General features: G+C 42.3%; 48 protein-coding genes and 2 riboswitches (2 of these 50 cut by a window edge). Of the genes, 23 read left to right on the forward strand and 25 right to left on the reverse strand.

The features are described from left to right. The 9 genes from recC to rppH form a co-directional block, all read right to left on the reverse strand. On the reverse strand, positions 1-1,901 hold the 5' portion of the coding sequence (gene recC, locus M1E86_RS15535; RefSeq protein ID WP_213913038.1) for an exodeoxyribonuclease V subunit gamma. 1,474 nt of this gene lie to the left of the window's left edge; the window shows 1,901 of its 3,375 coding nt (coding positions 1-1,901); the start codon lies at positions 1,899-1,901; its stop codon lies off the left edge, out of view. Further along, entirely contained in the window at positions 1,879-2,265 is a 387-nt protein-coding gene (locus M1E86_RS15540) for a prepilin-type N-terminal cleavage/methylation domain-containing protein (RefSeq protein ID WP_213913039.1), read from the reverse strand. Before M1E86_RS15540 ends, recC begins: the two co-directional genes overlap by 23 nt. After that, complete coding sequence (locus M1E86_RS15545; protein ID WP_213913040.1) at positions 2,265-2,705, reverse strand: DUF2509 family protein; 441 nt, start codon at positions 2,703-2,705, stop codon at positions 2,265-2,267. The genes M1E86_RS15540 and M1E86_RS15545 overlap by 1 nt, the downstream gene beginning before the upstream one ends. Beyond that, positions 2,702-3,307, reverse strand: coding sequence for a prepilin peptidase-dependent protein (locus tag M1E86_RS15550; protein ID WP_213913041.1), 606 nt, complete (start codon positions 3,305-3,307; stop codon positions 2,702-2,704). The genes M1E86_RS15545 and M1E86_RS15550 overlap by 4 nt, the downstream gene beginning before the upstream one ends. After that, positions 3,301-3,786 (reverse strand): prepilin-type N-terminal cleavage/methylation domain-containing protein, encoded by a 486-nt coding sequence (locus M1E86_RS15555; RefSeq protein ID WP_213913042.1) that lies wholly within the window; start codon positions 3,784-3,786, stop codon positions 3,301-3,303. The genes M1E86_RS15550 and M1E86_RS15555 overlap by 7 nt, the downstream gene beginning before the upstream one ends. 317 nt (positions 3,787-4,103) lie before the next feature. Further along, the gene (locus M1E86_RS15560) at positions 4,104-4,955 is read right to left on the reverse strand and encodes a thymidylate synthase (protein WP_213913043.1); all 852 of its coding nucleotides are present in this window, start codon (positions 4,953-4,955) and stop codon (positions 4,104-4,106) included. Between the two features lie 118 nt (positions 4,956-5,073). Then, positions 5,074-5,970 carry a prolipoprotein diacylglyceryl transferase gene (gene lgt / locus M1E86_RS15565; protein WP_213913044.1) on the reverse strand — a complete coding sequence of 299 codons (897 nt, stop codon included), beginning with the start codon at positions 5,968-5,970 and terminating at the stop codon, positions 5,074-5,076. A 163-nt stretch (positions 5,971-6,133) separates the two neighbouring features. Further along, positions 6,134-8,380: a phosphoenolpyruvate--protein phosphotransferase gene (gene ptsP / locus M1E86_RS15570; RefSeq protein WP_213913045.1), complete on the reverse strand. Its 2,247-nt coding sequence runs from the start codon at positions 8,378-8,380 to the stop codon at positions 6,134-6,136. 3 nt (positions 8,381-8,383) lie between these two features. Continuing rightward, positions 8,384-8,917: an RNA pyrophosphohydrolase gene (gene rppH, locus M1E86_RS15575; RefSeq protein WP_004908658.1), complete on the reverse strand. Its 534-nt coding sequence runs from the start codon at positions 8,915-8,917 to the stop codon at positions 8,384-8,386. Between the two features lie 112 nt (positions 8,918-9,029). Then, positions 9,030-9,127, forward strand: a riboswitch (TPP riboswitch). A gap of 58 nt (positions 9,128-9,185) precedes the next feature. Between rppH and thiB the strand changes: the two genes are divergently transcribed. The 6 genes from thiB to rluA all read left to right on the forward strand — a co-directional run bounded on the left by thiB (position 9,186) and on the right by rluA (position 18,963). Next, entirely contained in the window at positions 9,186-10,190 is a 1,005-nt protein-coding gene (gene thiB, locus M1E86_RS15580; RefSeq protein WP_213913046.1) for a thiamine ABC transporter substrate binding subunit, read from the forward strand. Next, positions 10,166-11,770 carry a thiamine/thiamine pyrophosphate ABC transporter permease ThiP gene (thiP, locus tag M1E86_RS15585; RefSeq protein WP_213913047.1) on the forward strand — a complete coding sequence of 535 codons (1,605 nt, stop codon included), beginning with the start codon at positions 10,166-10,168 and terminating at the stop codon, positions 11,768-11,770. The genes thiB and thiP overlap by 25 nt, the downstream gene beginning before the upstream one ends. Next, positions 11,763-12,473 carry a thiamine ABC transporter ATP-binding protein ThiQ gene (thiQ, locus tag M1E86_RS15590; protein WP_213913048.1) on the forward strand — a complete coding sequence of 237 codons (711 nt, stop codon included), beginning with the start codon at positions 11,763-11,765 and terminating at the stop codon, positions 12,471-12,473. The genes thiP and thiQ overlap by 8 nt, the downstream gene beginning before the upstream one ends. Before the next feature lie 62 nt (positions 12,474-12,535). Further along, positions 12,536-14,887, forward strand: coding sequence for a DNA polymerase II (locus M1E86_RS15595; protein ID WP_213913049.1), 2,352 nt, complete (start codon positions 12,536-12,538; stop codon positions 14,885-14,887). Positions 14,888-15,266: 379 nt separating this feature from the next. Next, positions 15,267-18,173 carry an RNA polymerase-associated protein RapA gene (gene rapA / locus M1E86_RS15600; protein ID WP_213913050.1) on the forward strand — a complete coding sequence of 969 codons (2,907 nt, stop codon included), beginning with the start codon at positions 15,267-15,269 and terminating at the stop codon, positions 18,171-18,173. A 136-nt stretch (positions 18,174-18,309) separates the two neighbouring features. Continuing rightward, a complete protein-coding gene (gene rluA, locus M1E86_RS15605; protein WP_140171583.1) occupies positions 18,310-18,963 on the forward strand; it encodes a bifunctional tRNA pseudouridine(32) synthase/23S rRNA pseudouridine(746) synthase RluA in 654 nt (217 codons plus the stop codon). Positions 18,964-19,408: 445 nt separating this feature from the next. Here rluA and djlA read toward each other — a convergent pair whose 3' ends face one another. Continuing rightward, the gene (djlA, locus tag M1E86_RS15610) at positions 19,409-20,224 is read right to left on the reverse strand and encodes a co-chaperone DjlA (protein WP_213913051.1); all 816 of its coding nucleotides are present in this window, start codon (positions 20,222-20,224) and stop codon (positions 19,409-19,411) included. 181 nt (positions 20,225-20,405) lie between these two features. Between djlA and lptD the strand changes: the two genes are divergently transcribed. The 6 genes from lptD (at position 20,406) to apaH (ending at position 27,232) form a co-directional block, all read left to right on the forward strand. Continuing rightward, entirely contained in the window at positions 20,406-22,778 is a 2,373-nt protein-coding gene (gene lptD / locus M1E86_RS15615) for an LPS assembly protein LptD (protein WP_426099477.1), read from the forward strand. Between the two features lie 126 nt (positions 22,779-22,904). Continuing rightward, positions 22,905-24,224, forward strand: a complete 1,320-nt coding sequence (gene surA, locus M1E86_RS15620) for a peptidylprolyl isomerase SurA (protein ID WP_125890325.1) — start codon at positions 22,905-22,907, stop codon at positions 24,222-24,224. Then, entirely contained in the window at positions 24,208-25,200 is a 993-nt protein-coding gene (pdxA, locus tag M1E86_RS15625; protein WP_213913052.1) for a 4-hydroxythreonine-4-phosphate dehydrogenase PdxA, read from the forward strand. Before surA ends, pdxA begins: the two co-directional genes overlap by 17 nt. After that, entirely contained in the window at positions 25,197-26,006 is an 810-nt protein-coding gene (rsmA, locus tag M1E86_RS15630; protein WP_004257672.1) for a 16S rRNA (adenine(1518)-N(6)/adenine(1519)-N(6))-dimethyltransferase RsmA, read from the forward strand. Before pdxA ends, rsmA begins: the two co-directional genes overlap by 4 nt. An 18-nt stretch (positions 26,007-26,024) precedes the next feature. Beyond that, positions 26,025-26,402 (forward strand): Co2+/Mg2+ efflux protein ApaG, encoded by a 378-nt coding sequence (apaG, locus tag M1E86_RS15635; RefSeq protein WP_004257676.1) that lies wholly within the window; start codon positions 26,025-26,027, stop codon positions 26,400-26,402. Positions 26,403-26,404: 2 nt separating this feature from the next. Next, positions 26,405-27,232, forward strand: coding sequence for a bis(5'-nucleosyl)-tetraphosphatase (symmetrical) ApaH (gene apaH / locus M1E86_RS15640; RefSeq protein ID WP_125890326.1), 828 nt, complete (start codon positions 26,405-26,407; stop codon positions 27,230-27,232). Positions 27,233-27,305: 73 nt separating this feature from the next. On the opposite strand, the gene folA is transcribed toward apaH, so the two are convergent. Continuing rightward, entirely contained in the window at positions 27,306-27,800 is a 495-nt protein-coding gene (gene folA, locus M1E86_RS15645; RefSeq protein ID WP_125890327.1) for a type 3 dihydrofolate reductase, read from the reverse strand. 236 nt (positions 27,801-28,036) lie between these two features. Here folA and M1E86_RS15650 point away from each other — a divergent pair, with 236 nt between their 5' ends. After that, positions 28,037-28,651: a LysE family translocator gene (locus M1E86_RS15650; protein ID WP_125890328.1), complete on the forward strand. Its 615-nt coding sequence runs from the start codon at positions 28,037-28,039 to the stop codon at positions 28,649-28,651. Positions 28,652-28,722: 71 nt separating this feature from the next. On the opposite strand, the gene ftsP is transcribed toward M1E86_RS15650, so the two are convergent. The 7 genes from ftsP to nudF form a co-directional block, all read right to left on the reverse strand. Beyond that, positions 28,723-30,138, reverse strand: a complete 1,416-nt coding sequence (gene ftsP / locus M1E86_RS15655) for a cell division protein FtsP (RefSeq protein WP_213913053.1) — start codon at positions 30,136-30,138, stop codon at positions 28,723-28,725. Positions 30,139-30,491: 353 nt separating this feature from the next. Beyond that, on the reverse strand, positions 30,492-31,226 hold the full coding sequence (locus tag M1E86_RS15660; RefSeq protein ID WP_125890330.1) for a 1-acylglycerol-3-phosphate O-acyltransferase: 735 nt from the start codon (positions 31,224-31,226) through the stop codon (positions 30,492-30,494). A 107-nt stretch (positions 31,227-31,333) separates the two neighbouring features. Next, entirely contained in the window at positions 31,334-33,589 is a 2,256-nt protein-coding gene (gene parC, locus M1E86_RS15665; protein ID WP_319862147.1) for a DNA topoisomerase IV subunit A, read from the reverse strand. Positions 33,590-33,622: 33 nt separating this feature from the next. Further along, positions 33,623-35,518 (reverse strand): DNA topoisomerase IV subunit B, encoded by a 1,896-nt coding sequence (gene parE, locus M1E86_RS15670; RefSeq protein ID WP_213913055.1) that lies wholly within the window; start codon positions 35,516-35,518, stop codon positions 33,623-33,625. An 87-nt stretch (positions 35,519-35,605) separates the two neighbouring features. Next, positions 35,606-36,187: an esterase YqiA gene (gene yqiA / locus M1E86_RS15675; protein WP_213913056.1), complete on the reverse strand. Its 582-nt coding sequence runs from the start codon at positions 36,185-36,187 to the stop codon at positions 35,606-35,608. A 7-nt stretch (positions 36,188-36,194) separates the two neighbouring features. Next, complete coding sequence (cpdA, locus tag M1E86_RS15680; protein ID WP_213913057.1) at positions 36,195-37,034, reverse strand: 3',5'-cyclic-AMP phosphodiesterase; 840 nt, start codon at positions 37,032-37,034, stop codon at positions 36,195-36,197. Between the two features lie 144 nt (positions 37,035-37,178). Beyond that, positions 37,179-37,817, reverse strand: a complete 639-nt coding sequence (nudF, locus tag M1E86_RS15685; RefSeq protein ID WP_213913058.1) for an ADP-ribose diphosphatase — start codon at positions 37,815-37,817, stop codon at positions 37,179-37,181. A 305-nt stretch (positions 37,818-38,122) separates the two neighbouring features. Here nudF and tolC point away from each other — a divergent pair, with 305 nt between their 5' ends. From tolC to M1E86_RS15700, 3 genes are all read left to right on the forward strand, one after another. Next, the gene (tolC, locus tag M1E86_RS15690; protein ID WP_125890336.1) at positions 38,123-39,511 is read left to right on the forward strand and encodes an outer membrane channel protein TolC; all 1,389 of its coding nucleotides are present in this window, start codon (positions 38,123-38,125) and stop codon (positions 39,509-39,511) included. Positions 39,512-39,910: 399 nt separating this feature from the next. Continuing rightward, positions 39,911-40,612, forward strand: coding sequence for a DUF1190 family protein (locus tag M1E86_RS15695; RefSeq protein WP_125890337.1), 702 nt, complete (start codon positions 39,911-39,913; stop codon positions 40,610-40,612). A gap of 6 nt (positions 40,613-40,618) precedes the next feature. Beyond that, positions 40,619-41,782, forward strand: a complete 1,164-nt coding sequence (locus M1E86_RS15700) for a glutathionylspermidine synthase family protein (RefSeq protein WP_213913059.1) — start codon at positions 40,619-40,621, stop codon at positions 41,780-41,782. 82 nt (positions 41,783-41,864) lie between these two features. Here the strand turns inward: M1E86_RS15700 and ygiD are convergent, their stop codons facing one another. Both ygiD and ribB read right to left on the reverse strand, forming a co-directional pair. Further along, positions 41,865-42,668, reverse strand: a complete 804-nt coding sequence (ygiD, locus tag M1E86_RS15705; RefSeq protein ID WP_185746825.1) for a 4,5-DOPA dioxygenase extradiol — start codon at positions 42,666-42,668, stop codon at positions 41,865-41,867. 238 nt (positions 42,669-42,906) lie between these two features. Next, positions 42,907-43,560 carry a 3,4-dihydroxy-2-butanone-4-phosphate synthase gene (gene ribB / locus M1E86_RS15710; RefSeq protein WP_125890339.1) on the reverse strand — a complete coding sequence of 218 codons (654 nt, stop codon included), beginning with the start codon at positions 43,558-43,560 and terminating at the stop codon, positions 42,907-42,909. Positions 43,561-43,717: 157 nt separating this feature from the next. After that, positions 43,718-43,869: riboswitch (FMN riboswitch) on the reverse strand. A 232-nt stretch (positions 43,870-44,101) separates the two neighbouring features. Here ribB and ubiK point away from each other — a divergent pair. Then, entirely contained in the window at positions 44,102-44,368 is a 267-nt protein-coding gene (gene ubiK / locus M1E86_RS15715; protein WP_125890340.1) for a ubiquinone biosynthesis accessory factor UbiK, read from the forward strand. A gap of 109 nt (positions 44,369-44,477) precedes the next feature. On the opposite strand, the gene hldE is transcribed toward ubiK, so the two are convergent. The 3 genes from hldE to M1E86_RS15730 all read right to left on the reverse strand — a co-directional run bounded on the left by hldE (position 44,478) and on the right by M1E86_RS15730 (position 49,819). Further along, on the reverse strand, positions 44,478-45,905 hold the full coding sequence (gene hldE / locus M1E86_RS15720; RefSeq protein ID WP_213913060.1) for a bifunctional D-glycero-beta-D-manno-heptose-7-phosphate kinase/D-glycero-beta-D-manno-heptose 1-phosphate adenylyltransferase HldE: 1,428 nt from the start codon (positions 45,903-45,905) through the stop codon (positions 44,478-44,480). A 92-nt stretch (positions 45,906-45,997) separates the two neighbouring features. Then, entirely contained in the window at positions 45,998-48,844 is a 2,847-nt protein-coding gene (glnE, locus tag M1E86_RS15725; RefSeq protein ID WP_426099152.1) for a bifunctional [glutamate--ammonia ligase]-adenylyl-L-tyrosine phosphorylase/[glutamate--ammonia-ligase] adenylyltransferase, read from the reverse strand. Positions 48,845-48,856: 12 nt separating this feature from the next. Further along, positions 48,857-49,819, reverse strand: coding sequence for an inorganic triphosphatase (locus tag M1E86_RS15730; protein ID WP_213913062.1), 963 nt, complete (start codon positions 49,817-49,819; stop codon positions 48,857-48,859). A 280-nt stretch (positions 49,820-50,099) separates the two neighbouring features. Between M1E86_RS15730 and M1E86_RS15735 the strand changes: the two genes are divergently transcribed. Both M1E86_RS15735 and M1E86_RS15740 read left to right on the forward strand, forming a co-directional pair. Beyond that, the gene (locus M1E86_RS15735) at positions 50,100-50,714 is read left to right on the forward strand and encodes a TIGR04211 family SH3 domain-containing protein (protein WP_125890344.1); all 615 of its coding nucleotides are present in this window, start codon (positions 50,100-50,102) and stop codon (positions 50,712-50,714) included. A 14-nt stretch (positions 50,715-50,728) separates the two neighbouring features. Continuing rightward, positions 50,729-51,955, forward strand: coding sequence for a multifunctional CCA addition/repair protein (locus tag M1E86_RS15740; protein WP_213913063.1), 1,227 nt, complete (start codon positions 50,729-50,731; stop codon positions 51,953-51,955). A gap of 39 nt (positions 51,956-51,994) precedes the next feature. On the opposite strand, the gene folB is transcribed toward M1E86_RS15740, so the two are convergent. After that, positions 51,995-52,354, reverse strand: a complete 360-nt coding sequence (folB, locus tag M1E86_RS15745; RefSeq protein WP_125890716.1) for a bifunctional dihydroneopterin aldolase/7,8-dihydroneopterin epimerase — start codon at positions 52,352-52,354, stop codon at positions 51,995-51,997. A gap of 108 nt (positions 52,355-52,462) precedes the next feature. Between folB and plsY the strand changes: the two genes are divergently transcribed. Next, positions 52,463-53,119 (forward strand): glycerol-3-phosphate 1-O-acyltransferase PlsY, encoded by a 657-nt coding sequence (plsY, locus tag M1E86_RS15750; protein ID WP_125890346.1) that lies wholly within the window; start codon positions 52,463-52,465, stop codon positions 53,117-53,119. A 275-nt stretch (positions 53,120-53,394) separates the two neighbouring features. Then, a complete protein-coding gene (locus tag M1E86_RS15755) occupies positions 53,395-54,927 on the forward strand; it encodes a methyl-accepting chemotaxis protein (protein WP_213913064.1) in 1,533 nt (510 codons plus the stop codon). Between the two features lie 70 nt (positions 54,928-54,997). Here the strand turns inward: M1E86_RS15755 and tsaD are convergent, their stop codons facing one another. Beyond that, a complete protein-coding gene (gene tsaD, locus M1E86_RS15760) occupies positions 54,998-56,017 on the reverse strand; it encodes a tRNA (adenosine(37)-N6)-threonylcarbamoyltransferase complex transferase subunit TsaD (protein ID WP_102137846.1) in 1,020 nt (339 codons plus the stop codon). A 330-nt stretch (positions 56,018-56,347) separates the two neighbouring features. Here tsaD and rpsU point away from each other — a divergent pair, with 330 nt between their 5' ends. Further along, positions 56,348-56,563, forward strand: a complete 216-nt coding sequence (gene rpsU, locus M1E86_RS15765; protein WP_001144069.1) for a 30S ribosomal protein S21 — start codon at positions 56,348-56,350, stop codon at positions 56,561-56,563. 170 nt (positions 56,564-56,733) lie between these two features. Continuing rightward, a protein-coding gene (dnaG, locus tag M1E86_RS15770; protein WP_213913065.1) for a DNA primase crosses the window boundary here: on the forward strand, positions 56,734-57,671 show its 5' portion. Its footprint extends 808 nt past the window's final position; 938 of the gene's 1,746 nt are visible here — the first part of the coding sequence; it begins with the start codon at positions 56,734-56,736; its stop codon lies off the right edge, out of view.

The raw sequence follows: 57,671 nt of genomic DNA on the forward strand, positions 1-57,671 counted from the left end.
AATGGCACTTGTTCTTCATATCCTGAAGTTATCGCATTATCGATTATTTGATGCCACTGTTCCGTCAATAGTGCGAGAACGAGTTCAGTTTCTCCATCAACCATAAAGCAGCTATCAAGTAATTGTTGGCAAAGTTCTTTCCACGCATCAAGTGGACGTTCTTGTGCGAGTACAGAACGCCATTCTCTGAGTGTGTTGATTAATAGTGCTAATTTCCCAGCAAGTTGAGCCGCTAAACCACTACATTCATCATAAGGTAAAATACCATTCCATGGGCCATTTCTACTATCCATTGCATAGCCAAGCAACATTCTACTTAAACCAAACTCCCATGTGTTTTGCCCTATCACCGGTAAAGCGAAAGAACGTACATTATCATCATCAAGCCCCCAGCGGATCCCTGATTCATTAACCCAGCGGCGCAATAAACTTAACTCACTTTCATCAATACCAAAACGTTGAGAAAAAGCAGAAACTTCAAGTAGGCTGAGAACTTGCTCCGTTGAGAAACGGCTCTGAGGCAAGTCAAGTAACATAATAAATGCCTGTAGAATAGGGTGAGCTTGTAGTGCTTTTCTATCTGAAATTGAAAATGGGATATAACGAGTTGATGCTGTATTACCAAAAACAGCCTGAATATAGGGTGCATAGCTGTCAATATCTGCAACCATGACAATGACATCACGCGGTGTTAGCGATGGGTCTTGCTCAAAAAGAGCAAGCAGATGGTCTTGTAATACTTCAACTTCCCGCTGTGCACTATGGCATAAATGGAATGTTATCGAATTATCTGACTTATTGATTGCTCGCTTACCGATACTCGTTTCATAATCTTCTAATGTTGTCCCTAATTGAGCGTGATTTTCGAGATCTAGAATATCTTGCTGGATATTCTCTAATAAATTAACTCGTTCAGTATCAACATAGGCTGATATTTCATTAGCGCTATCGATTTGAGAAATAAAGTATAAATTGTCTCTGCCAAGCCTTCCCCACGATGCGAGTAATGGATTTACGATGTCCTGTTCACCATTTTCGTTGAATAAATTAGGTACATGCTCTTCAAGTTTAAAACGTGAAATTTCATGTTTATCAAGATAATGTCGAAGCTTTCTTTGCTGTAACCTAGCTAAAAACGATGCACTTTGAATATCACCCCAATAATAACGACAAGGGTTAGTGAACATTAAATGAACATCTGTATGTTCTGCTATAGCATTGAGAGCTTGTAGATAAACAGGCGGAAGAGATGAAATACCGCAAATAAAAATACGTTTAGGCAGTTTTTTTCCTAAATCAGGGTTCGATGATAATGTATCAATAAAATGTTGATATAAATTAGCACGGTGCCAAGGTGGCTGTTTTAATTCATTTGAATAATCAACAAGGCATTGCCACAAACGTTTTTGCCACAGTTGATTTTCACTTAGCCCCTCTACTCGTTCATTTTTTTGCCATACTTCGACCCATTGTGGGCGATAAACTAAATACTGGTCAAATAAATCGGCAATCCTACCAGCAAGCTGATGAAGTTTACGTTTATCTGTATCCTCTTGAAGATAATGCCTTAAAGGTTCAAATTCGTCCTCGCCAATGACAGTTGGCAGTATTGTCATGAGTTTCCATGTCATGGCTTGCTTGGTATAAGCACTTTCTTTTGGAATATCCGGTAAAACCCGCCTAAACATGTCCCAAATAAATGTTGCAGGTAAGGGATAGTTAATATTTGCGGCAATACCAAATTGCTTAGCAAGTTCGATTTGCAGCCACTGAGACATCCCAGGGCTTTGCACTAAAATTATTTCTTGCTCAAAAGGGTGAGAAAGTGGTTCATTTTTCATTAAATGAGTCATTAGATCTTTTAATAAATCTAATTGATTAGAATGATACACTTGAAACATAGTGCTCTCCTGTTGAGCAATACCAACGACTTAATGAAAATGGCTGTCTTTTTATTGTTAACGATACCACTAACTCTGTACAGTTATCGACCTGCGGTAAACGGGTCATTTGTATTTTCCATTCAGGGTAACGCAAATCTGGGTCCATGGCAGAATTTTTCTCCCCAGATATTGATGCTGTTAACATTGCACTTTTTTCTAATGTGCTATGCAATGCCCTAACCGCTGAGGAATTCATATACAATTGATTAAAATTCAATATGATATATTGAGAATAGTTTACCAAAGCTACTAATGAAATAGCAAAAATAACCACGCCAATCATTGCCTCTATTAATGCAAATCCTTGCTGTTTTATTTTCACTAGCAAAACCCTTTTTTTACTACTGGGCAATAATCTAACCACCCATTTTTACGGGGAAAAAGCTGTTGCTTATTTGCATCTAATACCATCCATCGATAAACTTTAATATCATTTCCTAGACGATAATGGCTTTGCCCCGACAACAAATAAGTCGCCCCTTTGTAGTGTTTTAAACAACTTTTCCACTGCTGAGTTTCCTCTGTCTGGCAAACCCAACTCCTTAGCCCTCTATACTGACTATCCCATTTCAATGTCCCACCCCACGCAAGCGCTGACTCTGCTTTATTAAAAGCATCGAAATATTTAATTTCCTTGCGCAGTTCATCTCGAGCCCGCTCTTGGAAAAAATGTACAGATTTAATCAATAATGAGCCTATTGTGATAAAAATGATCACCGTAAGTAGAGACGCATTTCCCTGTTGTTGCGCTATATTCTTCATAAATTCCTAACCAAAACCGCTATTCGGTAATCAAACGTTTGGTTAGGTAACAAATCTGCCTTAAGGTTTATTTTCATTTCAAGTAATTGGGTATTTTCCTGCCAATCAAACGCTAATTTTTTAACCTTGATTAACTTCTCATCAAATAGCGATTGCCAACGCGTTCCATCGCAATCCCTGACATTTCGATTAGATTCTAATTTTTCATTATTTAATCGATACCCAAAATAATCAGACTCTATCGATTTAGATTTAATATTCTCCCACTTGCCCGATAAATCTTGGTCGTAGGCAAAAATAATACATGAGTTACTTCCTCGACTTAAAAACTTAGATGTGATTTTTAAAGGCTCTTTTCCACAATCTAAGCTACTGCAATAACCGATCCTTCTAAAATCTTTTTCCATGTTTATTAATGTTTGCCTTATATCTTTGTCTACTTGATATTGAATATAAGCTCGATAGGTTTTTTTAAACAATGTCGGAATGGCACTCATCGCTGATACACAGACAATGCTACTGATTGCCATTGCCATCAATATTTCAATCAGTGTAAAACCCCGCTGTTTTTTTAATTTATCGTTATTTAAGGGGTTCAACATTTCGGCACCCCAGTCATTTTTTTATGACTACAACTTCTAATGCGGCCTAATGAAGAGATATAAATGGTGATCTGCTCATACTGATTTTTTAGCCCTACACTGAAAGCACGAATAGTCCCCTGCTTTCCATATAACTGAATTGACGTCCGGCTCGCTTTCCAGAGCTCTATTCCTCGATGCCTTTCTGCTGTTAGCTTGCCAACCTCTTGATTGTTATTTGCATCTTTAACAAGCAGCTGCCAATCACCTACCCCAACCTTAACCGATAATATTTGGTACCTATTTAAATAGACGCCTTCCATCATTTGACTATAGATAAACTCTGATATTTGCCTAGCTGCATCGATTAATCGTTGCCTTTCTACCTGCTGTTGCCATTGATATAAACCAGACAACATGACCAAAGAACAGATAAATAAAACAATTAGAATTTCAATTAAGGTGAAACCACGCTGTATTGTATTTGATTCAACTTTCATCTTGTTGTGACCTCACTTTTTCATACGCAAGACAGAGATTGCCAAAAAAAGCCGATATAGCGAGGCCTGTCATTGCAAACTGCATAACGTTTCGCAACAAAATAAAAAGATTCATATCCATACAACTTGGTCTGCGAAGCGCTTCGCAAAAAAATAGTTAATTCAAAGTAAATACAAGAAAGTAAATTAATTATGAGCCAAGATAAAACTCATCAAGGACAATGAAATCAGTAAAGGGAGGGAAATAGTGAGATGAAAAAAACAAGACTAAGATGGTTTTCAGATAAAACCATCTTAGTAAACAATTTATTCGCTAATCAAACAGTAAATGGATACTTGATAGCCTCATGGCACTGGTACCCTTCGAGGATAAAATCATCTGAAGTTACCCATGTTTCGAGGTCTTCTAATGACTTAATTTCGGGGTTAATAACCAATGAAGGGGAAGCAAAAGGCTCACGTTTCAGCTGGACATCACGCATCAAAGGCAGTTGGTTCTCATAGATGTGCGCATTCACAATTTTATGATAAGCCTTACCAGCTTTGTGCCCTGTAATGCGAGCCATTAGTGCAAGTAGAACAAAACATTGTACTTGGTTGAAATTCAGGCCAAGAGGAACATCACAGCTACGCTGATAAGATGTTAAATGTAGCGTATCACCTAATAGTGAAAAAGTGTGAGTATGCATGCAGGGACGTAAGCAGCCCATTTCAAATTCACCCGGGTTATAGAAAGTGATAATTTCCGCGCGGTCATCAATTCCATTTTTTAAGTTATTGACGACTTTTTTTAATTGGTCTAAGTGCGTACCGTCTGGACGTTGCCATGAGCGCCCTTGAACACCATAGACGCGCCCCATGTCATCTTCGCCTTTACGATGGGGATTATTTAGCCATGCATGGTTTTCGTTTGCATTCGCATTCCAAGTATTACACCCAATCTCGCGAAACTGGGCTGCGTTATCATAGCCGCGAAGGTAGCCAAGAAGCTCTGCTATTGCCGCTTTATAAAAACTTTTACGAGTCGTAATCAAGGGGAATTGATTATTACCAACATCATATTCAAGGTCAGCGTTAATAACGGTTAAACAACGAACTCCTGTTCGTTTGTTTTCAACCCATTGGCCTTCATCAATAATACGTTGGCATAAATCAAGATACGGCTTCATAGTGACTCTCTTTTTCAAAAATAACTTAAGTGGCTAACTTTCACCAGCTGAACTTCATTGTTTTAATTACAAAATAGTTATGTTCAACAGACTAAGCTAGCCTTAGCAATTGTACTTATTAACTCTTTTTGGGCTCTTTTAGTGGCTTATGAGCCGGCACATTTTTACCGTATTTATAAGCCCAAACAATCATCAGAACTCCAATAATAATCATTGGGATTGATAAAATTTGCCCCATGCTAATACCACCAAACAAACCAAGCTGGGCGTCTGGTTGCCTAAAGAATTCAACGATGATCCTAAATGCACCATAACCAATCAAGAATAGCCCGGAAACACTCCCCATTGGGCGAGGTTTACGCACAAATAAGTTCAAGATAAGGAAGAGAACAATCCCTTCTAAGAACATTTCATAAAGCTGCGATGGGTGTCTTGGTAACACACCATATTGCTCTAATATGGGTAATAACGAAGGGTCCTGGGCGGCAAGTTGAATATCTTCACTGCGCGAATGGGGGAATAAAAATGCCCACGGTGTATCGAGTGTCACTCGTCCCCATAACTCCCCATTAATAAAGTTCCCAATACGGCCCATACCTAAGCCAAATGGAATTAATGGTGCAACAAAGTCAGAGACTTGCAAGAAACGACGGCGAGTGCGGTGAGCAAACCACATCATGGCACATATTACACCGATTAGGCCGCCATGGAAGGACATGCCGCCATCCCAAACCTTAAAGAGATATAGAGGATCATCAAGAAAAACAGGGAGATTATAGAAGAAAACATAACCTAGCCGGCCACCGACAAATACGCCAACAAAGCCAATATACAGTAAATTTTCGACTTCATTTTTTGTCCAACCACTATTTGGTTTTGCAGCACGACGTCCGGCAAGCCAAAGGGCAAAAACAAAGCCAACAAGGTACATAAAACCATACCAGTGTAACGATACTGGCCCAATCGAGAACATAACAGGATCTATTTCTGGAAATGCTAAGTAGTTGTTACTCATTGTTCCCCACTTTTTAATCATTAAGCCAACTACTCGTCGACTATTACGTATTCAACAGACTTCAACTTATAAAGTCCCCTGAAGCATACAACAAAAAGGATAGTGATTTATACTTGATATTTTTCGAAGTAAACTAAATTAAATGCTCACGTCTTGCTGTGAATTAAATACCCCCACGAACAAACCCACCTAAATGATGCAATTCCATAAATTCACTCGCTTCTTGCCTAACGCTGTCACTCGTTTCTGCAGCCAACAACTTCGGTACTAACTGCGACATCAAGACAGGGTCAAGCTGGCGGATTAAATATTTCATACGAGGAACACTACGCCCACTCATACTTAAGGAGCGATACCCAAGTGCAATTAATACCATTGCGCTAAGTGGCTGCCCCGCCATTTCCCCACAAACACTTACAGGAAGTTGAAGGCGTTGGCACTCTTCACTGACTTTTGCTAAAAAGCGTATTACTGAGGGGTGAAGATTATCATATAGCGCTGCTACATGGGTGTTATTACGGTCAACCGCAAGTAAATATTGTGTAAAGTCATTCGTTCCAATAGAGATAAAATCAACCCGTTTTTTAATTTCAGGTAATAAGAACAGCAAAGAAGGAACTTCAAGCATAATACCAATTTGAGGCATCTCAATTGGCATTTTTAATAAAACACTCACTTCATCCCTTGCTCTTTTAACCAACAAAATGGCTTCGTCTATCTCATTAACACTGGTCACCATAGGTAATAAAATACGTAAATTACCCGAAAGCATATTCGCCCGAAGCATAGCCCTTAGCTGAATCAAAAAAATCTCGGGCTGGTCCAACATAATACGAATACCACGCCAGCCTAAGCTTGGGTTTTCTTCGCTAATTGGCATGTATGGCAGCTGTTTATCCGCCCCTATGTCAAGGGTTCTTAACACAACAGGTTTGGTTGGGAAGAGCTGTAAAACTTCTTTATAGAGCTGTTTCTGCTCATCTTCCGAGGGAAAACCATTGTGCAACATAAAAGGAAGTTCAGTACGATACAAACCAACACCATCAACCCCTGTGTTAATTTGCTGCTCGTACCGCGGACTTAACCCCGCATTAAGGTAAATATGAACGTGTTCGCCACCTTTAAGTATTGCATCTTGCCCAAGAGTCCCTTCTGCTAAGCGGCTAATGACATTTTCTTCTTCAATAATTTGCTGGTATTCCTGAACAATTAAGTTTTCAGGTTCAATAAAGAGTTCGCCACGATAACCGTCCAAGATTAAATGGCGGTTATGTAATAACGAAGGCTCAATATCCGCCCCCATAATTGCAGGAATTCCCATAGCTCTGATTAAAATCGCAGAATGAGAATGTGTTGCTCCGTCACGCACGACCACACCAGCAAGTTGCTCAATAGGTAACTCAGCTAATACGCTAGCGCTTAATTCATCAGCAACTAAAATAAAACGGTCTGGCCATTGTTCATTGGGAAGTAATGAATCATCAAGATGAAATAATAAACGTTGCCCCAAGGCTTTTAAGTCAGCCCCTCTTTCTCTTAAATAGAGGTCGCGCAGGCGAGAAAACTGCTCTACATAATTTTCAATGACCGTTTTAACTGCCCATTCCGCGGTTGCGTTGTCATTAATGGCAGCAAATAGGTGTTTTTTTAGCTGTGGGTCGCTAAGCAGATGATTATAGAGATCAAATATTGCAGCACTTTCCTTTGCTGAGCTCGCCATAAAACGTTTACTAATACGACGACATTCCGCCGTGGCGCTTTCGAGGGCTGTAGCAAGGCGTTGTTTTTCTTTGTCGATATCAATGGCGCTGGCTTGAAAAACACTCTCTAAAGAGGGTTGGGAACTATCTTGCCACCCATAAGCCATTGAAATCCCCTGTGATACAGGAATGGCTTTAATTCTATTTTGTCGATATTGCCCAAAAATACCTTTTGCTTGAGCTTGTGACAAGATCACGGCAAGTTGCATCGACAACGTGACCATAAAAGATTCTTCGGTTTCATTAAACAGTCGTTTTTCCCGCTGCTGTACCACCAGCACGCCTAATAATTGACGACGATAGACCACGGGGACACCTAAGAAAGCTCTTAACTGTTCTTCTTTAAGCTGAGGCAGGAATTTATATTGAGGATGTTCACGAATATCGGCTAGATTGAGCATCTCAGATTGGCGCCCGACGGCACCCACGACACCTTCATCAAACCCTAGGCGAATAGCAATCCCGCTAGGTTTTTTTAACCCGCGGGTTGCCATTAAGTAATAGCATTGGCGAGGGTGATCCGCTAAATAAATGGAACAAACGTCTGTCCGCATTGCTTTGCAGGTCTCATTCACCAACACTTCTAGCGCATCAGTTAAACTTGTCGCCATTGCAACTTTTTCGACAATTTCACGTAAACGCATCAACATAGGCTACTTTGCTCCACGCCTACGGTTATTAAAAGTGGGTCGTTGTGGTAATTTTTGTTCCTGCAGAGGCATAACAACAGGGGCAAATTCCTTCATAACACGCCGATAAACTTCACGTTTAAAAGAAACTACCTGCCTAACAGGATACCAATAACTGACCCATCGCCAGCCATCAAATTCTGGCGATTTACTGCGCTGCACGTTTATATCGGCATCATTGCATTGAAGTTGAAGTAAAAACCAACGCTGTTTCTGCCCAATACAAACAGGTTTTGTATCCCAACGCACCAAACGCTTGGGTAATTTGTAACGTAACCAATTACGGGTAGATGCCAATAACCTAACATCCTTACGCTGTAGCCCGACTTCTTCGTATAGCTCACGATACATCGCCTGTTCCGGCGATTCCCCGGGATTGATGCCTCCTTGAGGAAACTGCCATGAGTGCTGACCATAGCGGCGGGCCCATAAAACTTGCCCTTGCCGATTACAAATTACAATTCCTACATTCGGGCGGTAGCCATCATCATCAATCACAGACTACCTCAATAACCAAATTTGAAAGATGCCTAATTGTTTCACACATACCTAAACTGGTAAACCTATATCAATACAGTTTGCAGATATGTCTGAAGTCACTACAATAGTGAACATCTCAACGGGGTGCCGAATTTATTTAGGCTGAGAACTAACCCGTAGAACCTGATCCGGTTAATACCGGCGTAGGGATTTGAGCCACCGCCTGCATATCTGCACCGGTTCCACCTCAAATCCTGTGTCACTCTCTATTAGCGCAGGAAAAAGCATGTTTAAAAACAAAATTATAGCATCGATTTTTACCTTTAGTGCACTCAGTTTAAGCCAATTAGCATGGGCTGATAAGCCAACACTCACTGTTTATACCTACGATTCCTTTGCTGCAGAGTGGGGCCCTGGCCCTCAAATTAAAAAGAATTTTGAAGCGCAGTGCGATTGCGAGTTAAAAATAGTGGCGCTGGGAGATGGCGTAGCGCTGCTAAACAGACTCAGAATGGAAGGGAAAAAAAGCAAAGCAGATGTGATTTTAGGGTTAGATAATAATTTATTAGATTCTGCTGAAAAAACAGGCCTGTTTGCCCCTGCTGACATTGATACTAGTGCATTGAAGTTGCCTATTTCGTGGGATAGCTCAACCTTTATTCCTTATGACTATGGTTACTTTGCATTTATATATGACACTAATAAAATTAAACAACCACCAGCAAGTATGGATGCATTATTAAATAGTGATAATAATTGGAAAATTATTTACCAAGATCCTCGCACCAGCACTCCAGGGCTTGGCTTAATGCTGTGGATTGAAAAACTGTATGGCGATAAGTCTGCGGATGCATGGCAAAAAATGGCAGGCAAAACACTTACCGTCACTAAAGGTTGGAGTGAAGCTTATGGCCTGTTCTTAAAAGGGGAAGGTGATTTTGTACTCAGTTATACCTCATCACCGGGCTACCAAATACTTAATGACCAAAAAGATAACTATGCGGCGGCATTATTTAATGAAGGTCACTACATGCAAGTTGAAGTCGCAGCAAGGCTAAAAAATAGCCCACAACCGGAACTCGCCAAGCAATTCCTACAGTTTGTCTTAACGCCTGATTTCCAAAACACCTTACCAACAACGAACTGGATGTATCCGGTCATTGATATTCCATTACCTGAGGTATACAACCAGTTACCTCTACCTGAAAAAGCCTTACAATTTAGTTCTCAAGAAGTTGCAAAAGAACGCCAAAACTGGACTCGTTTATGGCAAGCCGCCGTCAGTCGCTAATGAATTTATCTTTACTACCGGGGGCGTTGGCCTCCGGTTTATTGATTACAGTTGCACTCATTAGTTTTGGCGCGCTGTGGTTTTTTGCACCTGAAATTTCACTGGCTGACATTATCAGTGATAGCTATTTGTGGCATGTGATTGGTTTTACTTTCTGGCAGGCTTTTTTATCCGCTATTTTTTCTGTGATCCCTGCTATTTTTCTCGCAAGAGCATTACATCGCCGTCGTTTTTTTGGGCGAACTCTGTTTTTACGTTTATGTGCGATGACTTTGGTTCTTCCAGTGTTAGTTGCCGTGTTTGGTATTTTATCGGTTTACGGGCAAACGGGTTGGTTGGCTAAACTTTGCCAATTATTGGGGCTTAATTACACCTTCTCACCTTATGGTCTAAAAGGCATTTTGTTAGCGCATGTATTCTTTAATATGCCACTAGCAACACGTATGCTATTGCAATCTTTAGAGAATATTGCCGTTGAGCAACGGCAAATTGCAGCACAGCTGCGGTTTAATGAGTGGCAACAATTTACTATTTTAGAATGGCCTTATTTACGACGACAAATATTACCCACGGCCGCATTAATTTTCATGTTGTGCTTTGCCAGCTTTGCGACGGTTCTTGCTTTAGGAGGCGGCCCGGCAGCAACCACCATCGAATTGGCTATTTACCAAGCACTGAATTATGATTTTGATTTAGGACGAGCCACCCTTTTGGCACTCATCCAGCTGTTTTTCTGTGTTGGTTTAATGTTTATCTGCCACAGAGTAAATAGTGTATTTTCAGTGGGTTTTAGCCAACAAGCGCAATGGGTTGACCCCGCTGATAACGCATTTCGTCGTATTCGTGACCTGCTGCTCATTATTGCTGCCATGCTATTGCTGCTTCCCCCGCTGTTCGCCGTTATTTTCGATGGCTTAAATGGGCAACTCTGGGCGGTACTGCAGCAATCTGCCTTATGGCAAGCCACTGCAACCTCGGTGTTTATTGCACTATGTGCGGGCGCTGTCTGCGTGGCATTAACCTTAATGTTGTTATGGAGCAGTCGTGAATTGCGCTTACGCCAAGCTGCTCGTCTTGGGCAAGCCATAGAACTTAGCGGGTTAATTATTTTAGCCATGCCCGGTATTGTGCTAGCGACAGGTTTTTTTATCTTTTTTAATGAAACGATAGGCTTACCTGAATCCCCTTACCCATTAGTCATCATGACAAACGCTTTGTTAGCTATCCCCTATGCGTTAAAAGTATTAGAAAACCCCATGCGAGACAGCGCTGAACGCTATAACCCATTGTGCCAATCACTCGATATTTCGGGTTTTAATCGCTTTCGAATTATTGAACTTAAAGCACTGCGTAAACCAATCGCCCAAGCGCTCGCATTTGCCTGTGTTATCTCAATTGGTGATTTTGGTGTCGTCGCGTTATTTGGCAATGATAACTTCCGCACGCTCCCTTATTATCTTTATCAGCAAATAGGGGCTTATCGGTCGAACGATGGGGCTGTTACGGCCATGCTATTGTTATTACTTTGCTTTTGCTTATTCAGCTTGATTGAACGTATTTCAGGAAAACATCATGATTAAATTGACTCAGTTAGATTACCAATACGACAACCTGACAATGTCATTTGATTTTTCTGTTCAGTCCGGTGAGTCTGTGGCAGTTATGGGGCCAAGTGGTGCAGGGAAAAGTACGCTATTAAGTTTAATTAGCGGTTTTCAATTTCCCAATAGCGGTAAGATTGTGCTCAATGGCGAAGACCATACCTTCACGCCACCTGCTAAGCGCCCTGTTTCCATGCTATTTCAAGAAAATAATTTATTTTCACACCTGACTATCCGGCAAAATATTGGTCTGGGTCTGCAACCCAATTTGCGCCTTAATAAAACGCAAATTCAACTAGTTGAACAAATGGCGAGCCGAGTCAGCCTGAGTGAATGTTTAGATCGGTTACCGGCTCAATTGTCGGGGGGACAACGCCAACGCGCAGCATTGGCACGCTGCATGATCCGTAACCAACCGATTTTACTGCTTGATGAGCCTTTTTCTGCTCTCGACCCTGCATTACGCCGAGAAATGCTGTTATTACTTAAGGAAATTTGTGCTGAGAAATCAATCACGTTATTAATGGTTTCCCATAATGTCGATGATGCCCTGCAAATTGCCCCACGGACACTGGTTATTGCAGAGGGGAAAATCGCCTACGATGGCGATACTCAATTACTATTGAAAGGGCAAAGTGCGGCATCTGCGTTACTGAGTATCACAACCGCTGCCAATAATTAACACTGTATAAATTCACACTATTCGCGTATATTTATCATAACTATTTTTATGCGAGTAGCCTAATGACCCAACTCATCCGCTCAGTGGAAAGAGGCTTTATTCTTAGCCGTCACTGGAAAGACACCCGCCACGGTGTCGAGGTCTCTTATTGGCTACTCACTGATAACCAACCTCAAAAGGTCACTGTTCCCTATCAAAAAGCGATTGGCTTTTTAGCTGAATCTCAATTTCCTCAAGTAAAACATCTATTAGATGAACAACCCAGCATTACCTATCGGCTCCTTGAATTAATTGATTTTAAACGCGAAAAAGTCTATGCAATTTATTGCCATCAATATCGACAATTACAGAACCTTGAAAAAAGTTGCCACGAATTGGGTGTGGAATTATTAGAAACCGATATTCGTCCAAGTGAACGCTATTTAATGGAACGCTTTATCGCAGCTTCTGTCTGGTTCTCTCGGGATCCCCAAGGGGAGTTCCAACTAAAACCTTGCGAAGGTTATCGCCCTTTAGTCAAAGCCGTTTCCCTTGATATCGAAACCAGTCAACATGGTGAGCTCTATTCGATAGGGTTGTCTGGCTGCGGTGACAACGTGGTATTTATGCTAGGGCCAGAACAAGGGCCGGCATTGAGCACTGAACATCGCTTAATTTATGTGAATAGCCGCCCACAATTACTTCATAAGCTCAATGAATGGCTTCACCAATACGACCCTGATGCCATCATCGGTTGGAACCTAATCCAATTCGACCTACAAGTCTTACAAAAGCATGCAGAGCGTTATGGCATCCCCTTATTGTTTGGTCGGCAAAGTAAAAAACTGGAATGGCGAGAGCATGGCTTTAAACAAGGAGTATTTTTTGCTGCTGCTGAAGGCCGATTAATTATTGATGGTATCGATGCATTAAAAGCCGCGACATGGAGTTTTTCCTCATTTAGTTTAGAGTTTGTCGCCCAAACGCTACTTGGTGAGGGCAAAGCCATAGATACCCCTTATGATCGAATGGATGAAATAAACCGTCGCTTTGCTCACGATAAACCGGCCTTGGCACATTACAATATTCAAGACTGTATTTTAGTTCATCGGATCTTTGAAAAAACTGATTTAATGGCGTTTTTGCAGGAGCGTTCAACGGTGACAGGGTTGCCTGTCGATCGAATGGGGGGCTCAGTTGCCGCATTTTCTCATTTATATATCCCACGATTGCACCGCCTTGGTTTCGTTGCGCCAAACCTCACAGAGCAAAAAATGCAACTCAACCCCGGTGGCTTTGTCATGGACTCTCAACCCGGGCTATATGACTCCGTATTAGTTTTGGATTACAAAAGCCTATATCCTTCAATTATTAGAACTTTTCTCATCGACCCGGCGGGTATGATTGAAGGATTAGCGCATCCAGACCTTGAACATTCTGTTCCCGGTTTTCGCCAAGCTTGGTTTTCTCGCACAACCCACTGTTTACCCGATATTGTCAGCCATATCTGGCAAGAACGGGATAAAGCCAAAAAAGAACATAATGCACCGCTATCCCAAGCGTTGAAAATTATTATGAACGCATTCGCTGGGGTACTTGGGGCTGAAGGTTGTCGTTTTTTTGACCCAAGGCTAACTGCATCAATCACCATGCGCGGACATGAAATCATGCGTACAACCAAACGTTTGATTGAGTCACAGGGTTATCAGGTTATTTATGGGGACACCGACTCCACGTTTGTGTGGTTACGTGATGCCCACACTGAAGAGCAAGCCCAAAAAATTGGTTTTGCTTTACGTGATTACGTGAATAGTTGGTGGAAAAAGCATTTATCAGAAGAGTGGCAATTAGAGGGGGTTTTAGAGCTCGAATATGAGACCCATTACCGCCGATTTTTAATGCCAACCGTGCGTGGTGCTGAAATGGGGAGCAAAAAGCGCTATGCAGGGCTGAGTAAAGACACCATGGTGTTTCGAGGGCTGGAAACCATTCGCTCAGACTGGACCCCATTAGCACAAATATTCCAAAAAGAGCTCTATACTCGTATTTTTTATCGCCAACCTTACCGTGAATATATTCGTGAATATGTACAAAATATTCGTTCAGGCCAATATGATGACCGTTTAGTTTACCGAAAGCGTCTGCGCCGAAAATTGACTGATTACCAAAAAAATGTTCCCCCCCATGTTCGAGCCGCTCGTACCGCTGATGATTATAATTTAAAATTACAGCGTCCTTTGCAGTACCAAAATGGTGGTTGGATAAACTATATTATCACTCAAGCGGGGCCTGAACCGCTAGAAATCATCACAGCAAAACCAGATTACGAACATTATATCGCTAAGCAAATCAAGCCAATAGCCGATGCCATCTTACCTTTCTTACAAGATGACTTTGATACCCTGCTAACTGGGCAAATCACCCTTTTGTTTTAAAATTTATTCCACCTTTGATGCTTTTTTAACAGGTGACGATAGCCCTCGGTTGAATTAATATATCGCCCCTTTGATATCTCGCACGTCTGGCTACACAAATTATGCGTGATAATCAACAATACCCGTTATAATTCAAATAGACATTACTTATTGTCTTGGCCACAAGCCCAGCAAACGTCTTGATGCTTACTTTGCTGCAATTTGAATGATTAAATGTGTATAATTAATCATCAGGTAACGACTGTTTTTAAAATAATTCGAACTCTTCCTTGTGTAACTAGCTAATGCGTTACACCAACACTGGGCGAAGACACTGATAAAAATTGTCTTAAAAAATCTAAAAAATAAACTCTCAATTTTATGGAATTAAGTTAAATCTATGCCATTTACTCTTGGTCAACGCTGGATCAGCGATACAGAAAGCGAACTTGGATTAGGTGCCATCGTGGCAATTGATGCCCGTATGGTAACGCTGCTTTTCCCTGCTAGTGGCGAAAACCGCCTTTACTCTAGCAGTGATGCCCCTATTACCCGAGTGATGTTTAATGAAGGTGATACCATTACCAGCCACGAAGGCTGGCAACTTCAAGTTGAAAGCATTGAAGAAGATAAAGGATTATTGACTTACATCGGCACACGCTTAGACACGCAAGAAACCGGTGTGAGCCTTAGAGAAGTGTTCCTTGACAGCAAGCTCACATTCAATAAACCGCAAGATCGTTTATTTGCTGGGCAAATTGACCGTATGGATCGTTTTGCTTTGCGCTTTCGTGCACGCAAATTTCAAAGCGAGCAAGTCAAACACCAAGCGACTGGCTTACGCGGCATTCGTGCAAGCTTGATCCCACACCAATTACATATTGCCAATGAAGTGGGAAAACGCCACCACCCGCGCGTATTACTCGCTGACGAGGTGGGTTTAGGTAAAACCATTGAAGCAGGAATGATTATCCACCAGCAATTAATGGCAGGCCGTGCTGAACGTGTCTTAGTTATCGTTCCTGATAGCTTGCAGCACCAATGGCTGGTTGAAATGCTACGCCGCTTTAACCTACGTTTTTCATTGTTTGATGATAGCCGCTATAGCGAAGCACAACATGACAGCGACAATCCATTTGAAACAGAACAACTTGTTCTCTGTTCACTGGATTTCGTCCGCCGCAATAAGCAGCGTTTTGACCAATTAGTTGAAGCTGGCTGGGACATGATGGTTGTCGATGAAGCTCACCACTTACAGTGGAGCGAAACAGCCCCGAGCCGCGAATATCAAGTCATTGAAACATTAGCCGAAAATATCCCGTCTATTTTGCTATTAACGGCAACACCAGAGCAACTTGGCCAAGAAAGCCACTTCGCCCGCCTGCGTTTGCTTGACCCTAGCCGTTTCCATGATTACCAAGACTTTATTGCTGAGCAAGAAAACTACCGTCCGGTCGCTGATGCAGTTTCACTGTTACTGTCGGGTGATAAACTAACGAGTGACCAGCAAAATTTACTTAATGAGCTAATCAAAGAACAAGATATCGAACCGCTGCTAAAAGCGGCTAATGTTGAGAGTGAAGACGGCCATGCTGCTCGCCAAGAACTGATCAACATGTTGATGGACAGGCACGGAACAAGCCGCCTGTTATTCAGAAATACCCGTAATGGCGTGAAAGGCTTCCCGCGTCGTGAATTGCACTCATTAAAAATGCCATTACCCAGCCAATACCAAACCGCAATTAAAGTGGCCGGTATTATGGGTAGTAAAAAAGACGTTGAAACACGTGCAAAAGAGATGCTCTATCCAGAACAAATTTACCAAGAGTTTGAAGGTGAAAACGCCACTTGGTGGAACTTTGACCCACGTGTTGAATGGTTAATGGGCTTTTTGACTGCTAACCGTCATGAAAAAGTGCTAGTGATCTGCGCAAAAGCCGCAACTGCTCTACAATTAGAACAAGTTTTACGCGAGCGCGAAGCTATTCGTGCTGCCGTGTTCCATGAAGGGTTATCGTTATTAGAGCGTGACCGTGCAGCTGCCTATTTCGCCTCGCAAGAAGAAGGCGCACAAGTATTACTGTGCTCTGAAATCGGCTCTGAAGGACGTAACTTCCAGTTCGCTAATCAATTAGTAATGTTTGACCTGCCATTCAACCCTGACCTGCTGGAACAGCGTATTGGCCGTTTAGACCGTATTGGCCAAAGCCGTGATATCAGTATCCATGTGCCTTATTTAGAACAGACTGCGCAAGCGGTGCTGATCCGCTGGTATCACGAAGGCTTAGATGCCTTTGAACATACCTGCCCAACCGGTCGCGCTATCTACGATAAATACTACCAACCATTGCTACAATTTATGGCTGAACCGACAGTCACTGAAGGTTTTGATGATTTTATTAAAACCTGCCGTGCTGAACATGACAGCTTGAAATTACAATTAGAACAAGGCCGTGACCGCTTACTTGAAATGCATTCAAACGGTGGCGAGTCGGGTAATCAATTAGCTGAAGAAATTGGCGAGGGTGATAACGATACCGAATTGGTCAACTTTGCACTTAATCTTTTTGATATCGTGGGTATTAATCAAGAAGATAAAAGTGATAACTTGATTATCCTAACGCCTTCAGACCATATGTTAGTCCCTGATTTCCCAGGGCTTCCTCAAGATGGTTGCACCATCACATTTGATAGAGAGCAAGCGCTTTCCCGTGAAGACACGCAATTTATCAGCTGGGAGCACCCAATTATTCGTAATGGTTTAGATTTAGTGTTATCTGGCGATACTGGCAGCTGCGCAGTTTCTTTGTTAAAAAACAAAGCATTACCTGTTGGCACCTTATTGACTGAACTCATTTACGTTGTGGAAGCGCAAGCACCTAAAAACCTGCAAATTAGCCGGTTCTTACCTGCAACACCAGTACGCTTATTAGTTGATTTAAAAGGTAATAACTTATCATCTCAAGTTGAGTTTGAAAGTTTTAACCGCCAATTAAATGCCATTAATCGCCATATGGCGAGCAAATTGGTCAATGCCGTACAAAATGAGGTTCATTCGGTATTACGTTTATCTGAACCGATGATCGAGAAAGAAGCCAAGGCATTGATAGAAAATGCAAAAGAAGCGGCAGATAAGGCACTGACGCTGGAACTTTCTCGTTTAGAAGCACTCAAAGCGGTCAACCCCAATATCCGTGATGAAGAGCTTGAGATCATTGAAGAAGAGCGCCAAAAACTGATGACCAATATCGACCAAGCTACATGGCGCCTAGATGCCATCCGCTTAGTTGTGGTGACTCATCAATAAGCGTATTACGTGCTAAACCATTCATGCACTTATTATTAGCTGTTTAAATTATGATGAGCGTAGCTTAAAATCATTACCAATTTCTCCCTCATTAGAGGGAGAATTTATTTTAAGAGCTTTGGGAGCGATATACCTTATGATGGAACCCTACCATCCCTCCGTTGAACCTTGGCTGCATGTGCTATACCAAGATGACCATATTATTGCGGTGAATAAGCCTAGTGGGCTACTTTCTGTGCCCGGAAAAGCCCCTGAGCACCACGACAGCATTATGAGCCGTGTTCAGCGTGATTTTCCCGTAGCTGAATCTGTACATCGCTTAGATATGGCGACAAGTGGTGTCATGGTTGTGGCGCTACACAAAAAGGCTGAGCGAGAGCTTAAACGCCAATTTAGGGAGCGTGAGCCTAAAAAAGTCTATATTGCTCGTGTTTGGGGTCATTTAGAAAAAGAAGAAGGTTTGATTGATTTACCGCTGATTTGTGATTGGCCAAACCGCCCTAAGCAAAAGGTGTGCTTTGAAACGGGTAAATCGGCACAAACTGAATACCAAGTTTTACAATATGAAGAACAAGCCACTCGCGTGAAACTGTCACCAATTACAGGCCGCTCTCACCAATTGAGAGTCCATATGTTAGCTTTAGGCCACCCTATTCTTGGTGATCGCTTTTATGCTCACGATGAGGCCAAAGCGCTCGCCCCTCGCTTACAGTTACATGCTCAGGAGTTATATATCACCCACCCTGAATATGGCACACCAATGCATTTTACCTGCCCACCGGATTTTTAACGGTCTCTAATCGATTGATTAGATTTCAATATTACCAGTGCAGAAATTAACTCACTCTGTTTTTGCGCTGATTATTTTCCCGTTTGTTTTTACCCTAAGAACATACATAACTATGTAACTAGGGTGCGCGAGCGCAGCCAACAAAAAACGGAAGCGAAATAATCCATTTTAATTATTCCCCTGATTTCCCCTAAATAGTTCGTGTTGCAGCTAGGCGGCAAAAGAGCAAATCCCTAGGCGCATAGATAACTACGTGACTAGGGTTCATGAATGAAGATAACAAAGCGAGATTTTTGGGTTTTTCTTCGTTAGCCTGATTTCCCCTAAATAGTTCGTGTTGCAGCTAGGCGGCAAGAGAGCGAATCCCTAGGAGCATACAGTAGTATGTGACTAGGGTGCGCGAGCGCAGCCAACAACGCTGCGGCGCGAAATATGACGGGGAAATTTATTTGAAGCCGAGCTCCTTCTTAACTAAGTCATAGGCCGCTTGGATTGATTGCGCTTTTTGCTTCGCTATTTCCATCATTTCTGGCGGTAAACCTTTAGCAACCAGTTTATCGGGGTGATGTTCGCTCATCAATTTACGATAAGCACGCTTAATTTTTGTTGGCTCGTCACTGGGAGACACACCAAGCACTTTACAAGCATCTTCAAGGGTTGGGCCATTCGATTGCTGATAATAGCCGCCTGATTGCTGCTGAGAGTACCCTTGGCCAAATTGGCGACCACTTTGGATCATATCCAAGAACTGTTCAAACTGAACCTTAGAAATCCCTAGTTCTTCTGCAATGATAAACAGTACTTTTCGTTCGTTCGGATGTAATTGTCCATCGGCAAAAGCAGCTTGTAATTGAATTTCCAGAAACATCTGAATCAAATCAAAACGACCATAGCAGGCCATACGTAATTGTTTTAGTACATCACGTAGAGGAAAGTTAGGTGATTTGCCTTCTCTAAACGCCTGTTGAGCCGCTTTTCGTGTTTCTCCGTGTAATTGCATTCTGTCCATTAAATTGGTCGCAAGCTGAATGTCTGTCTCGGTTACACGGCCTTTGGACTTCGTTAAATGCCCCAAAATTTGGAAAGTACTCGCAAAGAAAATGATTTGGCGATCTCGCTTATTCATTCGCCCTGCAAATTTACGTTGGATCGATGCTTTATCAAAACCATGCCCAATAATTAACCCAACTAGCGCCCCCCAAAAGCCTAATCCAGAGACGATTGCGAGTATAACGCCAATAATTTTGCCCCAATAGTGCATATATCCCTCAATTCTTCAATGCTCAAAATGCAATTTTGCATTATCATACTATTCATTCAGCTCTATGCATAACTACCCGCGCGTAAAGTTTCTTACATTATACTGGCGCAAAGTGGTTGGCTAAGTTAGTCTTTGAGCGTTTGCTGGCGATGCCAATGATGACGGAACCCCATATTTAATGATGAAAAAAAGCTATCCAACACTACTCGCCACCATGGTATGGGCGGCAATTTATAGTCAGCAAGCGCATGCTGACCTTGCACAGCAGTGTATGCTGGATGTCCCTGTTTACACAAAACCGATTGTAAAAGGTGACCCTAACAGCCTGCCGATTCACATTACCGCTGAAGATGTCCGTGGTGAATACCCTAATTTTGTTGAATATGAAGGTAATGTTGATATTCAACAAGGGAACCAAACATTAACCGCTGATAAGGTTAAACTCACGCAAACAGAAACAGCCGGGGAACTCCCCGTCCGTGAAGTCACCGCGACAGGTAATGTTCACTACGATGACCCACAAATTATCTTAAAAGGCCCTTCTGCGTGGTCTAATTTAGATAATAAAAACACGGATGTGAATGATGGTAACTACATGATGGTAGGCCGTCAGGGACGTGGTGACGCGACAAAAATGAAAATGCGGGGTGAAAACCGTTATTCTATTATGGAAAACGGCACATTCACGACCTGTTTACCCGGCAATAATAGCTGGAGCGTTGCGGGTTCCGAAGTGATTATCGACCGCGAGGAAGAAGTCGCTGAGATCTGGCATGCACGTTTTAAAGTGGGTGACGTGCCTATTTTCTATAGTCCGTATATGCAATTACCGATTGGTAACAAACGTCGTTCCGGTTTCTTAATTCCGACTGGGAGCTATTCAAGTAACGATGGGCTAGAGTTTTCATTACCCTACTATTGGAATATTGCGCCAAACTATGATGCCACGATCACACCTCAATTTATGACCCACCGTGGTGTAAAATTAAATAATGAATTCCGCTACCTTATCGCGCCAGGTACAGGCACCGTGGCCTTTGATTATCTGAATCGTGACAGAGCTTATATCAAAGACAAAGAACGTGGTAAGCGTGAAGCTCGTGATAGCGATGACCGTTGGTTGTTCTACTGGCGCCATTCAGGAACTTATGCAGGGCACTGGAATTTTAACTCTGACTATACCAAAGTAAGCGACCCTAGCTACTTTACAGACTTTAGTTCCCAGTATGGTAACACTACAGATGGCTACGCCACGCAAAAATTCAGTGCAGGTTATTCCGATACAAACTGGAATGCGAAAGTCACTCACAAACAATTCCAAATTTTTGCAGATAACCCTAACAAACGTGCTTATAAAGCAGAGCCACAAGTAGATTTCAATTATTATAAAAATAATTTAGGCGCCTTTGATGTGCATACATACGCACAAGCGGCTCGTTTTACGAGTGTGGGGAAAAATAACCCAGATGCAACTCGTTTACACATTGAGCCTGAAGTGAATCTGCCATTATCTAATGGCTGGGCGAATATGAATAACAGCATCAAATTGTATGCGACTCATTACGACCAAGATATCCCTCGCTCGAATACGGATAAAAGCTTAGAAAAAAATGTTACGCGCGTTCTGCCTATGTTTAAAAGCGATGCAAAAGTTGTCTTCGAACGAGACCTTTTCCAAGGCAGCGATTTCGTTCAGACACTAGAGCCACGCGTCCAATATTTATATATTCCGTATAAAGATCAAGATAATATCAATAACTTTGACTCTTCATTATTGCAATCAGACTATAGCGGCTTATTCCGTGACCGAATTTACAGTGGCCTTGACCGTATTGCCTCTGCAAACCAATTCACCACCGGTGTTACGACACGTGTTTATGACGATACTTTAGCAGAACGCTTTAATTTCTCCGTGGGTCAAATTTATTACTTTGAACGCCCGCGTGCAGGTGATTCAAATCGCCCTATTGATGATAAAAGCAACACGGGTTCATTATTGTGGGCCACTGACTCTATGTGGCGAATTGATGATAACTGGGGCTTACGGGGTGGTTTACAATATGACCGCCGTCTCGGTAATGTCACCATGGGGAATGCGGTTGCAGAATACCGTTTAGATGCCGATCGTTTAGTTCAGTTGAACTACCGTTTCGTTGACCGCGATTATATTCAAGCGACCTTCCGCCGAGAAGATACTGCGAATGGCGGCTATACCTATACACTTCCTGAATACCAACGTGGTATTTCACAAGTGGGTGCTGTCATGAGTTGGCCATTAAGCGAACGTTGGGGCTTTGTAGGATCATATTATTATGATACCAAACAACAGCAACCTGCTAGCCAACTGGTTGGTTTGCAATACAATACTTGCTGCTGGGCGGTCAATCTTGGCTATGAACGTAAGATAGTTGGTTGGCAAAAAGAGAAGTTCAGTAGTGAATATGACAATAAATGGTCAATCAATGTGGAACTTAGAGGCCTAAATAACAATCATAGTTTAGGTAGTCAGAAAATGTTAGAAAGTGGCATTATGCCTTATCAGCGTGCTTTCTGATAAAAATAACATAATTTACTCTAAATAATTCGAGGTGCAGTCAACAACGCTGCAACTTGAAGTAGGACGAGTAAAAAGAGATTAGCCCGCTTTTGCGGAATCAAAGTCAATATTTATAGGACCATTATGAAGAATTGGAGAACGCTTATTCTGGGACTGATGTTCGCAAGCTCCACTGCTTTGGCTGCGCCTCAGCAAATGGATAAAGTGGCTGCGGTCGTCAACAACGGTGTTGTGCTGGAAAGTGACGTCCAGAATATGATCAACACGGTAAAACTGAATGCTCAGAACGCACGTCAACAGGTGCCTGATGATCAAACTCTGCGTCATCAGATCCTTGAGCGTCTCGTTATGGATAACATCATTTTGCAAATGGCTAGCCAAATGCAAATCAATATTCCAGATGAAGCTGTGGACGCAACTATTACTGATATCGCTCGTCAAAACGGTTTAACACTGCAGCAAATGCAACAACGTTTAACCGCAGATGGCATCAATATGAATCAGTATCGTAGCGAAATTCGTAAAGAGATGCTGATTGCTGAAGTGCGTAACAATGAAGTTCGCCGCCGTGTTACCATTTTACCTCAAGAAGTTGATTCTCTTGCTGAGCAAATGAGCTCACAAGCAAATTACGAAATGGGCGTGAATTTAAGCCATATCTTGATCCCATTATCTGAAAACCCAACACAAGAGCAGCTAAAAACCGCTGAAGCATTAGTGGACAAAATTTTAGCTGAACTGAAAAAAGGTGGAGATTTCGGTAAATTAGCTATCGCTTATTCCGCAGACCCGCAAGCGCTGAAAGGCGGTAATATGGGTTGGTCACGCCTACAAGAATTACCCGTTGTCTTTGCTGAGCAACTGAAAAATGCGAAAAAAGGCGATATTGCAGGCCCAATTCGTTCCGGTGTCGGCTACCATATTTTACGTGTTAACGATGTCAGTGGTGGCAGCCAACCTATTTCTGTCACTGAAGTGAAAGCGCGCCACATCTTGATTAAGTCATCTCCAATTATGGATGATGCACAAGCAAGACAAAAACTAACTCAAATTGCTCAGGAAATTCGTTCAGGCAAAATCTCATTTGAAGATGCTGCAAAAGAAAATTCTGAAGACCCAGGCAGTGCGTTAAAAGGCGGTGAATTAGGTTGGAATATGCCTGATGTCTATGACCCAGCTTTCCGTGATGCATTAATGAGACTGAATAAAGGCGAACTCAGTCAGCCTGTTCAATCAAATTTTGGTTGGCACTTAATTCAATTAGAAGACACTCGTAACGTTGATAAAACAGATGCGGCGCAAAAAGATCAAGCTTACCGTTTACTGTTTAACCGTAAATTTAACGAAGAAGCACAAAGCTGGATGCAAGAACAACGCGCTTCCGCTTACGTGAAAATGGTTGATGGACGTGACAGCCAATCTACAGATGAAAAAACAAATTAAGCCTATTGTTATCACCCCCGGCGAGCCAGCCGGGGTTGGTCCAGACCTACTTATTCAGCTAGCTCAACAGCAATGGCCTGTTGAGTTGGTTGCTTGTGCCGATCCTGATTTATTACGCCAACGTGCCAAAGCGCTAAATTTGCCTCTGACATTAATTGAATACTCCCCCAATTCAATTGGTCAAGTACAGCCTACAGGTCACTTATCCGTTCTACCAGTTCAGTTGGCAGCGGTAGCAAAAGCAGGTGAACTCAACGTTGATAATGGCCAATATGTTGTGGAGAGCTTAGCAAAAGCATGTGATGGCTGTTTAAATGGTGAATTTTCAGCGCTTGTTACAGGTCCCGTACATAAAGGGATTATTAATGATGCAGGCATGTCATTCAGTGGCCACACAGAATTTTTTGCACAACGAAGTGGCTGTGAACGCGTTGTTATGATGCTAGCTACCGAGGAACTGCGTGTTGCATTAGCCACGACACATCTGCCACTCAAAGACGTGTCGGATGCTATTACCCAACAAAGCCTTCATGAAGTTATCACCATTTTGCACCATGATTTACAAACCAAATTTGGTATTGAAAAACCGGCCATCTATGTTTGTGGTTTAAATCCGCATGCAGGGGAAGGCGGCCATATGGGTACCGAAGAAATTGATACGATAGAGCCTGCACTTGAAAGCCTACGAGCAAAAGGAATGAATTTGATTGGGCCATTGCCTGCAGATACCCTATTTCAAGCTAAGTATTTAGACCATGCAGATGCAGTGTTAGCAATGTATCACGATCAGGGCCTTCCTGTGTTAAAATACCAAGGTTTTGGCAGAGCGGTGAATATCACTCTCGGCCTGCCTTTTATCCGTACCTCAGTCGACCATGGGACAGCTCTTGAACTCGCAGGTACGGGTCATGCAGATGCGGGAAGTTTTATCACCGCATTAAAGTTAGCTATCCAAATGACATCTAAGAATACATGAATAATCGAGTCCATCAGGGGCATTTTGCCCGCAAACGCTTCGGGCAGAACTTTTTAACTGACCAATTTATTATCGACAGCATCGTTGATGCCATGAACCCGCTACCGGGTCAGTCCATTGTAGAGATTGGTCCCGGCTTAGGTGCTTTAACCGAACCAGTCGGTAGCCGAATCGATAAAATGACTGTCGTTGAACTTGACCGTGACCTTGCCGCGCGTTTACACGTTCATCCTCAACTAAAAGACAAATTAACTATCATTCAGCAAGATGCAATGACCGTGGATTTTGGTGAATTAGCCAAACAAGCAGGCCAGCCTCTGCGCGTCTTTGGTAACTTGCCTTACAACATCTCCACACCATTAATGTTTCACTTATTCACATTCACCAATTCTATTTCTGACATGAATTTCATGTTACAAAAAGAAGTGGTGAATCGTCTAGTTGCAGGTCCAGGCAGCAAAGCCTTTGGACGCTTGAGTGTTATGGCGCAATATTATTGCAACGTGGTGCCTGTGTTGGAAGTACCACCAACCGCATTTACACCAGCACCAAAAGTGGATTCTGCCATTGTTAGGTTGATCCCTCACCGCGAAAATCCATACCCGGTAAAAGATATTAAATTTTTAAGTCGTATTACCACACAAGCTTTCAACCAACGCCGTAAAACGATCCGTAACAGTTTAGGGGACTTATTCAGTGTTGAAGAGCTAACCGAACTGGGTATTGACTTAAGCACCCGAGCAGAAAATATTTCTGTTGAACAATATTGTAAAATGGCAAACTATCTCTCTAACCGTTCAGAATAGTCAGTTGAAGGAGGCACTATGCTTAATGAGCCAAATGTAAGCATCCAAGTTCAGAGTGTCTATATAGAAAGCCAATCTCAACCCGATATTGCGCGATATGTGTTTGCTTACACAATATGCATTCGTAATTTAGGGCGAGAGCCTATCCAACTAATGAGCCGCTATTGGCTCATTACTAACAGTGATGGCCATAAAACCGAAGTTCAAGGTGAAGGTGTAGTGGGTGAACAACCCCTTATTCCACCAGGAAAAGAATATCGTTATACCAGTGGCGCAATCCTTGAAACACCAATGGGTACGATGGAAGGTTATTATGTGATGATAAGCACACAAGGGGATAGTTTCCACGTTGATATCCCAGCTTTTCGTCTTGCTATCCCAACACTGATTAATTAATTATGTCGACATATTTAGTAGGTGATATTCACGGTTGTTATCATGAGCTCCGTGACTTGATGGAAAGTGTCCATTTTGATCCAACCAAAGACACATTATGGTTAACTGGTGATCTCATTGCCCGCGGAACTCAATCACTGCAAGTTTTACGCTATGTAAAAAGCCTTGGTTCTGCCGCTCGTTTAGTGCTTGGTAACCATGACCTCCATTTGTTAGGGATTTACTGTAAAATCAGCCGTAATAAACCCAAAGATCACCTCGATGAGTTATTACATGCACCGGATCTTGACGAACTGATCAACTGGTTACGTCGTCAGCCTTTATTACAAATTGATGAAGAAAAAAAGATCTTGATGACTCATGCAGGTATAACACCACAATGGGATCTCGAAACGGCACGCATGTGTGCAAGAGATGTTGAAGCGGTGCTGTCTAGTGATGCCTATCCATTATTCATCGACTCCATGTATGGTGACATGCCAAATAACTGGTCTGAAAGCTTAATGGGGCTAGCGCGTTTGCGTTTTAGTACTAATGCGTTAACACGTTTGCGCTACTGTTTCCCGAACGGGCAGTTAGATATGATTTGTAAGGAAAACCCGAAAAAAGCGCCGGCTCCACTAAAACCCTGGTTTGATCTACCAAGCCAAATTCCCGATGATTATTCGGTATTTTTTGGCCACTGGGCCTCGCTCGAAGGGAAATGCACCCCCGATAACGTCTATGCTTTAGATACAGGATGCTGTTGGGGAGGAGATTTAACGCTATTCCATTGGGAAACCAAACAATATCACCGACAAAAGTCATATCAGAAAAGCCGCAAAGAATAGTTTTTTGTATGGTTAACAACAAGTTATAACAAAATGGCGCCATTAAGCGCCATTTTTGTACTCACACCAAAAGTTATGCTCTTTTGGTTAGGATCTCAAAACAATAACCATGGGTATTGTTTTCGTCAGCTTCATGATATTCCGTAAAGATAGAATCCCACTCATCGGGCTCATAAGCTGGAAAATGGGTATCTCCGATAACTTCGGCATCTACGTGCGTCAAGTAAAGCTTGTTCGCAAGTGGCAGGAACTGCTGGTAAATTTTGCCACCACCAATGACCATAACTTCATCATTACCTTCAACGGCTTGTGCCGCCGCCAATGCCTCTTCAATTGAAGTGACCCAAATAACATCAGAATCAGTCCCAGGCGCACTGCTTAATACAATGTTTACACGTTGTGGTAATGGGCGCCCAATTGATTCGTAAGTAACACGCCCCATAATAACCGGTTTATTTAGCGTATTTCGTTTGAACCACGCAAGGTCCCCCGGTAAATTCCAAGGCATCGCTTTTTCCATGCCGATAACCTGATCGATCGCCATTGCTGCGATTAAGCTAATATTCATCTATTCACCTTAGAAACAAGATATAAAAATTGAGCACACTATACGGAAAGAGAATTGTTTCGTCGACTAAATTTAAGCTTCCTTAAACAGCTTTGAATCACTTATACTCGAATTGATAAACTTACGACTAAAAATAACATTTAAAAACAAAATGCCCCCTCTAATATCAGCCTAAATGTGAGTATTTAGCCGGTCATTTTTATTTGCCAACATTAAACGGGAAAAGAGATTATAACATGTACGAAACGAGTATTATGGTTGCGACCATCGCTGCACTCGGTATGCTTTCTCCAGGGCCTGACTTCTTTTTAATTGTCAAAAACTCAGCTCGCTACCAACGCTCTGCGGCATTAATGTCTGCATGTGGTGTGATAGTCGCGATCGCTTTGCATATGTCTTACTGCGTTGCTGGTCTTGCTGTGTTAATCACGACCACTCCTTGGCTATTTAATATTTTAAAATATGCAGGTGCGGCCTATTTGGTTTGGATCGGTATTAAAAGTTTACTCCCACAATCAAGCCACTTCGTTGATTTAGCAACGGGTAAACATGAAGTGGTTTCATTTAAAAAAGCCTTTATGCAAGGTTTTCTCTGTAATGTATTAAATCCCAAAGCCACGTTGTTCTTTTTAGCGGTCTTTACCCAAGTACTCGATATTAATTCTACTGTCGGTGAGAAGCTGTGGTTTGCCTTTATTATTTGGGGATTAGCCGTTATCTATTGGCCGATTTTAGTTTTCTTAATCCAAAGCGCCCCTGTAAGAAAAGGCCTAGCAAAAGTACAAAAATATGTTGATAGAGTCCTTGGCGTGGTATTAATCGCTTTCGGTATTCGCGTTGCGCTGAGCTAACTTTATTCGCCCTCATCAAAAAGCAGGCTAAACGCCTGCTTTTTGAATATTCAATATTGTTATAATGATTATCATTGCATGGTGTCTTGCGGTGCGACCACCATTTGCCCTGCCGAGCCTAAATCCGCCTTCTCTAAATTATGACTATAGAATAAGAATGGAAAATGGTTATAGGAGGGTTGCATCATTTGTACTAATAATTCGACTCGGCCATCAACCCACACCGTATCTTTCCAACCATAATCTTCTGCCGGTGTTGGCTTGCCATTGCGATTTAGCACCTTAAAGCGCACGCCTTCAATATGAAACGCTTGCGGTTCATTCGTCGTCACCACCCAACGTTCCCAGTTACCTTGGCGACTTGAGAAATCAACCCTGTTTGTATCAATGGTCGCATTATTAATACCCAAGCCATCATTAAGATGAATATTACGTTGTGTGATACTGGATGTGACTTGCGTTTTATCTTCAACTAATTGTGTCGGTAAGCCATCTGTTACCAATGACATCAAACCTGTCGCTTTGATGGTTAATACATTAGTTGAAATTAAACTGTTCGATGGCTCAAATAGCCCTTTTAAACGGTCCATAAAGGTAGCCGACTCACCCGCAGTAATCGTTAACTCCTGCGTTTTCGCCATATCAATCAAGACTTCTCGTCGTTCACCCGGCGCTAATGGCAGTTCCTGAACACTCACAGGGACAGTTAGCAAACCTTGGTCTGACGCAATTAACGAAAATGGGCGCCCATCACTGATTTTCATTACATAATGACGGGAGTTCGACGCATTTAATAACCGTAAACGCACCCATCCTCGAGAGACCTCAACATAAGGATTTTGCACACCGTTTACAAGTAATGTATCGCCTAAAAATCCATGTTCATTTGCTTTGTATTCAGGGGTGCCAAAATTATCCAAACGCTTATCTTGAATAATGATAGGAAAATCATCGACACCATAATGTTTAGGTAAGCGCAAATTTTTCGTCACGTCATCTTCAATGATCCACATACCCAATAAGCCATTATAGACTTGTTCACCCATTTTTCCTTGAGTGTTGGCATGATACCAAAGCGTTGCCGCGTTTTGGCGTATTGGGATCACCGGAGACCAGTCTGCATTAGGTGAAATTAACCTTGCCGCTCCACCAATTTGTGTTCCTGGTATTTGCAACCCACTGATTGTCATCGAAACCGCTTCAGGTAAGCGATTACTATAAATCAGTTTAATATCATCACCATTTTTTACTTTGACTGTCGGCCCAGGGGAAGAACCATTTACTCCCCAAATATCAGCCGAATATTTTCCATCAAAAGACCAATGAATTTTTTGTAATGTTAAAAATAATGGCTGTCCCGACCGTGATTCTAATAACGGTGGCACAGGTAAAACTGTCGCCCCTTCTGCACTCGCATAAATAGGTGCATAAGACAAACATAGAGCCATCCCTGCCGCTATCAGGGTTTGGCATCGATTGAATGACATAAATTCTCCGCTAAACAAAATTCCAGCGCATTTTATTATTTAATATTATAAATTTTCAGCCAATAAGATGGCTAATTTCAGGTTGGCGCTAGTAATATAACTACTTAGATGCAACAACTTAAGACCATAATAATTTGTGAGCCATGATATCGCGAAAAAATGCTAAATTCTAAAAATATCTATCTAATATGTAAAAATTTAATTAATAGAATTATAAATAGTAAGGTAAGTAATTAAAAAGGGAAGATAAGAAGAGTAGACGATAATCAAGTCGGTGTATTCTGTGTTCAACCTAAAAAAATAGGCAATATTTATATATTGCCTATTTTTAAAATAAATTCAATTAGTTAGGGTTATTTCCCTTGCTTTGCCATTTCTTCAACCTCGAGATCGAGTTCTTTAATTTTTGCTTCCATTAAAGCATGGCAATGTTCAGATAATTCCCTCACTTGCTCTCGACTATAACGCGATGTATCGATCGGGTCTAACATTTCAATAATGACACTACCGTTATTCCAACGGTTTAACTTAATTTTACCTTGTGTACTCGAAACGCAAACAGGCACAATCGGTACCCCTGCGGCAATCGCGGCATGAAATGCCCCCGTTTTAAATGGCAGTAAACCACGGCCACGACTGCGAGTGCCTTCGGGGAACATCCATACCGAAATTTTACGTTTTTTAATCTGGTCAGCAACCTGCGTGATTGTGTTATGAGCTTTAGAACGATTAGCACGGTCAATTAAAATATTACCCGTGATCCAGTACAAAAAGCCAAAAAAGGGTATATAAACCAAGCTTTTTTTACCCACAGTTACCGTTCTAGGTTGCACCCCATTCGACATAGTCACCATGTCATAATTGTTTTGGTGATTACCAATATAAATACTCGGGCCATAGCGCTTCGCTTTCTCAGGGACGCGATTGATGATGTTAATCCCAAAAACGACAGACAGCCGCCCAAACATGTGACCAAATGTCATTACGTGTTTTGGGTTACGTGGGCTAAATAGGCAATAGATCCCGCCCCCTATACATACTGCAATCGTATAAATAATAACAATGATCGCTCTAATAAGCGCTAACATACTAACCCCAAATTGTAAGAGACTTTTCAGCCCATGATGAATATAACCTGCTTATAAACCTTTTGAAGTCTATAACTCAAAAGGTTTATAAGGCTTTTCTTTACTAATTATTCACTATCTACTGGCTCAATATCAATACGCTCAATATTGTGCATTCCGCGCGGTAACGATGTCCCTTTACGGCCACGTTCTGAGCGATATTTTTGTAAGTCTTCCGCTTTAAACTTCAGCTTCCGCTTACCGAAATGCAAGGTCATTGATGCCCCTACAGGTAAAATCATCAACCAAGTCAATAAATCATCGCCAGTTGCCGCTTGTGCGCCGGCAATATTGATAATTTTATTTCCTTTACCTTTCGAAAGCTGAGGTAGATCTGCCACAGGGAAGATTAACATACGCCCTGCTTTGGTAATTGCCAACAGCAAATCTTCTTGCTCATTATGCAATTCAATAGGTGCCAATACTTTTGCATTTTCAGGTAAAGAAATTAAGGCTTTACCTGTTTTATTTTTAGTGACTAAGTCGTTGAAGGTACAAATAAAACCGTAACCTGCATCCGAAGCCATTAAATATTTTTGGTCGTCAGGCGCCATTAATACATGTTCAATGGTTGCGCCAGGTGGCAAGGTTAGCTTACCGGTTAAAGGCTCTCCCTGACTGCGTGCAGATGGCAATTCTAGCGGGTCAACAGAGTAACTGCGCCCTGTAGTATCAAGGAACACGGCAGCTTGGTTTGACTTACCTCGCGCAGCCCCTTTAAAGCCATCTCCTGCTTTATAGTTCAGATTAGTCGGCTCGATATCATGCCCTTTAGCACTACGTACCCACCCCATATCAGAAAGCACAACGGTAATTGGTTCTGACGGTAAAATCTCATGTTCGCTCATGGCTTTCGCTTCTTCGCGTTCATGCAGTGGGGAGCGACGGTCATCACCGTAATCTTTGGCGTCGGCTTGAATCTCTTTTTTAATCAACGTATTTAAACGTCTTTCAGACCCAAGGATCGCTTGTAAGTCATCGCGCTCTTTGGCTAACTCATCTTGCTCGCCACGAATTTTCATTTCCTCAAGTTTGGCTAAATGACGTAATTTTAACTCTAAAATAGCTTCAGCTTGAGTGTCACTAATATTAAAACGCGACATGAGAACCGCTTTTGGTTCATCTTCTGTACGAATAATTTCAATGACTTCATCAATATTCAGGTAGGCGATTAATAAACCATCTAAAATATGTAAGCGTCTTAATACTTTTTCTAACCGATGATTTAAGCGGTTACGCACAGTTTGGCGACGGTAGGCAATCCACTCATTTAAGATCTCAACGAGCCCTTTCACCGCAGGTCGGTTATCTAAACCAATCATATTAAGGTTAACGCGGTAACTACGCTCTAAATCCGTTGTCGCAAATAAGTGTGTCATCACTTGTTCAAGATCAACGCGATTACTACGTGGAACTATCACTAAACGTGTTGGGTTTTCATGGTTGGATTCATCACGTAAATCTTCAACCATCGGTAGTTTCTTCGCACGCATTTGGCTGGCAATTTGTTCCAGTACTTTTGCACCTGAAACTTGATGAGGTAATGCCGTGATCACCGCATTACCATCTTCTTTTTCCCACACCGCACGCATACGTACAGAACCGCGTCCATTTTGATAAATCTTACGGATATCATCACGGGAAGAAATAATTTCTGCTTCCGTTGGGAAATCGGGTCCCGGCACAAATGCCATGATGTCATCAAGATTTAGCGTAGGTTTATCCAGTAAAGCAACCAAAGCTTGAGCCACTTCTCGGGCGTTATGTGGTGGAATATCTGTCGCCATCCCAACCGCAATACCCGTGGTTCCGTTTAACAGAATATTCGGCAAACGCGCAGGCAACATTTTTGGCTCATTTAGCGTACCATCAAAGTTTGGTACCCAATCCACAGTGCCATGGCCAAGTTCGCTGAGTAAAACTTCAGCATATTTTGATAAACGTGATTCGGTATAACGCATTGCTGCGAACGATTTAGGGTCATCGGGTGCCCCCCAGTTCCCTTGGCCATCCACCAGCGGGTAACGGTAAGAAAATGGCTGTGCCATCAATACCATCGCTTCATAACAAGCGATATCACCATGCGGGTGATATTTACCGAGAACATCGCCCACCGTTCTGGCGGACTTTTTGTATTTCGCAGTGTTGCTTAAGCCAAGTTCTGACATTGCATACACAATACGGCGCTGAACAGGTTTAAGCCCATCGCCAATAAATGGTAATGCCCTATCCATGATGACGTACATCGAATAGTTCAGATAGGCATTTTCAGTGAAGGCGTGTAGCGGTAAACGCTCTACACCATCATGAGTAATTTCACTCATTCAATTCGTTCCTTTCTCATCGCAATTCGGATATTAGACATCAATTTCAGCCATATCGCCTTTCTCTTGCAGCCAATTACGGCGGTCTTCCGAACGTTTTTTCGCCAGAAGCATGTCCATCACAGCAAGAGTTTGTTGGTAGTTTTCATCATCGATAATTAGCTGTACAAGACGACGAGTATTTGGATCTAATGTGGTTTCACGTAATTGCAGTGGGTTCATTTCACCCAGCCCTTTAAAGCGCTGAACATTGGGTTTACCTCGCTTGCGGCTAAGGCGGTCAAGCACAGCATTTTTTTCGCTTTCATCAAGGGCGTAAAACGTTTCTTTACCTAAATCAATGCGGTATAGCGGTGGCATTGCCATATAGACATGCCCAGCTTTAACGAGTGTTGGGAAATGACGGACAAATAACGCACATAATAGTGTCGCAATGTGTAAGCCATCGGAGTCCGCATCCGCAAGGATACAAATTTTCCCATAGCGCAATTGGCTAAGGTCTTCACTATCAGGGTCTATTCCAATAGCCACAGAGATGTCATGCACCTCTTGGGAGGCTAAAACCTCATCGGAAGACACTTCCCACGTATTGAGGATTTTACCGCGCAACGGCATGATAGCTTGATATTCACGGTCACGCGCTTGTTTTGCAGACCCCCCAGCGGAGTCCCCTTCAACAAGAAACAGCTCCGTCATACTTAGATCTTGCGAGCTACAGTCGGCCAATTTACCCGGCAATGCAGGGCCACTGGTGAGTTTTTTACGCACCACTTTTTTCGCCGCACGCATTCTACGTTGTGCGCTAGAAATGGCCATTTCTGCAAGCTGTTCAGCCACTTGCACGTTCTGATTAAGCCATAAACTGAAGGCATCTTTCACCACCCCCGAAACAAAGGCGGCACATTGACGAGAAGACAGGCGCTCTTTGGTTTGCCCAGCAAATTGTGGATCTTGCATTTTAACGGAGAGTACATAGGTACAGCGCTCCCAAATATCATCTGCTGAGAGCTTAACACCGCGAGGCAATATATTACGGAACTCGCAAAACTCACGCATCGCATCAAGCAACCCTTGGCGTAGCCCATTAACATGGGTTCCACCTTGTGCTGTAGGGATAAGGTTAACGTAGCTTTCCGTGAGTAATTCACCACCTTCAGGCAACCAAAGCAGTGCCCATTGAGCGGCTTCCGTTTCCCCAGAAAATTCACCTGTAAACGGTTTTGGTGGTAACGCTTCAAGGCCGTCAATTGACTCCATGAGGTAATCGGTCAACCCATCGCTGTAGCACCAACTTTGTTCTGTATTGTTGAGCTTATCCTTAAACGTGATTTTCACGCCAGGGCATAAAACAGCTTTGGCTTTTAAGTTATGAGTTAAACGCGTTACTGAAAATCTTGGGCTATCAAAATAGCTGCCATCCGGCCAAAAATGCACGCTGGTCCCTGTGTTACGTTTGCCACAAGTCCCTATTACATGTAAATCTTCCACCTTATCGCCGTTCTCAAAGGCAATTTGATACACTTGGCTATCACGACGAACAGTAACTTCAATACGTTTTGATAACGCATTGACAACAGAAATCCCGACACCGTGTAAACCACCTGAGAATTGGTAGTTTTTATTGGAGAATTTTCCCCCTGCATGTAATTGCCCCAAGATCAGCTCAACCGCTGACACTTTCATTTCTGGGTGAATATCGACAGGCATACCCCGCCCATCATCAATTACTTCAAGGGATTGATCGGCATGTAAAATAACCTCGATGTGGCTCGCGTGCCCCGCAAGCGCTTCATCGACGCTATTATCAATTACTTCTTGAGCCAAATGGTTCGGTCGACTGGTGTCGGTATACATCCCCGGGCGACGGCGAACAGGCTCTAAACCACTGAGGACTTCAATGGCCTCTGCGTTATAACTAGATTGAGTCATGTTGTCATTCTGCGGTAATAGGTGATTAATTGAACTATTCAATCAGTGAGTTACTGTTGATAATAACAGTGTTCATACGTTTTGACACTATTTCTCTGCCAATTGTAGGAAATCAACAATTTGAGAAAAGTAAGATTCAAAACCAATAAAGGCATGATTACCGTCAGGTTCCACAGTTTGTTTGCACTTTGAAAGATAGGCAACAGCCTCTCGATAATCAAGTACTTCATCACCCATTTGTTGTAACAACCAAATAAGATGAGGCGAAGTTAGTCTTTCAATGTATAAAGATTTTAGCTCATGGATATGCTTTTCTTCCAACACATATTGTTCATGAGTATATGGGTTTGTATTGTCGCCTAAGTAGTCTTGCAGTAAATCAAAAGGACGCACTGCGGGGTTTACGACGACAGCAGGAAGCTGATAACGCTCTGAAAACCAAATTGAAAAATAACCGCCTAGCGAAGAGCCGACTAACCCCATTTTTTCATGCTGATGCTGTTGGATAATATCATCCAACATAGCTTGGGCTTGCTGAGGGTAATTTGGCAACTGCGGTACAAGCATATTAATATGTGGATAATTCATACCAATCCATTGCTTTAAGCTATTAGCTTTAGCGGATTGAGGTGAACTATTAAAACCATGAATATAAAGTAGAGTTGACATAAGCGAATTAATAACCGTCAGAGTCAAGGTCAGGGCTAAACTCCCTTGTGTCTAAACGGTGAACGCGGGTTGTAATATGCCTTTGGCTTTGTTCATTAATACTTAATTCTAAATATCGCCAACCTGGCGCGACGGTGTCTAGCGCAAAATTAGTACAGTGAGGCTTAAACTGTACACAGGTAGAAGGCGTTGCTAACAACCGAATACCGTGCCAATTTTCATCCATTTCTTGATGAATATGGCCACATAGCATCGCTTTAACATTTGAATAGTTTTTTAAGTAGTCAGCTAAAATATGTGAATTTCTCAAACTGTGCTGATCAAGCCAAGTACAACCCGAAGCTAGAGGATGGTGATGCAGCATAATCAATGTAGTACGCTCAGGTTCAGCATCTAAGCTGGCTTTCATCCACTCTAACTGTTGCTCAGAAAGCTCGCCATGAGGTACATCTTGAAGCTGGCTATCCAGCATCAAGATTTGCCATTCATCACCAATCAAAATTTGTTTAGCACTTGAAATCCCCGCGACTCGGAGTGTTTCTACCATTGCAGGCGGGTAGTCATGATTACCAGGAAGCCATACACAAGGAGCAGGGATACGCGCAATGCCATCCGCAAAATGCTGATAAGCTTGTGGTGATTGGTCTTGAACTAAATCTCCTGTCGCAACAATTAAGTCAATTGGGAGATTTTCCTCAGTGATAGCATCAAGTACCGCCTGATAGCTTTTGTAAGTATTTACCCCTAAAAGCGTATTTTCTGTATTAGCGAAAAGATGCGTATCAGTAACCTGTAAAATTCTCACAATTTTAGAGTTCTTTGCAGTCACTTCAAGCTGGCTGTCCAAAAGTATTCCTTTTCCTTAAATATTATTTAGTACCTAATCTATTTATTACAACTATATAAAAGCTAAACACACTTACAACTATCTTAAAACTTTACTTTCTAACTTTCTGCTAATCAGCACACACTTCACCAGATTAATCGGTATTTAAAACGATTTCATCCACTTTTCATGTAGCTTTTGATAGTGGAGTTGTAACCATTGAATCGCAATAACTGTCGCGGCATTATCAATAGTGCCATCTTCAACCCATTGATATGCTTGTACTCGGCTGACCACATGTACACGAATATCTTCATTTTCTGACGCGAGCCCATGCACACCTTTCGCTTTGCTGCTATCGACTTCACCGATAAATACATGCATGCGTTCAGTTGTCCCGCCAGGGCTAGAAAGATAACTTAGCGCTTTTTCAGTTCGACCAATAACCAACCCAGCTTCTTCAACCGCTTCGCGGCGAATAACTTCTTCGGGTGATTCGTTCTGCTCTATCATTCCCGCAACGGCTTCGAGCAACCAAGGTGTTTCACTCGTTTCGATAGCAGGTAACCTAATTTGTTCAATTAAAACAACGCTATCTGTTTTTGGGTCATAGGGTAAAACCACACCTGCATGGCCCCGCTCAAAAACTTCACGGCGAATTTCTTTACTCCATCCGCCCGCGAAGAGGCGATGACGAAATTGATATTCAACCATTTGAAAAAAACCGTTAAATAATTTACGCTTGGATATAATTTCAACATCATTTTTGCCGTATTTAATTGGCTGCTCTATTTGTTTTGTCATTTCATTCTCCAAACTCAATTATTCCATCTTAAGGAAATAATTGTGGATTAAAACAGTTTTTGAGGTTTTTTAACCTTAGATGAGGTAATGTTTAATAAATTGAGACAAAATGGCACAAAAGGCTACCGTTAATAGAAGTGATACTCTGTTACAATAAGCGCCATTATTCAAATCAAAGAGCAACATAGTGTCTGTTTTTAATAACTGTCTCTAAAACGGATAATTTAACATCTATCGCCTAGTTAGGCATGGTACGTTTTAGACAACAGACTCAACTTAATTTGCTGTTTAATCAAGGAATCAAAATGAAGAAACTGCTTCCCCTTTTAATTTCGATGAGTTTTGTGGGTCTCAGTACCAATAGCTTTGCAGAAGATTTACTACAGGTTTACCAAAAATCCAAAGAAAGTAATCCTGAATTAAGGAAATCATTAGCTGAACGTAATCAAGCTTTTGAAAAAATTAATGAATCTCGCAGCCCATTATTGCCACAATTAGGTTTAGGTGCGGGCGCTAGCTACGGCAGTGGTTACCGCGATGCAAGAAACACTGAAAGCACAGGTTTAAATGCTTCATTAAAGCTAACTCAAGTTGTGTTTGATATGTCTAAATGGCGCCAATTGACTATCCAAGAAAAAACAGCGGGTATTTCCGATGTCACCTATCAAACAAGCCAACAGCAATTAATTTTAAATACTGCAACTGCGTATTTTAACGTCTTAAAAGCGATTGACGCGTTATCTTATATTGAAGCAAATAAAGAAGCGGTTTATCGCCAATTAGACCAAGTTACACAACGCTTTAACGTGGGCCTTGTTGCCATTACTGACGTGCAAAACGCCCGTGCAAACTATGATAGCGTTATTGCACAAGAAGTTGCAGGCCGTAACGAGTTAGAAAATGCGATTGAAAAACTGCGTCAAGTCAGTGGCGTGTACTACAACCAACTCGCTTCTTTAAATATCGACCGCTTTAAAACCAATGAGCTGGGCGATATCAACGCTATCCTAAAAGAAGCCGAAGAGCGTAACCTCAGCCTGTTGAGCGCACGTTTAGCACAAGATGTTTCTCGAGAAAACATCCGTTTAGCTGAAACAGGTCACATGCCAACGGTTAACTTAGATGCATCTACTAGCGTTGCAAATACCTATCAGCATGGCAGCGGTTATAACACGCCATATGGTGGTGGGGCGACCAACAGCTATAATGGACAAAATAGCATTGGCTTAAATTTAAGCATTCCACTGTATACTGGTGGTGCAGTCAGTTCTCAGGTTGAACAAGCACAATATGGTTTCCAAGGTGCGAGCGAACAACTAGAAAGCGTTTATCGCAATGTGGTTCAGTTAGTTCGTTCATCATTTAATAACGTATCATCGTCAATCAGTAGTATTAATGCTTACAAACAAGTCGTTGTTTCCGCACAAAGCTCATTGGATGCAATGGAAGCTGGCTACCAGGTAGGAACTCGTACAATTGTTGACGTATTGACAGCAACAACCGCGCTATACCAAGCGAAACAAAATCTGTCTAATGCTCGTTACGATTACATGATAAATCAACTGAATATCGAATTTGCTCGTGGTACATTGAACGAAGACGATATTGCACGTTTGAATGCGAACTTAGGTAAAGAGATTTCAACCTCTGCAACTAGTATTATTCGTAGTACCAATGCGCCAAAAATGAACTAAAATTCTTAGTTTATTTGAAAATGATATAATGACCCGCTTATATAGCGGGTTATTTTTTGAAGGAAGCCAAGTAAATCGGTTAGAATTGCGAATTTGTACTAATTGGCCCGCTTACAACCCCTTTTCATTATCCTATGGCACAAATTCAGTGAATTCTCACTCTGTTCACTACGTTTTAGAACAAAAAATAACCTGTAGTTAATTTATTGATATCAAATAAAAATATTATTTTCCTCTTCAATAAATACCATGCTAATTAGAAAAAAATAGCAGAAAGTTATCAAAATGATAAATTCAGCCCATTTCTCCTATATTTCTGCTTTAATTTTCAGCGGTTATCCCCTATCCTAGAGCTAACATCTAAAAACATCTTACTTAATTAAATTCAGGGTAATTACCATGACCATGAAGCGTACCAAAGATATTAATCAGAGCGCCTTCCGTAAGTCTTGGCGTTCATACCGTTTAGCGCCTGTGGCTGTCGCGGTCAGTGCCGTATTTATGCTTTCCGCTTGTGAAGAAAGCGATGAAACTGTATCACTGTACACTAACGCGCAAGATTGTAGCCAAGCGAACCCATCACAAGCCGAACAGTGCACCGTCGCTTACAATAATGCACTACAAGAAGCCGCTAAAACTGCACCTAAATATGAAACTCAGGCTGACTGTATTGCTGAGTTTGGTGAATCTATGTGTACTCAAGCCCCTGCTCAAGCGGGCCTTGCAGGCACTAGCTCAACAAATGGTGAACAAACCGCCCAAGCACAAAGCAGTGGCGGTAGTATGTGGATGCCATTAATGATGGGTTATATGATGGGCCGTATGATGGGCGGTAGCGCTGCATCACAACCATTATTCAGCTCGAAAAACCCAGCGAGCCCAGCCAACGGTAAATTTGTTGACGCTTCAGGTAAAAGCTATGGTCCTGCTGTTGCAGGTGGTCGTTCAATGAGCGTACCAAAAACCGCCATGGCACCTAAGCCACCAACAACTTCAACCGTGACTCGTGGCGGTTTTGGTGACACCGTCAATAAACAAGCGATGGCACAACGTTCATCTTCTTCTGCAAAATCAACTTCTTCCCGTTCGATGGGTGGTTGATAAGTAATGAAACGAGTTCCTATAGTAGAGCGCCCAAACTGGCGCGAAAAAGCTTCTGAGTTTGGCTTTGAATTTCACACTATGTATGGTGAGCCTTATTGGTCAGAAGACGCGTATTACCAATTCACGATGGCACAAATTGAAGAAATCGAAGATGCAACCGAGCAGTTGCATCAAATGTGCCTAAAAGTGGTTGAACGTGTTGTTGAAAGCGATGAGTTAATGGTGCGTTTTCAGATCCCTAAACATTGTTGGGAATTTGTTCGCAGCTCATGGAAAAGCGAGCAACCTTCGCTATATTCTAGGCTTGACCTTGCTTACGATGGTATTAACCCTCCTAAGCTTTTAGAAAATAACGCGGATACTCCAACCTCATTATACGAGTCTGCATTTTTCCAATGGATCTGGTTAGAAGATCAAATTGAAGCAGGAAAATTACCTGAAAATGCCGATCAGTTTAATAGTATTCAAGAACAATTGATCGAGCGTTTTACGCAATTAAAAGATCAGTATGGCTTCCGCTTGCTGCATATGTCTTGTTGCCGTGACACAGAAGAAGATCGCGGTACCGTTCAATATTTACAAGATTGTGCCAATGAAGCGGGGGTTGCCACTGAATTCTTATATATCGATGAAATTGGTTTAGGTGAAAAAGGCGAGTTTTCGGATACTCAGGATCAGGTGATTAGTAACCTGTTCAAATTGTATCCATGGGAATTTATGCTAAGAGAAATTTTCTCGACCAAATTGCAAGACGCTGGCGTGCGCTGGTTAGAGCCTGCATGGAAGAGCATCATTTCTAACAAGGCCTTATTGCCGATGTTATGGGAAATGTTCCCTGATCACCCAAATTTACTGCCTGCTTATTTCGCTGATGGCAAAACCCAGCCAGAACTCGAAAAATACGTTATTAAGCCACTATTTTCTCGTGAAGGTGCCAATATCCGTATTATCGAAAATGGCAAGGAAATTGCAGCCGCAGACGGCCCATACGGCGAAGAAGGTATGATTATTCAACAATTCCATCCACTTCCACAATTTGAAGGTAGCTACACCTTAGTCGGAAGCTGGTTGGTGAATGATCAACCTGCAGGGATCTGTATTCGTGAAGATAAAGAACTGATCACTCAAGACTTATCACGCTTTTATCCACATACGATCATCGATTAATCGTATTTAAAATTAAAAGCTCAGCCCAAACATAGCAATATGATTTGGGCTTTTTTATCAATTCATTCTATTGCCGAAAAGTTTATCCTACCTGAATAGACAACATACTTAACGACGCCGACACAATTCCTTCAATCGGTGTGCTGATCTCTTCTCGCCCATCCCACGTCCCTAAAATAGGCAAAATAGGCAAGTAATGTTCTGGTGATGGATTCGATAATTTCCCATCCTCCCGTTCCAATCCTTTAGTCAGCGGATGGGGAATTTCATGACTTTGCAGATTGTCATACACAAACTTCTCAAAAGATATTGCCCATGGATACGGCTCGGCATGAGCATTTTGCCAATTCATCGCCCGCAGATTGTGTACCACGTTGCCGCTACCCATAATTAGTACACCTTCCTCTCGTAGAACCGATAACTTTTTCCCGAGATCGTAGAGCCAAGTAGCAGGTTTACTACCATCGATACTCAGCTGGATCACAGGGATATCGGCTTCTGGATACATACGCACTAAGATCTCCCATGTACCATGGTCTAACCCCCACTCTTGTTCATCAAGGTAAATGGGCTCAGGAGCTAATAATGAAGCAACTTGCTGAGCTAATTCAGGAGAACCAGGAGCTGGATATTCGATTTGATACAAAGCTTCGGGGAAACCGCCAAAATCATGAATAGTTTTGGGTTTTAACATCGAAGTCACAGCAGTGCCACGCGTATACCAGTGGGCTGAAATCACCAAAATCGCAGTTGGCCGAGGTAAGATTTTACCCAGTTTCTCCCATGCTTGAGTGTAAGGATTATCCTCAATCGCATTCATAGGGCTACCATGGCCAATAAAAATGGCAGGAAGCTTATTTTTTACCACTGAAGTATTTACCGACATGATGATTTAAACTCCAACTCAATTAGTTTCTCCCCACAGCATACGCTTTTCAGCAAAAAACACAGTGAGCTAATTATGAGTATGATCATCAAAAAAATTGAAAAGGCCACGAGGTGTGCAACTCAGTGGCCTTCAAGATATTCTATATGCTTAACGTACTATTAATAATTTAAATAACTTAGCTTATTAATATTTAAACTTATCAAAACCTCTATCTAGAGCTCTTCCTCTAAGAGGATCAGCTCGCTTTCTTTTCCTGCAACAGACGATACTGAACTAAGTCTTCAATCGTCACCACAGTCAAACCATGTTGCTTACCAAACGCAGCCACTTCAGGGGTGCGAGCCATAGAACCATCATCATTGGTTAACTCACACAGCACACCGGCAGGTTTAAAACCCGCTAGAGTTGCAAGGTCGATAGACGCTTCAGTGTGGCCACGACGCGCTAATACCCCGCCATCACGCCCACGTAATGGGAAAACGTGGCCTGGATGATTTAGGTCGGCTGGAACGGCGTTGTCTGCGATTGCAGCACGAATAGTGGTAATACGATCTGCGGCAGAAACGCCCGTTGTAACCCCTTTTGCGGCCTCGATAGTTACCGTGAAACCTGTTTGGTTTTGGCTGGTGTTATTTTCCACCATCATCGGTAATTCGAGCAACTTACGACGCTCTTCAGTGATACAAAGACAGACGATCCCACTGCTATAGCGAATGGTAAATGCCATTTGTTCAGCGGTCATGGTTTCTGCTGCAAAAATTAAATCGCCTTCGTTCTCACGATCTTCATCATCAAGAACAAGAACACCTTTACCTTGGCGTAAAGCCTCGATAGCATTTTCAACACGTTCGATAGGGTTACCGAATACAGAAAGTAGCGAATGATCCATGGTAAAAACCTCTTAAATAGTTATTAACTAGTTACCAGAATCAAGGCAGTCTTAGGAATACGAGAAATGGGGAATATATAAATAGCCAATAAGAGGCATTTACCTATTCAGGTATGCAGAACACTATTGTGCGTAACAGCACAAACATGCAGATACTGTTAATTCTCTCCCATCCGGACTATAACCGTCGGCCCCAGATTCACACTGGGTCTGCTGACCTTTACCACAGAATGGTAAAGCGCTCGCGGGCTTCATGCGTGATGCATGTTTACCGCCGGTGGGGACTTTCACCCCGCCCTGAGATATACGCAATTAATATAACGCCAATAATTCAAGTTCGCAACGATGATAATCAAAATTGGTGAACGACTCACACTTTTAGCCAAAAAACATGAATAAAAACTTAGCGTTATCAAGGTTAATTTCACTATCGGTTCTAAACCTCTCCCTAAATAATTCAAGCTAGCGCAAGGCAGCAAGAGGTATTAAACTAGTCCCAACAATTCACAACAATATTTTGATAAACTTAAGGACCCGCGAAATGCTCGATCCGAAAAAAATTGAACAAGTTGCCCGCCAAATTCAAGGCGCTTTACCACAAGGCGTGCGTGATTTAGGTGAAGATTTTGATAAAAAACTGCGTTCACTATTACAATCACAACTCGGTAAATTAGACTTAGTCAGCCGTGAAGAATTTGATATTCAAACTCAAGTCTTATTACGCACCCGTGAAAAATTAGCGAAGATGGAACAACGCGTTAGCGCACTTGAAGCCCATTTAGATGTAGAAGAAAAAACGGCTGAGTAATTAAATTGAAAAAGTGCCCCCACTTTAATTTTAGATAAATAAAAACCTCACGGCGTTTTTACATACGCACGTGAGGTTTTTAACTAACTAATTAATTAATAATGATAAATTAACTCGTTTTCATAATATTTTTAATGATATTGGTTGTAGAAATACCATCTTCAAAGTTAAGGACTTTAACTTCGCCTCCAGCAGCCCACACTTCAGCACTGCCCGCTATCTCTTCAGGGCGGTAATCCCCCCCTTTAACTAAGATGTCTGGCAGAACTTCTGCGATTAAGCGTTGCGGAGTGTCTTCTTCAAAAGCGACGACCCAATCAACGGATCCTAGCGCTCCGAGTACGGTCATTCGCTGTTCTAATGGGTTGACTGGACGTGTTTCCCCCTTTAAGCGGCGCGTCGATGCATCGCTATTGACCGCCACAATTAGGCGGTCACCCAATTTACGCGCGTTAGCTAAATACGACACATGCCCTGCATGGAGAATATCAAAACAACCATTCGTCATCACCACACGTTCACCGCGCAGTCTTGCATTCTCAACCGCTTGTTTTAATTCACTTTCCGTCATAACACCAAAACCAGTGTCAGCACGGCCACGAATAGCGTTTTCTAATTCAATAGGCGAAACTGTTGAAGTCCCTAATTTGCCCACCACCACGCCTGCTGCGGCATTAGCTAGTGCACAGGCTTCATGTAATGGGCGGCCAGATGCAATAGAGGCAGCGAGAACACCAATGACCGTATCCCCTGCCCCCGTCACGTCAAACACTTCTTGTGCCTGAGTCGGTAAATGCAATGGGGCTTCATCACGGCGGATCAGGCTCATACCTTGCTCTGAACGCGTAATTAACAGGGCTTTAAGCTCCAATGAATGAAGCAGCTTCATGCCTTTTTCTTCAACGTCTTGGTTGTTTTTACATGGCCCAACAATCGCTTCAAACTCAGACATATTTGGCGTCAATAATGTTGCCCCGCGGTAACGTTCAAAATTGTTTCCTTTCGGGTCAATCAAAACGGGAACATTGGCCTTGTTCGCGAGCGCTATCATCTTTTCAACATGAGTTAACGCCCCTTTTGCGTAATCAGACAGCACTAGTGCGCCAATGTGTGGCAGTGCTTGTTCTATGCGCTCCAGTACGGGGGCTACATCCACGTTTTCAAAACCTTCTTCAAAATCAAGACGAATAAGTTGCTGATTGCGAGAAAGTACACGTAATTTAGTAATGGTTGGATGGGTTGGAATAGCGACAAAATCACACCGCACCTGCACCGCATTTAAATTTTCAGTTAGAGCTTTTGCCGCGTCGTCAATCCCAGTTAACCCCACAAGGCGGGAGTTTGCCCCTAATGAAGCAATATTCATCGCGACGTTAGCTGCACCACCGGGACGCTCTTCTACCATCGTGACTTTAACCACCGGAACAGGGGCTTCTGGCGAAATTCGGTTTGCAGGACCATGCCAATAACGGTCTAACATAACATCACCAACCACCAGCACACCGGCTTGTTTATAATCCGGAAGAGTTACTTTCATCCTGCACTCCAGTCTTAAAAAGGAAATCTGATAATAATTAGCAACAATACTAGCATATTGCGCTGTTTAGCTAAATAAAATGCGTTTGTTCTTTATCCTTCAAGCCATTTTTGCCAACTTGCTAAAACTTGTTCACGTTGTTGAGTAAATTGGTTTATTTCAACGCGGCTTGGCAACGATTGTAATGCTAAGTGATGGAGTTCATTACGCATCGTGACATACGCTTGAGTTAAAGCATTCGCCTCATCTTCAGGCATGAAACCATATTGCGTCATTAGTTCGAAAATACGCACATTATCAGACCAACGTGTTAACACATTGTTTTCTGAAGCGAAACGCAACACTAAGTATTGCGCGATAAATTCAATATCAGTGATCCCGCCTGGATCAGCTTTTAAGTCGAACACATTGGCTTGATGGCTTCCTAAGTGCTGATGCATTTTTAACCGCATATCGCGCACTTGCTGCTGCAGAGTTTGAGGTTCTCTTGGCATACACAAAGTTTCGTGGCGAGTGTGTATAAATTTCCGTTGTAAATCCTCATCACCAAACACCATTCGGGCTCGAATTAGCGCCTGATGTTCCCATGTCCAAGCATCGTTTTTTTGGTAGTCATCAAATGATTGTATTGTACTGACTAACATTCCTGACTCACCGGAAGGCCTAAGTCGCGCATCAACTTCATACAACACACCAGAAGGGGTTCGAGTACTAAACAAATGGATAATGCGCTGAGCGACACGCAAATAAAATTGGCGAGCATCAATGGAACGTTCGCCATTGGTGACGACATCTAAAGGACAATCGAAGAGAAAAACGAGGTCTAAATCCGAACTATAACCCAATTCCCAGCCACCTAGCTTTCCATAACCTAACACTGCAAAACCATATTGTTTTTTATCATTTAGTTCTAGATGTGAGGGCTCTCCGTAGCGTTTTGCCATTTTTTGCCACGCTTGGTGTACCACTGCATCAATAATCGCTTCAGCAAGGTAAGTCAGATGGTCACTGACCTTCATTACAGGTAAAACCCCCGAAATGTCTTCGGCGGCGATGCGCAACAATTGGGCTTGTTTAAATTGACGTAAGGCTTCAAGTTGCTGCTCTTCGTCATCTTCAGGAACCCGCATTAAATATTGGCGCAGTTCATCGCGGTAAGCCGTTAGTGGTAGCGGCTGGTATAATGATTGAGGGTCGAGCAATTCATCTAATAACAATGGGTGGCGCGCTAGCTGCTCCGCTATCATAGGTGACGCTGCACACAAGCGAATAACGTGAGTTAAAACCTCGTCAAATTCGAGCATTAACTCGAGATAAGTTGTACGGCTAACAATGCTCAATAACAGGGGGGTGATACGCTCAATGACTTCGCCTGCATCATCACGTTCACCGACTTTTGCCAATAATTTAGGCATTAATTCATCAAGAACATCCCGTCCACGAGGGCCAATGGTGCGTTTATTAAGATCATGACGGAACATCACTATGCCGTGAATAATGCGTTGGGCAATATCTTCATTTTTAGAGGGTAAGTAAGTGGCTAATTCTTCTTTCGATAATTCACTTTGCCATAGCGTGATATAAATTTCATCGAATGCATCAGTGTTCTCACTATCATCTTCCTTGCCTATTTGCTCAGTGAATATTTGATGCACCGCGGCCATTTTCTGGCTCAAAACCAGATAAAATGCGGGCCAATCCGCAAAGCTCATTCCCCACGCTAAGCGCGTTTGGTTTAAACTATCGTCAGGGAGTGTTTGTGTCTGTTGGTCATCGATACTTTGCAGTAAATTTTCGACTCTACGCAAGAAAAGGTAGCCATCTTGCAGGATATTCACTTGTTCTTCCGTTAATAATGCAAGTTCTCGGATCCCTTGTAATGTTGAAAATAAGGATTGCGACTGTAAAACAGGTTCTCGCCCCCCTCGAATTAACTGAAAAACCTGTGAAACAAATTCAACTTCACGAATACCTCCAGCCCCTAATTTGATATTATTTACCAAACCACGACGCCGGACTTCCCGCTCAATCATATTTTTCATGTTGCGCAAAGATTGGATCACGCTAAAGTCGATATAGCGACGATAAACGAAAGGACGCAAAAGTTTTCGCAAACACGCCTCATAATGCAGGCTATCTGCACCCATAATGCGAGCTTTAACCATCGCATAACGTTCCCAATCACGCCCTTGTTCTTGGTAATAGTCTTCAAGTGCGGAAAAACTAAAAACTAACGGCCCGCTATCACCAAATGGCCGTAAGCGCATATCAACCCGGTAAACAAAACCATTCTCTGTCACTTGATCAAGTACACGGATCAACTTTTGCCCTAAACGCGTAAAAAATTGCGCATTATCTAACTCTTTTCGGCCACCTTGGGTAACCCCGTTTTCTGGATAAACAAAAATTAGGTCAATATCTGATGAAAAATTAAGCTCTCTGCCCCCTAACTTTCCCATCCCTAAAACCAATAGCGGCTGCGGTTTTCCTTCTGCATTACAAGGGGTTCCCCATGACTGACTATATTCTTGATACAACCAATCTCGCGCCGCAACAACCAAGGTCTCCGCCAATATGCTGAGCTGATAAATCGTTTCTTTTTGCGTGCTTATTTCTAACACTTGCATCCATGCACAGCGCACTAACATATGGTGGCGAAAGATGCGCAATACTCGCATCAAATGTTCTTCATTGTTAACTAACGACAAATTTTGTGATAACCATGATGCATAACTTTTCCATTCATCAGCTTTCGGTGGCTGAGAACGAATTTCAAGTAAAAACTGTGGGTGTGCGAGTACTTGCTTGAGTGCAAAATCGCTGAAAGACAGCACCTGAATTTCTTGTTCACTTAACGGCAATAACTCGTGAGCTTGTTCCGTAATTCGGTTTAAAACACGTTCACCTTGGCTTTGCAATACGTCAGGAAAAGCATGCATATTATCAATACCTTAATGGGCTTCTTGATAGGTTAAAGCACTTAACCATTGGATAAAGGCTAATTTACATTTTAACCACTGGCTGCTATAGCAAAAATCCTCTGCACTCATGGATTCATCAGCAATGTTTGTGCGTAATTGTTCTAACGGAGTATCATGAATAAAATGAGGCGCTGAATTTTGGTAATGCACTAAAAATGCCTGAACAAAACGTAAAAACTCACTGAAACCTTGGCGCGCATTACTTCCATTTTCTAACCAGTAAGCTTCATGCTGCTGGCAAAGTAATTGCATATGCATTAATGACTTTTCTAAGGGCAGCTCTTCGTAGTCAAACAGCGAGTCTGGACAAGTTAATGGCTCTTTTGGCAGCGATAGCAAGGAATATCCACGTGCAGCTTTGCTAAGTGATGACAAATGTAATCCGTCGATATCTGCAAATTTCTTCGCTAAATTGAGTACATCAGCAATAAAGCCTTTTTTTAGTTCTAGTTCAAACTCTTGAATAGGCAAATCCTTTGCGCCAGAGGAAATTTCACCTTGGTCAAAAACCACTTCTATTTCGCTATCTTCAAAAGTCACTAACCATTTTTCACGGGTAAAATTGGTGCTAAAGAGGATATTTAATTCAGACTGAAGCTGTGAAACATCAGTGCCTTCTGGCCAAATTTCAGCAGGTAATGCGGCTAAATCAAGCTCAGGTGAATCAATGTCAACATTATATTCAGGCCGTTGGTGTAAGCCGCCTATCGCCTGCCCAGCCGTTTTCATTGTCATTTCATAACGACCATCACAACCGCGGATACGTAAGCCCATATCCCACTGACGTAACTGCTTATTTGCCGTATCAAAGTAGATATTGGTTAACTTCGTTGGTTCGCTGTACTGGTGAGACAATGTTGATAGACACTGTCGTACAGCCTCTATTGCCGAGTGCTTAGCAGCAAGTTTGAGTTCAACCTCTACGTGGCTCATACATATCCTTATTTAATTATTTCACTCCACTCATATTACCCCAATCGAGCTAAGCTGAGAAAAGAAACTGCATAGGAATCAAAAATTCTACCTGTCATATTTCTTTCAGTGAGTTATATTGAAAATAGAGTGAAAATAAGGGTAATTTAGACAGTTAGGATAGTTCTCATTCTCCTTTTGGGTGTGAATACATCTGCGTTTAGGGTTTGCACCCTTACACTTTACTCATTAGTATTCAAATAATATAAAACTCATTCACCATCAAAAGACTGTAAATACCATGCGAAAAATTCCATTATTATTAATTTCAATCATGGGGCTAGGCCTTTCCTTAAATTCATATGCAGCAGAAAAACGTTATGTTTCGGATGATTTATCCACATACGTTCATAGTGGACCAGGCACAAAATATCGTATTGTAGGTACGCTCAATGCCGGGGAAGCGGTTGAACTGCTTTCCACAGATAACAAATTTGCACAAGTTCGCGATGAAAAGGGTAGAACGGTCTGGTTACCTGTAGATCAACTCAGTAATACACCCAGTATGAAAACCCGCATTCCAGAACTTGAAGCGGAAAATCAAAAACTACGTCAGCAACTCGATAATATTGACAACACTTGGAATACACGAACCGCAGATATGCAGCAAAAAGTCGCTGATAATGACAATATTGTCAGCCAACTGAAAGCTGAAAATGAAAAATTAAAAAACGAGCTAATTAAATCAGGTAAAAAGCTGGAAATTGCTGAAGTCAACTTAGATGATCGCCGTCGTGAATTGATTTTACAATGGTTTATGTATGGTGGTGGCGTTGCCGGTGTTGGCTTAATTTTAGGTTTGATTTTACCGCACATCATTCCACGTCGTAAAAAGCGTAATGATGGTTGGATGTAATTGAGGCCATTCACATGAAAGTCTATCTCGTGGGGGGGGCTGTACGTGACCAACTTCTTGGGCTACCTATTTCAGATAGGGACTATGTGGTGGTTGGCACAACACCCGAGGCAATGCTATCGCAAGGTTTTCAACAAGTTGGAAAGGATTTTCCTGTATTCCTACATCCAAAGACCCATGAAGAATACGCTTTAGCCCGCACAGAACGTAAAACTGGTGCCGGCTATACTGGCTTTAGCTGCTATAGCGCTCCCGATGTTACCATTGAAGATGATTTGCTACGTCGCGATCTAACAATTAACGCGATAGCACAAAGTGGATCAGGTGAAATTATTGACCCATTCCAAGGCGTAAACGATCTCAATAACCGTATTTTACGTCATGTGTCTGACGCATTTTCTGAAGATCCTTTACGGGTCTTACGGGTTGCGCGATTTGCCGCTCGCTACTTTGAACAAGGTTTTACGATTGCGCCTGAAACATTAGCATTAATGCAAAAAATGGCCACAACAGGGGAATTATCTCACCTCACCGCCGAACGCGTTTGGACAGAAACCGAAAAAGCGCTGAAATCAAATTCTCCACAGGTGTATTTTGATGTTTTACGCCAATGTGGTGCTTTAGCTGTACTTTTTCCTGAAGTTGATGCGTTATTTGGTGTTCCTGCCCCTGAAAAATGGCACCCTGAAATTGATACCGGTATCCATACTTTAATGGTAATGAAAATGATTGCCGAGCTATCTAATAATGTAGATATTCGCTTTGCGGCCTTATGCCATGATTTAGGCAAAGCGCTAACACCACCGGATATTTGGCCGAGCCATCCAAACCACGGTGAAGCAGGTATTCCATTAATAGAAACTCTCTGCGCAAGATTAAAAGTACCAACTACGGCTCGTGACTTAGCCCGTCTAGCTGCGCGTTACCATGATAAAATACATATTATCAATAAATTACCAGCTAATGAGCTCATTGCGATTTTTGATGGGCTTGATAGCTGGCGTAAACCAGAACGTATTGAGCAACTCAGTTTAATCAGCGAGGCGGATGCAAGAGGTCGATTAGGCCTTGAACAGCAAGCCTATCCACAGGGACAGTACTTCAGGCAAGCTTTTTCTATAGCACAATCCGTTGAGGTCAAACCCATTATTGAGCAAGGTTTTCAAGGCCCTGAGATCCGGCAAGAACTTACGCGGCAACGTATTGAAGCCGTTGCTAGTTGGCAACAACAAATGTTCTAATGGTCATAACGCTGGCGGCTAAACACCGCCAGTCATCATTTAAGCGCTTTTCACGCCTCTTTCGATAATAACCCCAACTTGTTTGGCTCGCGCCACAGCTCCCGGCTTAGCCACCTTAATTCGAACCCATGGGCTAGCAAATTGAGTCATCAGTAGTTGTGCGACTTCTTCAGCAACACGCTCTACTAACCCAAACTTGTTATTCCCAACATGAGCAAGGATAGCCTGACTAACTTTGGCATAATCTAAGCAATATTCTACATTATCGCTCATAGACGCGCGTTTGTTATTCCATCCCATTTCGATATCGAGCACCAGTTTCTGTTCAATATCTTGTTCCCAGTCATATACACCGATCGTGGTGATGACTGATAATTGCTCAATAAATACGATATCCATCACGTCATTTTCTCATTTATGTACTGAATTGATACCACTTCAGCAAAAATATGCGTATTATCCAAGACTGAAGTGAATTTATGGCCTTAACCGTTTTTGGAGTTAGCTATGAGTGCAACCGCGCTTGGCATGATAATCTTCGCCTATCTTTGTGGCTCAGTTTCGAGTGCGATACTGATCTGCCGTTTGGCGAGACTACCCGACCCCCGTCAACACGGCTCTGGTAACCCTGGTGCAACTAACGTATTACGTGTAGGCGGTAAAGCCGCCGCTGCTGGGGTACTCATTTGTGACGTATTAAAAGGGATGATACCCGTTTGGCTTGCTTATTATTTAAATGTGCAGCCATTCTATCTTGGCTTTGTTGCAATTGCAGCCTGTCTTGGGCATATATATCCTATTTTCTTTCGTTTCAAAGGCGGGAAAGGGGTAGCAACTGCATTTGGTTCAATTGCCGCTATTGGTTGGGATCTTTCTGGTTTAGTCGCAGGGACATGGTTACTGACAGTATTGCTTAGTGGTTATTCATCACTCGGCGCAATTGTCAGCGCCTTACTCGCTCCCTTTTATGTTTGGTGGTTTAAACCTGAATTCACCTTCCCTGTTGCCATGTTGTCTTGTTTAGTGTTAGTCCGCCATCATGGCAATATACAACGCCTTTGGCGCGGTCAAGAAAGCCGTATTTGGCAAAAGCTGAAAAATAAAAAACAAAAAACCAATAAAGAAATAGCCCAAGAAGCCAAAGAGCAAGAACAGGATGACTGATCGTTATCTTTAATTTCCCCTAAGAAGAGCTGATTTCAGCTCTTTTTTTATGCTATTTGCCTTGTTTAAAGTTTCCCAAAAAATCCTATCGATAACAACAGCGTGATATCCCTACTTAAAACTGTACTGGTAGCAATTTGTGCTGCGTTACATTTTTGCCATAACTAGCGCACACTTTTAAATAAAAGTTAAATTATTGCAAAATTATTACTAAGGAATATTTAAAAGCTGTCGACTATATAAAAGGAAAACTAAACAATAATAATGGTATTATAATGAGCAGAACCCCTTATATCACTCAAAATGAATATGTATTAGATGAAAATATCACATTGATGACAACTAGCGATCTGCAAGGAAACATTGTTCATGCTAATGATTTCTTTGTCCAAGTTAGTGGTTATGAATTAGATGAATTATTAACACGTCCACACAATATTATCCGCCATCCAGATATGCCCAAAGAAGCTTTTGCCGACATGTGGGCAACTCTTAAAAAAGGAGAACCTTGGACTGGTATTGTCAAAAATCGTCGGAAAAATGGTGACCATTACTGGGTTCGAGCCAATATCACCCCAGTGGAACGCAAAGGGGTTATTACGGGCTATATGTCCATTCGAACTCGTGCAACACGCCAAGAAATTGCGACAGTAGAACCGCTCTATAGCGCAATGAATGAAAATAGAAGTAAACAAAAGATTTTTAAGGGAATTGTACTTTCTAAAAAAATACCGTTTCACTTTTCAACATATTCAACACGTTCACGTATCCGACTCGTCATGAGCCTGTTATTTGTCCTCTGGCTCATCATGGCAAGCACTGTTTTGCAACCAACCGCATCCCTTTTAATCATGAGCATCTGCACATTTATCACATTACTGGTCGGTAATATGATATTTGAAAAAATGCTCGCCACACCATTGGAAAACATTACCCAACAAGCGCTTAGTATTGCACGAGGGAATCGACATAGCGTTAACCATATGCAACGCACAGATGAAATTGGCTTAGTATTACGCGCTATAGGGCAACTTGGACTCGTCTGCCGTTGGCTAATCAAAGATGTCTCCGAGCAAGTTGATAACGTTCGCAAAGGCAGTGAATCTTTAGTCTCCGATTGCGGTGAATTAGAAACGCATACTCAGCAAACTGTCGGTTATATGCAACAAACCGTTGCGACCATGAACCAAATGGCTGTTTCTGTAAAAATGAATGCCGATAATACAATCCAAGTTGATCAGCTTTCTAATACCACTAGCGAAACCGCGGTAAATGGCGGTGCCATGATGGAAGCGGTTGTCGATACCATGAATGAAATTGTCAGTAGTACCAGCAAAATCCATTCCATCACGGATGTGATTAAAGACATCGCATTTCAAACTAATATACTCGCGTTAAATGCTGCTGTAGAAGCCGCACGTGCGGGTGAGCAAGGTAAAGGCTTTGCCGTTGTTGCAAATGAGGTTCGCAGCCTAGCAAGCCGCAGTGCAAGCGCAGTGAATGATATTCGCGAATTAATTAATGATTGTGAGAAAAAAGTCAATTCAGGGAAAAATCAAGTGCATACGGCAGGGGACACCATGAAGGAGATTGTCGACCAAATACAGAATGTCACGCAATTGATTACCCATATTAGCCAAGCGACTTCTGAGCAAGCGGCTGGGATCGCCGATATTACCCAAGCGGTGAGTGAGCTCGAAACCATCACGCAACAAAGCACATTACTGGTAGAGCAAAGCACAGAGACATCAAATATGGTAAAAGCACGTTCAAGCCGACTTGAAGATGCTATCGTTGTTTTACATTAATATTGAGTTGAAAAGCAAAAGGGCTGTCATCCAGCCCTTTTTATCAAACAACATAAACTTATCAACAGTATTATTTTTCTAACGGTGGTAATTCGGCCAGTGGCCAGCGCGGACGAACTGTCACGCCAAGCCCTGTCGTTGACCCACCTTTAAGACGAATAAGCCCCGCTAAAGCAATCATCGCACCGTTATCTGTACAAAACTCAGGGCGCGCATAAAAAACCTCACCGCCACGCTGTTTGAGAACGTCTTCCATTTTTGCTCTAAGTGCGCGGTTAGCACTAACGCCCCCCGCCATCACCAAGCGTTTAAACCCTGTTTGTTCTAAAGCGCGTTTGCATTTAATGGCCAACGTATCTACCACGGCATCTTCAAAGGCTCTCGCAATATCAGCTCGGGTTTGGTCGTCATCCGCATTTTCACGAATGGTATTTGCTGCAAAGGTTTTTAACCCTGAGAAGCTAAAATCAAGCCCTGGCCTGTCTGTCATTGGTCGAGGAAACACAAAACGGCCCGCAGTCCCCTGCTGTGCCATGCGAGATAACACAGGGCCGCCAGGGTAGTCTAAACCTAATAATTTCGCTGTTTTATCAAACGCTTCACCTGCTGCGTCATCGATGGATTCACCAAGTAGCTCATACTCACCAATCCCCGTCACACTGATAAGCTGGGTATGTCCACCAGAAACCAGTAATGCAACGAAAGGAAATTCAGGGCTTTTCTCTTCTAGCATTGGAGCCAATAAATGGCCTTCCATGTGATGAACAGCCACAGCAGGAACATTCCACGCAAAAGCTAACGAACGCCCGACCGTTGCACCGACCATTAAAGCCCCCACCAAACCGGGGCCCGCAGTATAAGCGACGGCGTCGATATCTTGACTTGTTAAATTAGCTTCTTTCAGCGCGGCTTGAATTAACGGCACTGTTTTACGAATATGATCACGCGAGGCCAATTCAGGCACGACACCACCGTAGTCTGCATGAACTTTAATTTGGCTGTATAATTGATTGGCTAATAAGCCTCGCTCATCATCATAGATTGCGATACCCGTCTCATCGCAAGAGGTTTCGATACCTAAAACACGCATTGCACTACCCTTGTTTGTTGCATAACCGCAAGTCTATCACTATTTTCGTGCAATCGCGTAATTAATGTTGGCAAAAGGCTGACTTTCCTGACTGTATAGTCTATAATCAGTCCCCTGTAATAAAAAATTTCGTGTGGCTAACTCTCATTATTATCTGGTTTTGTTTGCTTTTTCATCAAATGAACTGCAAATCAGGTAATCTTGTGTGATTCAATTTTATACGGCACTTTACAAACCCGTACTCATTGAAGTAAAATTCCGCACCATTTTAAATGAAGGCTGGTGAATCAGTACCAGCAACAAACCGATTTCTATTGAGGTGAGAGGCACATGCCGGTAATTAAAGTACGTGAAAACGAGCCATTCGACGTTGCACTGCGTCGTTTCAAACGTTCCTGTGAAAAAGCAGGTGTTTTAGCTGAAGTTCGTCGTCGTGAATTCTATGAAAAACCAACGACTGAACGCAAACGCGCTAAAGCATCAGCTGTAAAGCGTCACGCTAAGAAACTGGCTCGCGAAAACGCACGCCGTACTCGTCTGTACTAGTTGTTTGCAGTGAAAACTGCATTCATGACAGACGATAGCTAATACAAAATTTTAGTTTCTCTCGTAGTCACTCAGTTTTTGTAGTAGTAAATAGCTAAGCAGTTAAAGGCCGTGCTTTCCTCAAGGAAGCGCGGCTTATTATCGTTCATCAACAGGCGAAAAAGAGGCTTATGGCTGGACGAATTCCGCGTTCATTTATCAATGATTTGTTAGCAAGAACCGATATCATTGATTTAGTCGATGCAAAAGTCCCGTTAAAAAAACAGGGTAAAAACCATCACGCTTGTTGTCCGTTCCATAATGAAAAAACACCCTCTTTTACCGTAAACGGTGAAAGACAGTTTTATTACTGTTTTGGTTGTGGTGCTCATGGCAATGCTATCGATTTTTTGATGAATTATGACAAACTCGATTTTGTCGAAGCTATTGAAGAATTATCTGCACTGCATGGCCTTGATGTCCCTTATGAAAAAGGAACGGGTTCAAGCCAAATAGAACTTCATCAACGGCAAAATTTGTATCAGTTGATGGAAAAAATTAATCAATTTTACTGTGCTGCCTTAAGTCATTCTTCGGCTAATAAAGCGAAAGATTATTTAAGCCAACGTGGTTTAAGCGCTGAAATTATTGAGCATTTTTCGATTGGTTTCGCCCCTGCGGGCTGGGACAACTTACTCAAAAAATTCGCTGTAAACCCAGAAAGTCGCAAACAGCTTGATGATGCAGGCATGTTAGTGACAAATGATAATGGCCGAATCTATGACCGCTTTAGAGAGCGTGTTATGTTCCCAATTCGGGATAGACGCGGTCGTGTAATTGCCTTCGGTGGCCGAGTATTAGGGGATGCCCTTCCCAAATACTTAAACTCTCCCGAAACTGATATTTTCCATAAAGGCCGTCAATTATTTGGCCTCTATGAAGCAACACAAAATAGTAGTGAATTAGCGAAATTACTCGTAGTTGAAGGCTATATGGACGTTGTTGCTCTCGCTCAGTATGACATCCGCTATGCGGTTGCCTCACTTGGCACATCAACAACCTCAGAACACATTCAGCTACTTTATCGTTCAACAGATACAGTTATTTGTTGTTATGATGGCGACCGCGC

It is taken from the genome of Providencia sp. PROV200 (assembly GCF_049901995.1).
In the GTDB taxonomy this organism is placed as follows: Bacteria; Pseudomonadota; Gammaproteobacteria; order Enterobacterales; family Enterobacteriaceae; genus Providencia; species Providencia rettgeri_E.

Excerpts from the sequence above, each read along its gene's own strand:
- surA (WP_125890325.1), top strand. The coding sequence starts at position 22,905 with ATGAAGAATTGGAGAACGCTTATTCTGGGACTGATGTTCGCAAGCTCC.
- M1E86_RS15550 (WP_213913041.1), bottom strand. The coding sequence starts at position 3,307 with ATGTTGAACCCCTTAAATAACGATAAATTAAAAAAACAGCGGGGTTTT.
- rluA (WP_140171583.1), top strand. The coding sequence starts at position 18,310 with ATGATGGAACCCTACCATCCCTCCGTTGAACCTTGGCTGCATGTGCTA.
- M1E86_RS15560 (WP_213913043.1), bottom strand. The coding sequence starts at position 4,955 with ATGAAGCCGTATCTTGATTTATGCCAACGTATTATTGATGAAGGCCAA.
- tolC (WP_125890336.1), top strand. The coding sequence starts at position 38,123 with ATGAAGAAACTGCTTCCCCTTTTAATTTCGATGAGTTTTGTGGGTCTC.
- M1E86_RS15650 (WP_125890328.1), top strand. The coding sequence starts at position 28,037 with ATGTACGAAACGAGTATTATGGTTGCGACCATCGCTGCACTCGGTATG.
- M1E86_RS15740 (WP_213913063.1), top strand. The coding sequence starts at position 50,729 with ATGAAAGTCTATCTCGTGGGGGGGGCTGTACGTGACCAACTTCTTGGG.
- apaH (WP_125890326.1), top strand. The coding sequence starts at position 26,405 with ATGTCGACATATTTAGTAGGTGATATTCACGGTTGTTATCATGAGCTC.
- plsY (WP_125890346.1), top strand. The coding sequence starts at position 52,463 with ATGAGTGCAACCGCGCTTGGCATGATAATCTTCGCCTATCTTTGTGGC.
- ptsP (WP_213913045.1), bottom strand. The coding sequence starts at position 8,380 with ATGTTGATGCGTTTACGTGAAATTGTCGAAAAAGTTGCAATGGCGACA.
- yqiA (WP_213913056.1), bottom strand. The coding sequence starts at position 36,187 with ATGTCAACTCTACTTTATATTCATGGTTTTAATAGTTCACCTCAATCC.
- M1E86_RS15595 (WP_213913049.1), top strand. The coding sequence starts at position 12,536 with ATGACCCAACTCATCCGCTCAGTGGAAAGAGGCTTTATTCTTAGCCGT.
- parC (WP_319862147.1), bottom strand. The coding sequence starts at position 33,589 with ATGAGTGAAATTACTCATGATGGTGTAGAGCGTTTACCGCTACACGCC.
- lgt (WP_213913044.1), bottom strand. The coding sequence starts at position 5,970 with ATGAGTAACAACTACTTAGCATTTCCAGAAATAGATCCTGTTATGTTC.
- rpsU (WP_001144069.1), top strand. The coding sequence starts at position 56,348 with ATGCCGGTAATTAAAGTACGTGAAAACGAGCCATTCGACGTTGCACTG.
- M1E86_RS15730 (WP_213913062.1), bottom strand. The coding sequence starts at position 49,819 with ATGAGCCACGTAGAGGTTGAACTCAAACTTGCTGCTAAGCACTCGGCA.
- tsaD (WP_102137846.1), bottom strand. The coding sequence starts at position 56,017 with ATGCGTGTTTTAGGTATCGAAACCTCTTGCGATGAGACGGGTATCGCA.
- djlA (WP_213913051.1), bottom strand. The coding sequence starts at position 20,224 with ATGCACTATTGGGGCAAAATTATTGGCGTTATACTCGCAATCGTCTCT.
- ribB (WP_125890339.1), bottom strand. The coding sequence starts at position 43,560 with ATGGATCATTCGCTACTTTCTGTATTCGGTAACCCTATCGAACGTGTT.
- M1E86_RS15660 (WP_125890330.1), bottom strand. The coding sequence starts at position 31,226 with ATGTTAGCGCTTATTAGAGCGATCATTGTTATTATTTATACGATTGCA.
- M1E86_RS15555 (WP_213913042.1), bottom strand. The coding sequence starts at position 3,786 with ATGAAAGTTGAATCAAATACAATACAGCGTGGTTTCACCTTAATTGAA.
- lptD (WP_426099477.1), top strand. The coding sequence starts at position 20,406 with ATGAAAAAAAGCTATCCAACACTACTCGCCACCATGGTATGGGCGGCA.
- nudF (WP_213913058.1), bottom strand. The coding sequence starts at position 37,817 with ATGACAAAACAAATAGAGCAGCCAATTAAATACGGCAAAAATGATGTT.
- parE (WP_213913055.1), bottom strand. The coding sequence starts at position 35,518 with ATGACTCAATCTAGTTATAACGCAGAGGCCATTGAAGTCCTCAGTGGT.
- M1E86_RS15735 (WP_125890344.1), top strand. The coding sequence starts at position 50,100 with ATGCGAAAAATTCCATTATTATTAATTTCAATCATGGGGCTAGGCCTT.
- folB (WP_125890716.1), bottom strand. The coding sequence starts at position 52,354 with ATGGATATCGTATTTATTGAGCAATTATCAGTCATCACCACGATCGGT.
- pdxA (WP_213913052.1), top strand. The coding sequence starts at position 24,208 with ATGAAAAAACAAATTAAGCCTATTGTTATCACCCCCGGCGAGCCAGCC.
- ygiD (WP_185746825.1), bottom strand. The coding sequence starts at position 42,668 with ATGTCGGTAAATACTTCAGTGGTAAAAAATAAGCTTCCTGCCATTTTT.
- thiQ (WP_213913048.1), top strand. The coding sequence starts at position 11,763 with ATGATTAAATTGACTCAGTTAGATTACCAATACGACAACCTGACAATG.
- M1E86_RS15755 (WP_213913064.1), top strand. The coding sequence starts at position 53,395 with ATGAGCAGAACCCCTTATATCACTCAAAATGAATATGTATTAGATGAA.
- M1E86_RS15700 (WP_213913059.1), top strand. The coding sequence starts at position 40,619 with ATGAAACGAGTTCCTATAGTAGAGCGCCCAAACTGGCGCGAAAAAGCT.
- M1E86_RS15545 (WP_213913040.1), bottom strand. The coding sequence starts at position 2,705 with ATGAAGAATATAGCGCAACAACAGGGAAATGCGTCTCTACTTACGGTG.
- thiP (WP_213913047.1), top strand. The coding sequence starts at position 10,166 with ATGGCAAGCCGCCGTCAGTCGCTAATGAATTTATCTTTACTACCGGGG.
- apaG (WP_004257676.1), top strand. The coding sequence starts at position 26,025 with ATGCTTAATGAGCCAAATGTAAGCATCCAAGTTCAGAGTGTCTATATA.
- rsmA (WP_004257672.1), top strand. The coding sequence starts at position 25,197 with ATGAATAATCGAGTCCATCAGGGGCATTTTGCCCGCAAACGCTTCGGG.
- thiB (WP_213913046.1), top strand. The coding sequence starts at position 9,186 with ATGTTTAAAAACAAAATTATAGCATCGATTTTTACCTTTAGTGCACTC.
- ftsP (WP_213913053.1), bottom strand. The coding sequence starts at position 30,138 with ATGTCATTCAATCGATGCCAAACCCTGATAGCGGCAGGGATGGCTCTA.
- glnE (WP_426099152.1), bottom strand. The coding sequence starts at position 48,844 with ATGCATGCTTTTCCTGACGTATTGCAAAGCCAAGGTGAACGTGTTTTA.
- ubiK (WP_125890340.1), top strand. The coding sequence starts at position 44,102 with ATGCTCGATCCGAAAAAAATTGAACAAGTTGCCCGCCAAATTCAAGGC.
- hldE (WP_213913060.1), bottom strand. The coding sequence starts at position 45,905 with ATGAAAGTAACTCTTCCGGATTATAAACAAGCCGGTGTGCTGGTGGTT.
- rapA (WP_213913050.1), top strand. The coding sequence starts at position 15,267 with ATGCCATTTACTCTTGGTCAACGCTGGATCAGCGATACAGAAAGCGAA.
- M1E86_RS15695 (WP_125890337.1), top strand. The coding sequence starts at position 39,911 with ATGACCATGAAGCGTACCAAAGATATTAATCAGAGCGCCTTCCGTAAG.
- folA (WP_125890327.1), bottom strand. The coding sequence starts at position 27,800 with ATGAATATTAGCTTAATCGCAGCAATGGCGATCGATCAGGTTATCGGC.